Below are 57,671 nucleotides of genomic sequence, written 5' to 3'. Positions count from 1 at the left end.
GGCTTCCCCAAGCGGCCAGGTGATATTCATGTGGGTCCCTTTCAGCACGCGGTGTAGCCGCCGTCCAGGTACATCACCTGGCCGGTGAAAAAGCTCGAGGCGTCGCTCAGCAGATAGATCAGCGCGCCGACGAAGTCGTCCGGCTCGGCGAAGCGGCGCAACGGGATTCGCGCGAACATCGCCTCACGGGTCTGGCGTCCGCGCTCGTCGTCGGCGTACATCCACTCGGTCAGCTCCGAGCGGAAAACCGTTGGTGCAATCGCATTCACGCGGATGCCGGCGGCGCCCCATTCCGCGGCCAGGCTCTTGGCCAGCAGGTCGGTCGCGCCCTTCGAGGGGCAGTACGCGCTGTAGCCGGCGGGGTGGCCGAGCGACCCCCTGACCGAGGAGACCAGCACGACGCTGCCGCCGTCCCCCTGGTCGAGCAGGACCCGTCCGGCCGCCTGGCACACCAGCCAGGCGCCGCGGGCGTTGGCGCCCATCACGTCGTCGAAGTCCTCGACGGCCATCTCGGTGATCGGCGCGACGCGGTTCATGCCCGAGGCCACCAAGACGCCGTCGAGGCGGCCGTGCCGGGCGACGGCCGCGTCCACCATCGCCTGGGCGTCTGCGGGGGTCTCGGGGCGGCGGGTGACCACCGCGGCGTGGTCGATGCCGAGGTCGCGCAATGCCGCTGCGTTTCCGCCGGCCAGCGTCAGCCGGGCCCCGGCTTCCGACAGCGCACGGGCCGCCACGCTGCCCAGCGCACCGGTCGCGCCGGTGATCAGGATCGACTTGTCGCGCACGCTGAACCGGCGCACCGGTACCTCCATTGAGTCCCGCGTTACGGGTGTATCAACCCGCTATACGAGAAAGAGTAGGAGAGGCGTCGATCTAAGTCAATCGGAACTCCTGTGATGTAGGCGTCATTGCTCGCATCGTAGGAATTCACGATGATCCTTGGTCGCATCAGGCCCAGAAGACACCGCGGGAGGCGGCTACCCTTTTGCCCGCCTCCGAGCGACAACCCGAGCTGGGGCGATTTGTCGCTGTGAGGCGGGCGCGCGCACAACCGCCCGCCGCAGAGATATGACTGGCGTGGCGGGCGTTAAACGCGACCGCTCAGCGTCGCTTGGCTCCGCGCTTCTCGCGCACCCGCACGTTGATCCGGGCCGGGGTGCCCTCGAACCCGAACGTCTCGCGCAGCCGCCGCTCCAAAAAGCGCCGGTAACCGGCCTCCAGAAAGCCGGAGGTGAACAGCACAAACGTCGGCGGGCGGGCGGTGGCCTGGGTGGCGAACAGGATGCGCGGCTGCTTGCCGCCCCGCACGGGCGGCGGCGTGGCCGCCACCACCTCCTTGATCCAGGCGTTCAGCTGGCCGGTCGGGATCCGGGTGTCCCAGGACGCCAGCGCGGTCTCCATCGCCGGCACCAGCTTCTGCACCGCGCGGCCGGTGCGGGCCGAGATGTTGACCCGCTGCGCCCACCGCAGCTGCACCAGCTCGCGGTCGATCTCCCGCTCCAGTAGCTCACGCCGGTCCTCGCCGACCAGGTCCCACTTGTTGAAGGCCAGCACCAGCGCCCGTCCGGCCTCGACCACCATCGACAGCACCCGCTGATCCTGTTCGGTCAACGGCTCGGACGCGTCCACCAGCACGACCACCACCTCGGCCGCGTCGATGGCCGAATGGGTGCGCACCGACGCGTAGAACTCGTGCCCCCGCGCCTGCCCGACCTTGCGCCGCAGGCCCGCGGTGTCGACGAAACGCCATATCTTGCCACCCAATTCGATGAGCGAGTCCACCGGATCGACCGTCGTGCCGGCGACCTCGTGCACCACCGACCGCTGGTCGCCCGCCAGCTTGTTCAGCAACGAGCTCTTGCCCACGTTCGGCTTGCCGACCAGCGCCACCCGCCGCGGCCCGCCCGCCGCCGGCGCCGCCTCCGACACCTCGGGCAGCGCGGCCAACATCTCGTCGAGCAGGTCGGCCACGCCGCGGCCGTGCATGGCGCTGATCGCGTGCGGCTGGCCGAGTCCCAACGACCACAACTCGGCGACGTCGGCCTCGGCCCTTTCGCTGTCAACCTTGTTGGCGGCCAAAAGGACTGGCTTGCCCGAGCGCAGCAGGATCCGGGCCGCGGCCTCGTCGGCCGTGGTCGCGCCCACGGTCGCGTCGACCACCAAAATCACCGCGTCGGCGGTGCGCATGGCCACCGACGCCTGCTCGGCCACCAGCTGTTGCAGGCCCTTCGCGTCGGGCTCCCATCCCCCGGTGTCCTGCACGACGAACCGGCGGCCGGTCCACAGCGCGTCGTAGGAGACGCGGTCGCGCGTCACGCCGGGGACGTCCTGCACCACCGCCTCGCGGCGCCCGAGGATCCGGTTGACCAGGGTCGACTTGCCGACGTTGGGCCGGCCCACGATCGCGACGACCGGCGCGGGGCCGGGCTCGTCCACCCCTTCGATACCGGAATCGACTGCTTCCCAGTCGCTTTCGTCAATCCAGGTGCCGTCCTGCGTCACCGCACCGCCCCGCTTCGCTGCCTGACCAGCTCCAGCAGATGGGCGATCACCTGATCCTCGGTCATGTCGCTGGTGTCGAAGACCACCGCGTCGGGGGCCGCGCGCAGCGGCGACACCGGCCGGGTGGAATCGAGGTGGTCGCGGCGGCGCACGTCGGCCAGCACGCCCTCGTAGTCGTCGGCCAGACCCGACGCGACGTTCTGGTCGTTTCGCCGCCTGGCCCGGGTCTCGGCCGAGGCGGTGAGGAAGATCTTCACCGGCGCGGCGGGCAGCACCACGGTTCCGATGTCGCGGCCCTCGACGACGACGGCGCCCGGGCCCTCGGCCATCGCCCGTTGCAGCGCGACGAGCCGCGCGCGCACCGCCGGGACCGACGACACCGCCGAGACCGCCCGGGTGACCGAGTCGCCGCGGATCTCGGCCGAAACATCTTCCCCGGCAAGGTAACAGCTCACCCGGTCGGGGTCGTAGCCGACCGACAACCGGGTCGCGGACGCCACCCGCTCGACCGCATCGGCGTCCGCCGGGTCGACCCCCGCGCGCAGCACCGCCAGGGTCACGATCCGGTACATCGCGCCCGTGTCCAGGTAGCGGGCCCCCAGCGCGCGCGCCAAACCCTTTGACACCGAGGATTTTCCGGTCCCGGCCGGCCCGTCGATGGCCACCACGACGTCAGAGCTCACAGGCCCACCGCCTGGTACAGCCGCCCGACCTCGTCGCGCCGCAGCGCTCGGATGCTGCCCGGGCGCTGCTCACCCAGCGACACCGCCCCGATGTCGGTGCGCACCAGCGCCTCCACCGGGTGGCCCGCGGCGGCCAGCAGTCGACGCACAATGCGATTGCGGCCCTCGTGTAATGTCAAGCGCACCAGCGTCTTACCCGGGATGGCGTCCACCACGGCGAAGTCGTCGACACGGGCCACGCCGTCGTCCAGCTCGATCCCGGATTGCAGCCTCTTGCCCAGCCCGCGCGGCACCGACCCCGCCACGGTGGCCAGGTACGTCTTGGGCACCTCGTGCGAGGGATGCATCAGCCGGTGCGCGAGCTCCCCGTCATTGGTCAGCAGAATCAGCCCCTCGGTGTCGGCGTCCAGCCGGCCGACGTGAAACAGCTTCTTGTTGCCGCGCACCCGTGTTTCGACAAGGTCGCCGATGCACGGCCGGCCGCGGTCGTCGGACATGGTCGACTGCATGCCGCGGGGCTTGTTCAGCGCCAGATACACCAGCGAGTCGTCGACGATCACCCGGACCCCGTCGACGCGGATCACCGAGGCGTCCGGGTCGACGCGGGTGCCGAGCTCGGTCACCACCCGCCCGTCCACCTCGACCCGGCCGTCGACGATGAGTTTCTCCGCCGCCCGGCGCGAGGCAATTCCTGCTTGGGACAACACTTTTTGCAAGCGGATCCCCTGGGTTTCGGCCATCGATCCTTGATCAATCTTTGTCGATGTCGAAGGACAGCCCCTGCTCGGGCGCCGAACCGCCCGTGAGCTTGACGAAACGTGGTTCGCTGTCCAGGGATTCGCTGAGGTCCTCGATGGTGTCGACGTCGGGAAGCAGCGGCGCGATGTCGGGCAGGTCGGCCAGCGACGTCAGCCCCAGGCGCTCCAAAAACAGGTCGGTGGTGGCGAACGTCGTCGCGCCGGTGTCGTCGTCGACGCCGGCCTCGGTGATCAGGCCGCGCGCCAACAGCGTGCGCATCACGGCGTCGACGTTGACGCCGCGCACCGCGCTGACCCGCGCCCGCGTCACGGGCTGGCGGTAGGCGACGACGGCCAGCGTCTCGAGCGCCGCCCGGGTGAGCTTGGAGCGCGCGCCGTCCAACAGCAGCTTCTCCACGTAGGGCGCGAACCGGGCGCGGGTGTACATCCGCCAGCCCTCGCTGGTCTGCCGCAGGTCGATGCCGCTGTCGCGCGCGGTGAGCTCGTCGGCCATCTGCTGCAGCTTGGCGGCGATCCGGTAGACGGGTTGCTGCGTGGCCGACGCCAGCGCCTCGGCGGTGACCGGCGTGTCCACCACCAGCAGCAGCGCCTCCAGCACGGAGCCGAGTTCCTCGGCGTCCATCGGCGCCGCCTCGGCGATCTCGATGCCCAGGTCGGATTCGAGATCTTCGGGCAACTCGTCGTTCACTATTCGTCCCGCACCTCTACCAGGGATTCACTGGTCGGACGCTCCCCGGTCCACGAAATTTGGAGCACGCCGAGCGGCTCTGACTGGTCGAATGCTACCGCCCGGGTCCGATACAGCTCGAGCAGCGCCAGGAAGCGCCCGACGACCTCCATCGGCGCCTGACAGTCGGCAACCAGCTCGGAAAACGTCGCCCACTGGCCGCTGCCGCGGGCCTCCAGGATCGCCAGCAGTTTCCCGGCCTGCTCGGGGACCGAGACCATCACGTCGTGCAGGTGGCCGACGGCCACCGTGGGGACCGGCCGCGGGGTGAACGCGACCGCGGCGATCTGGGCGAACCGTTCGGCGTCGACGCCGAGCATCACCTCCGGCAGCAGCTCGGTGAAGCGGTCCTCCAGCGACACCGAGCGCGGGTAGCTGCGCAGCGCGGCGGCCTCCAGCTCGGCGAACATCTCCGCGACGTGCTTGAACGCCCGGTACTGCAGCAGCCGGGCGAACAGCAGGTCGCGCACCTCCAGCAGCGCGAGGTCCCCTTCGTCGTCGATCTGGCCGGCCGGAAGGAGGCGGGCGGCCTTGAGGTCGAGCAGCGTCGCCGCGATCACCAGGAACGCGGTGGTCTCCTCCAGCCCCAGCTGCGAGCCGATCTCGCGGGTGTAGGCGATGAAGTCGTCGGTGACCCGGTGCAGCGCCACCTCGGTGACGTCGAGGCGATGCGCGAAGATCAGCTGCAACAGCAGGTCGAACGGGCCCTCGAAGTTGGTCAGGCGTACCTGGAAGCCGTTCTTGGCGGGCGCCTCACCGTTAACCGGGCCAGTCTGCAAGCCGTTCACGCGCCGAATCGGTGGATGAACTCGCGGGCCAGCGCGCGGTAGGCGACGGCGCCGGCCGACCGCGGCGCCCAGGTGGTGATCGGTTCGCCCGCCACGCTGGTCTCCGGGAACCGGACGGTGCGGGTGATCACGGTGTCGAACACCAGGTCCCCGAAGCGCTCCACGACGCGGGCCATCACCTCGCGGGCATTGACGGTGCGCGGGTCGTAGCGGGTGAGCAGGATGCCGCTGATCTCCAGCTTCGGGTTGAGCCGGTCGCGCACCTTGTCGACGGTGTCGGTGAGCAGCGCCAGGCCGCGCAGCGAGAAGAACTCGCACTCGGTCGGGATCACGACGCCGTCCGCGCAGGCCAGGCCGTTGACGGTGAGCAGGCCGAGCGACGGCTGGCAGTCGATCAGCACGTAGTCGTAGCGGTCCAGCACCGGGTGCAGCGCCCGGCCCAGGGTCTGCTCGCGGCCCACCTCGTTGACCAGCTGGATCTCGGCGGCCGACAAGTCGATGTTGGACGGCACCAGGTCCATGTGCTTGACCCGGGTGGACAGCAGCACGTCGTCGATCGACACCCGCGGCTCCACCAGGACGTTGTGGATGGTCTTTTCCAGCTCGTAGTGCGGCACGCCCAGGCCCGCGGACAGCGCGCCCTGCGGGTCCATGTCCACCAGCAGCACCCGCCTGCCGTACTCGGCGAGCGCGGCGCCCAGGTTGATCGTCGAGGTGGTCTTCCCGACGCCGCCCTTCTGGTTGCACATCGCGACCACCTTGGCCGGGCCGTGCGAGGTGCGCGGCTCGGGCTCCGGGATCGGCCGCGGCGGGCGCCCCGTCAGGCCGATCTCGACGGCGCTGTCCGGTTGCTCGGCCATCATGCCCGGTGTGTTCGGGAGGTGAACATCGCAGAAAGTGTAGCGGCTGCGCGCGCCAAGGCCGGGCGACCCGCAGGCAAGTAACCAGCCAATATGGACGGATTTCTGTGGTGGGCCGCGCAGGCGCACGGCGAGTTAACTTCAGTCACATCAGCAACATTGGCGGGGCGCACTATCGTGGTTTCCCATGGACCTCAAACGACGGCTCCCCCTGCTGCGGTGGTCGGTCTGGCGGATGGCCCCCGGCATTCGCAACATCAACGTCACGGGCCAGATCGGCGACGGGCGCGAAGCCGCCGCGGTCGACTACGTCCTGGCCAACGCCCGCGCCGGCGACGTCGACGACGTGCTGGCCACCATCGACAAGTTCGCCTACGAGAAGGCGATGCTGATCAACGTCGGCGACGAGAAGGGCCTCTTGCTCGACGCGGCCGTGCGCCGCGCCGATCCCGCGCTCGCTCTCGAGCTGGGTACGTATTGCGGCTACGGGGCGCTGCGGATCGCCCGCGCCGCCCCGGCCGCCAGGGTGTTTTCCGTCGAGCTGGCCGAGGCCAACGCCGCCAACGCCCGCCGGATCTGGGAGCACGCCGGCGTGGGCGACCGGGTGACGTGTGTCGTCGGCACCATCGGGGATGGCGGCCGCACGCTCGACGCGCTGGCCCATGACCACGGATTCGCCTCCGGCGCGCTGGATTTCGTGTTCCTCGACCACGACAAGGACGTCTACCTGGACGACCTGATGAGCATCGTGGACCGCGGCTGGCTGCACCCGGGCTCGATCGTGGTCGCCGACAACGTCAAGCTGCCCGGCTCGCCGAAGTACCGCGCGTACATGCGCCAGCAGCAGGGCAAGCTGTGGAACACCGTCGAGCACAAGACGCACCTGGAATACCAGTCGCTGGCGTCCGACCTGGTGCTCGAGAGCGACTACCTGGGGTAGAGCGCCGCGAGCTTCGCGGGTTATTGCGCGCGTGGGTGCGCCCCGGCCCACACCTCGCGCAGCGCGTGCACCGTCACCTGGGTGTAGATCTGCGTCGTGGTCACCGAGGCGTGCCCCAACAGCTCCTGCACGACGCGGACGTCGGCGCCGCCCTCGAGCAGGTGGGTGGCGAACGAATGCCGCAGCATGTGCGGCGACACGCCGGACGTGATGCCGGCGCGCTCGGCGGCGTCCTGCAGCACCTGCCAGGCGCTCTGCCGGGACAACCGGCCGCCCCGCGCGTTGAGGAAGATGGCCGGCGTCCCGCGGCCGCGGCGCGCGAGGTCGGGCCGGCCGCGCACCAGGTAGGCGTCCACCGCCTGCACCGCGGGGCGCCCGACGGGCACCAGCCGCTGCTTGCCGCCCTTGCCGCGCAGCAGCACCGACCTGTCCTCGGTGTCGATGTCGTCGACGTCGAGGCCTACGGCCTCCGAGATCCGAGATCCGGTGGAGTACAACAACTCCAGCAGCGCGCGGTTGCGCAGCGTCAGCGGGCCGTCGCTCGGGCTGTCACCGCCGGCGCCCTCCAGCAACGCCAGCGCCTGGTCGATCGTCAGGCTCTTGGGCAGCCGGCGGCCCGGCGTCGGCGGCCGCACGGCCCGCGCCACGTCCAGTTCGGTGAGCCCCTCCGCGGCGGCGAACCGGTGCAGGCCGCGGACGGCGATCAGCGCCCGCGCTGCCGACACCGCCGACAGCGCGGCCGCCCCGGAATTGGGGTCGCCGCGGCGCAGCGCCACCAAAAACGCGCTGACGTCGTCCTCGCCGACCTTGGCCAGATCGTGAATTCCGCGGTCGGACAGGTGCTTCGAGTAGCGGCGCAGGTCGCGGCGATAGGAGCTCAGGGTGTTTTTCGCCACGCCCCGCTCGATGGTCAGGTGGTCGAGGTAGCCCTGCAGTTGGGTGTCCAGCGCCGCGGTCACGGCGCGGCCTTTCGCGCGGCGAACGCGGTCGGCTTGTCGGGCCACGGACTGTCCGGCGGGCGCGGCTGCGCGAACCCGGTGGTGACGACGTGCGCGGCCAGAATCCCCGCCACCGCAATGGCATTGACGATCTCACCGCTGAGCACCCTGCGGGCGGCTTCCGCCAGCGGATACCACCGTAGCTTCATGTCGGCCTCTTCGTCGTGTGCCTCGGGCCGGTCCACCTCGGTGAGCCCGGTGGCCAGGTAGACGCGCACCGACTCGTCGCTGAAGCCGGGCGTGGAGTCGAGGTCGACGAGCACCCGCCAGGCGTCGGCCCGCAGGCCGGCCTCCTCCTGCAGCTCGCGGGCGGCGGTCAGCTGCGCCGGCTCGCCGCCGACGTCGAGCAGCCCGGCGGGCAGCTCCCACAGCCGCCGCCCGAACGCGTGCCGGTACTGGTAGACCATCGGGATGTTGCCCTCGTCGTCCATCGCCACCACTGCCACCGCGCCGAAGTGCTCGACGACCTCGCGCGTGACGACCTTGCCGCCCGGCATCCGGACCCGGTCGCGGCGCAGCGCGAAAATCCTTCCGGTGTGCAGCGTTTCGGATGACGCCGTCTCGAAGACGTGCTCAGCCACGGGTGGCGGGCTCGGGTAGCGGCCGCTGGGAGCTGTCTTGGTGGTTGCCGTTGGAGGAGTGCTCGGGAATCTCGACGGGCAGCAACTCCCCGCCCGCGTAGTCGAGCGCCGCCTTCACGAATGCCACGAACAGCGGGTGGGGGCGGGTGGGCCGGCTCTTGAGTTCGGGGTGGGCCTGGGTGCCGACGATGAACGGGTGCACGTCCGGCGGGTACTCGACGAACTCGACGAGGTGGCCGTCGGGCGAGGTCCCGGAGAAGCGCAGGCCGCTCTGGGCGATCCGGTCGCGGTAGGCGTTGTTCACCTCGTAGCGGTGCCGGTGGCGCTCGGACACCTCCGTCGTCCCATAGGCTTGGGCCACAACGGAATCCGGTTCCAATACCGCGGGATAGGCACCCAGCCGCATGGTGCCGCCGAGGTCGGCCTCACCGGCGATGATCTGTTCCTGGTCGGCCATCGTGGCGATCACGGGATCCGGTGTGCCCGGCTCGAATTCGGCCGAGTTGGCCTCCGTGAGGCCGACCGAGCGCGCGGCTTCGATCACGATGCACTGCAGACCGAGGCACAACCCCAGGACCGGCAGCCCGCGCCCCCGGGCGTGGCGGATCGCCCCGATCTTGCCCTCGATTCCGCGGATGCCGAACCCGCCCGGGATCAGCACACCGTGCACGTCGTTCAGCGCTGCCGCGGCGTCGCCGGCGTTCGCGCACTCGTCGGAGGGCACCCACACCATCTCGACCTTCGCGTGGTGCTTGAACCCGCCCGCGCGCAGCGCCTCGGTGACCGACAGATAGGCGTCGGACAGCTCAACGTACTTGCCCACCAACGCGATCCGCACCGTCTCGTGCGGTTCGTGGACCCGGCGGAGCAGGTCGTCCCATTCGGTCCAATCGACGTCGCGGAACGGCAGGCTGAGTCGGCGCACCACGAACGCGTCGAGCTCCTCGCGGTGCAGCACCTTGGGGATGTCGTAGATCGACGGCGCGTCCGGGGTGGAGATAACGCCGTCGATGTCGACGTCGCACATGAGCGCGATCTTGTTCTTCAGCGCTTCGGGCACGTCGCGGTCGCAGCGCAGGATCAGCGCGTCGGGGGTGATACCGATGCTGCGCAGCGCGGCAACCGAGTGCTGGGTGGGCTTGGTCTTGAGCTCGCCCGAGGGCGCCAGGTAGGGCACCAGCGACACGTGCAGGAAGAAGACGTTCTCCCGGCCGAGGTCGTGGCGGACCTGCCGCGCGGCCTCCAGAAAGGGCTGCGATTCGATATCGCCCACGGTGCCGCCGATTTCGGTGATCACCACGTCGGGGCGGTTGCCGTCGGCGTCCGGCTGCGCCATCGCCAGGATGCGTCGCTTGATCTCGTCGGTGATGTGCGGGATCACCTGCACGGTATCGCCGAGGTATTCACCGCGCCGCTCCTTGGCGATCACGCTCGAATACACTTGCCCGGTAGTGACATTCGCCGAGCCGGACAGGTCGCGATCCAGGAACCGTTCGTAGTGGCCGACGTCGAGGTCGGTCTCGGCGCCGTCCTCGGTGACAAACACCTCGCCGTGCTGGAAAGGGTTCATGGTGCCCGGGTCGACGTTGAGGTAGGGGTCGAGCTTCTGCATCGTGACGTGCAGCCCCCGCGCCGTCAGCAGCTGCCCGAGGCTGCTGGCCGTAAGCCCCTTGCCCAGCGAGGAAGCCACCCCGCCGCTGACGAAGAGGTGCTTGGTGGCGGTTTGCGGGTGCTTGCGCACTGGCGACCTCCGTGACGACGGGCAGGGCTTGAGTTTGTCTAGCGTTAGCTAGCTGGGCCTGCCGACCACGGAAACCCACCCTAACATCCGGCACGGCGTGCCGCCGCGAACACGCCCTAGCAAAGGCGGTTACTGGGCGCTACTGGGGCACCGTGATCGAACTGGCCCCGTGCCCGGTGCCGTACTGCCCGACGTGCCCGCCGTTGATCAGGTCGTGCAGGCCCAGCACGGCGGTGATCCGCCCCGGCGCGGCGTCGACGTCGTCGACGGTGCTGATCGCCGACGACATGCCGGGGTCGGCGCGGGTCACGGCGACCGCGGCGCCTCCCGTGGCCGAACCGTCGCGCCCGGCCAGCAGGGTGCCGGACCCGTGCGGGGCCAGCGCGGCGGAGAACCGGGCCACGCTCACGCCCTGGTTGCCGGCGTCCTGCGGCAGCGCGCCGCCGGTGACGACCAGCGCGGCGTTGGCCGCCGCCACGTGGTCGGCGGGCTGGTAGGTGATGAACCCGGTTTCGCGCAGCGACGCCAGCACGGTGTCGCGCTCGGGGTCGCCCACGGGCGGCAGCGCGGGGTCGGCGCTGATCAGCAGCGCGATGCCCAGCAGGTCGCCGGCCTGTGAGCCCTGGTCGACGAGCTTGGTGCTCAACTGCTGCCCGGCGGGCAGGACCGACGAGTTGACCACGGTGCGCAGCTTCTCCGCGGAGTTGGCGTCGACGAACTCCTGCGTCAGCGACACCGTTCCCGAGACCGTGCCGCCGGCCTGGCCGATGAATTTGGTGACCGCGGCGACGTCGTCGTCCTTGGCGTCCGGGGTGCGGAAGACGACCACCGACTTGCCCCCCAGCGCGTCGTGCACGATCCGGCCGGCCAGCTGGTTGTCGAAATTGTTTGCGGCGGCGAGCTTTTGGTTCAGCACGTTCTTTTGGTCGTTGAGCCCGCTGATCTGTGTGTACAGGTCACGCTTCTCGGCACGCAGGCTGGACAGCAAGCTGTCCGACAAGAATCCGGAGCCCAGCACCACTCCGACTGCCAGCGCCAGGAAGACGGCGGCCAGTGACAGCGCGTGTTGGCGTAACGAGATCATGGAAGCACCGTCCTCGCTGGTTTAGGGCCGGTTTAGGTGACCAAGTGCTGCACCCAGAGGGAGAAGCGATTCCAGTAATCGACGACAAAGTGCAGCACCGTGGCGTCGGTGCGCGACACCCATAGCGCCACGATCACGGCGATCAGCATCGTCAGCGCCAGCAGCGCGATGGCGCCCGCCGAAATGTGGTTGCGGTACAGGGTGGCAACGGCCTTGGCGTCCACCACCTTCTCCCCCACCCGCAGGCGGGTCAAAAACGTCGAGGGGTTGCTCTGCGCGCGCGTGCGGTCGAAGAACGTCTCGATGTTGGCGGTGTGGCCGGCGGTCACGAGCAACGCGGCGCCGTGGTGGTCGGCCAGCAGCAACGCCAGGTCGACGGCCGATCCCGCGGCCGGAAACGTCATCGCCCCGACGCCCAGGTCCTGGATTCGCTCCAGGCCGGCCGCGTGACCGTCGGCGTCGGCGGGCAGCACGACGTGGGCGCCGCACTTGAGGGCCTCGGTGCTGATCTGATCGGGGTCGCCGACGATGATCTGCGGCCGATATCCGGCCTTGCGCAACACATCCGCGCCGGGACCGACGCCGATGAGCACCGGCTGGTACTCCTTGATGAACGGCTTGAGCGAGCGCAGGTCGTCGGCGGCGGTGGGCTCGTCGGCCACGATCACCACGTGCCGGCGGCGCAGGTCGACGTCGATGTCGGGGATGCCGATGCCGTCGATCAGCAGCGGGCTTTCGCTCTTGATGAATTCGATGGTGTTGCCGGCGAACGCCTCCAGGTGGGCGGCCAGGCCGCTCTTGGCCTCCCGCATCAGGTCGGCGATGTCGTGGTCGGTGCGTTCGGTGCCGCGCACCAGCCGGCGGTCGCCGGAATACACCCCGCCCTCGTACAGGCGAACCTTGGCGCCGTCCTTGACCTTCTTGAAGACGTCCGGCCCGGTCTCGTCGATGAGGGTCACGCCGTTGTTGACCAGCACCTCGGGCCCGAGGTTGGGGTAGCGGCCCGACACCGACGGCGAGGCGTTGACGACGGCTGCGACGTCGGCCTCCACCAGCGCGTCGGCGGTAATGCGGTCCAGGTCGAGGATGTCGAGGACGACGATGTCGCCGGGACACACCCTGCGCAGCAGGCGGTCGATGTTCCGGTCGACCCGGGCGGTGCCCGTCAGGCCCGGCCGGGTCGTATTACGCGAGAGCAGTCCTGACATCTTCATGGGGGCGATTCTCTAGTCGAAGCGCGGGTGACGCGTGGAGGCGCGCCGTAACATTGGCCTCAGAAGTTATCTAGAGTCACAGCAGTCACAAGCCGGTCACGGCTCGGTCGCGCGAGCGCCCGCAAATGTACGGGCTTTTCGGCGTGTCGTGCCGACCCGCGCGCTCGCGAGGAGAGGGGGCTCGGCGGGGGTCAGATCTGGTCGGCTTGGGCGGCGTCGAGCAGTTCGCGGGCGTGGGCGCGGCCGCTGTCCGACTCGCCCAGCCCGGCCAGCATCCGGGCCAGCTCGGCCACCCGGTCGTCGTCGCTGACCCGCCGCACCCCGCTGGCGCCGTTCGGCCCGGTGCCGTGCACCACCAGGTGCACGTCGGCGTAAGCCGCCACCTGTGGCAGATGGGTGACGACGATGACCTGGTGGGTGCGGGCCAGCCGGGCCAGCCGCCGCCCGATCTGCACCGCGGCCCGGCCGCCGACGCCGGCGTCGATCTCGTCGAACACCATCGTGGTGCCCACCGAGATCCTGCGCGACGCGGCGAGCACCACCTCGAGCGCGAGCATCACGCGCGACAGCTCGCCGCCCGACGCGCTCTTGGCGAGCGGCAGCACCGTCATGCCGCGGTGGGCGGCGAAGCCGAACTCGACCTGGTCGACGCCGTCGGCGCCGGCCCGGACGAGCTCGCCCGAGGGCAGCCGGAGGATGGCGGGGTCGCCCGGTCCGGCCGCTCCCGGGACGATGTCCGTCGCGACGTCGACGGTGAACTCGGCGTCGGCCATCGCCAGCGCGGACAGCTCCGCGGTCACCTCCTTGGCCAGCCGCTTGGCGGCCTTGCGCCGGGTCTTGCCGAGATCGACCGCGGCCCCGCCCAGTTCGCGGGCCAGCTCGTCCACGCGGCGTTCCAGGGCCGCCAGGCCCTCCTCGGAGACGTCGAGCTGGGCCAGCCGTTCCCGCGACTCGCGGGCCCATCGCAGCACGCCGTCGATGTCGGCGGCGTACTTGCGCGTCAGCATGCGCAGCTGGGCCTGGCGGGCGAGCTTGGACTCCAGCGCGCTGGCGTCGACCGGCAGCTCGTCCAGGAACCCGCCGAGTTCGTGCGCGGCGTCGGCGACCACCGTCAGCGCCTCGCCGATCTGGGCGGCCAGCGCCCGCAGCGTCGCGTCGTCGGCGGACTCCAGCGCGGCCCTCGCCCTTCCCAGGCCGTCGGTCGCGGTGGTGCCGAACGCGTCGGGGTCGTCGGCGGACAGCGCGGCGCGCGCGGTGGCGGCGGCCTCGCGCAGCGTGTCCAGCTCGGAGAGGCGCAGGATGTCGGCGACGAGCGCGTCGTCCTCGCCGGGCCGCGGGTCGACGGCGTCGATCTCGTCGAGCGCGAACTTCAGCCGGTCGGCCTCCTGGGCCAGTTCGCGGGCGCGGTCGCGGCGGTCGGCGAGGTCGCGGCGCGCGGTGAGCCAGGCGTCGCGCAGCTTGCGGTAGCGCTCCAGAGCGGAGGCGGCGTCGGCAAAACGGTCCAGGGCGCCGCGTTGTTCCTCGGGGCGCATCAGCCGCAGCTGGTCGTTCTGCCCGTGCAGGGTCAGCAGCTCGGTGGTGAAGCCGCTCAGCGACTTGGCGGGCACGCTGCGGCCGCCCAGGTAGGCGCGCGAGGGGCCGTCCCGGCTGACCGAGCGCAGCGTGATCACGCTGCCGTCCTCGTCGCGCTCGGCGCCCGACGCGTCGAGCATCTCGTCCAGGTGGGCCGCCGCGAGGTCGTCGAGATCGCTTGTGGTGAAACGGCCTTCGACGATCGCGCGCTCGGCCCCGGACCGGACCCGGGTGGCGTCGGCGCGGGCGCCGCCGAGCAGGTGCAGCCCGGTCACCACCATCGTCTTGCCGGCGCCCGTCTCCCCGGTGAGCACGGTCAGGCCGCGACCGAACTCCGCGGTCGCGACGCTGATGGCGCCCAGCGACTCGATGCGAAGTTCGGTCAGCATTAATTCCCGCGCCAACCGGTCACGGGCAACCGGAATTTGCGCACCAGGCGGTCGGTGAACGGCGCGCTGTCCAGCCGCGCCCACCTGACCGGGGTGTCGCAGCGGGTCACCTCGATGCGGCTGCCGGCCGGTATCCGCATCTCGCGGCGGCCGTCGCAGAACACCAGGGCGTCGTGGCCGCCGGCCTCGATCTCGATCGCGATGGTGGCCTCGGGGCTGGTGACCATGGGCCGCCCGAACAGCGCGTGAGCGTTGTTGGGCACCACCAGGATTGCCTCGAGGTCGGGCCACAGCACCGGGCCGCCCGCGGAGAACGCGTAGGCGGTGGACCCGGTAGGTGTCGACACCAACACGCCGTCGCAGCCGAACGCCGACACCGGGCGCCCGTCGATCTCGACGACCACGCCCAGCACCCCGAGCCGCGGGCCCTTTTCCAGGCTGGCTTCGTTCAGCGCCCACCCGTGCTCGATGACGCGGCCCCGGTGGCGCACCATGATGTCCAGCGTCAGGCGGTTCTCCACCCGGTAGTCGCGGGCCACCACGTGGTCGAGCACCCGGTCGATGGCCTCCGCCTCCGCCTCGGCCAGAAAGCCGATCCGGCCCAGGTTGACGCCCAGCACCGGGATCCCGGCGTTGCGGGCCAGTTCGGCCGCCCGCAGGAAGGTGCCGTCGCCGCCGAGCACCAGCACCAGCTCGCAGCCCTCGGCCGCCTGGGGGTCGGCGTCGACCACCTCGATTTCGACGCCCATGGCCCGCATGTCGTCGGGAGCCAGGTGCAGCGATCCCCGGTCCACGGCCTCGGCGGAAAGCACGCGCAACCCAATCCCGTTGTCGCCCAGCACCTTCTCCACCCGCCGCGCGGTTTCCGTCGCCTCGTCGCGGCCGGTGTGGACGACCAGCAGGACGGTGCGCTCAGAGCTCATGCCGGTCCCTCACTCACCGCGCGCCGCACCGCGGCCACCAACCCCTCACCCGATAGTGCGCGCTCCGTCTGGGCGCGCAACCACAGAAAGTATTCGACGTTGCCCGACGGGCCCGGCAGCGGGCTGGCGGTGACGTCGACGGCGGGCCAGCCCAGCTCCCCGGCGCGGCGCGCCGCGGCCAGCACGGCGTCGGCGCGCAGGTTGGGGTCGCGCACGACGCCGCCGGCGCCGACCCGACCCCTGCCCACCTCGAACTGCGGCTTCACCATGGGAACGATATCCGCGCTGGGCCGGGCGCATCCAATCAGCGCGGGCAGCACGGTGGCCAGGGAGATGAACGACAGGTCGGCCACCACCAGGTCGACGGGCCCGCCGATCGCATCGGGCGCCAGGTCGCGGGCGTTGGTCCGCTCGGCGACGGCGACCCGGGGATCGCAGCGCAGGGACCAGGCCAGCTGCCCGTACCCCACGTCCGCGGCCACCACCTCGGCGGCCCCGCGGTCCAGCAGCACCTCGGTGAACCCGCCCGTCGACGCGCCGGCGTCCAGGCAGCGCCGGCCCTCGACCGGGATGCCGAAGGCGTCCAGGGCGCCGATGAGCTTGTGCGCGCCGCGCGACACCCAGCTGCGCCCGATGTCGGGGGCGACGGTCAGGGCCGCGGTGACGTCGACGGCGGTGCCGGGCTTGCGGGCCGGCAGGCCGTCGATGCTCACCTTGCCGGCGCCGATCAACTCCGCGGCCTGCTGGCGGGACCGCGCGAGCCCCCGGCGGACCAGCTCGGCGTCGACGCGGGCGCGCCGTGCCACGGCCGCGCTCAGCCCTTCTCCGCCGACTCCAGCGCGGCCAGCAGCACGTCGTGCGCCTCGGACAGCCGGCGCGCGATCTCCTCGAGCTGGGCGAGCGACGGCCCGTCCTCCGGGCTTGGCGCGTCCCCGGGCTCGGGCAGCTGGGCCAGCAGGGCGTCGATTTCAGCGCGAATTCGATCGGGATCGATAGTCATGGCGTACCTACGCTAGTCCAGACACCACCGCCGCAGCGCGTCGCGGGCGCGGTCGTCGGCGGCCCGGACGCGCACGTCGTCGCCTCGGGCGTCCCACACCGCGGCGGCGACCGCGCGGACCACCGCCAGCCCGTCCCCCTCGTCCGCGCCGTCGGCGCGGACGGTCACCGCGCCGTCCCCGGCGTCGACCCGCCAGCCCGGCTGCGGGCCCACCGCGAGCGCGTCGCCGTCCTCGTGCAGCGAGCGCAGGTCGTGCCCGATGTAGGTCGGCCGGCAGGCGGGGGCGGCGTAGACCGCGTCCCGCACGGTGCTGACGCCGGTGAGCACCATCAGGCTGGGCAGCCCGGCGGCGTTGGCGCCCTCGATGTCGGTGTCCAACCGGTCCCCGACCACCAGCGGCGCGCGGAAATCGCCGCGGCCCACCGCGTCCCGCAGGAGCCGCGGCGCCGGCTTGCCCGCGACCCGCGGTTCGGCGCCGGTGGCCGCCCGCAGCGCCGCCACGAACGATCCGTTGCCGGGCAGCAGGCCCCGCTCGGTGGGCAACGTGGGGTCGACGTTGGCCGCTACCCACAGCGCGCCCGCCCGGATCGCCAGCGCGGCCTCCGCGAGGTCCGGCCAGCCGATGGTGGTGGACAGCCCCTGTACGACCGCGACCGGGTCCTCCTCGTAGCGGCGCACCGGGCACAGCCCGACCGCGGCGATCTCGTCGGCCAACGCGTCGGTGCCCACGATCAGCACCCGCGAGCCCGGCGCCAACTCGCCCGCCAGCAACCCGGCCGCGCTCTGCGCGCTGGTGACGACGTCCGAACCGGTGGCGGCGAAGCCCAGGTCGCGCAGGTGCGACGCCACCTCGTCGGCGCTGCGCGAGGCGTTGTTGGTGACATACAGCTTGCGGCCGGTGACCTCGTCGAGCGCCCGCACCGCGCCCTCGGTGGGCCGCGCGCCGCGAAAGACCGTCCCGTCCAGATCGATAAGCAGGCAATCGTATTGTTGCGCAAGGTTTTTCACGCGAGTTCGCCGACTCGTTCCTCGGCGTCGGTTTCGCCGTCGATGTCGGCGGCCGCCGAGCGCAGAAACCATTGCAGCGCATCGTCTTTGCGGTCCAGCGCCAGCAGCGTGTCGGCGTAGGCGTAGAACAGCCGCGCCGCCGTCGAGCCCGTGCGGTTGGGGTCCAGCTGCGGCGTGGACAGGATCGTCAGCGCCTGCTCCAGCTGGCCCAGGTCCGCACGGGCGCCGGCGGCGACGATGCGCAACTCGTCGGCGTCGTCACCGGACAGCTGGGCCGCCTCGGGGCCGCGCGCAAGTTCGATCGCCCGCTCCGGGCGGCCAAGCCCGCGTTCGCAATCCACGATCAGCGGCAACAGCAGCGACTTGCTGCCCATCCTTCGGGCGGCGCGCAATTCGGCCAGCGCCTGGGACCAGTCGCCGCAGCGGTAGGCGGCGATGCCAACGGCCTCGCGCACCGCGGCGATCCTGCTGGAGCGGGCGCGCGCCGCGCGGGCGTGACTCAGCGCGGCCTCGGGGTCGTCGTCGAGCAGCTCGCCCGCGGCGACCAGGTGGCGCGCCACCGCGTCGGCGGTGGCGCGGTCCAGGGTGCTCAGCTCGCGCCGGATCTCGGGCGCCAGCTGGTTGGCCTCCACGCCGGGCGGTATCGGGGGGCCGTCCCGGGCCGCGCGCTCCTTGCGCGGCCCACGCCGCTGCCCGTTGTCGATCACGCAGCCGAGAATACGACGTGGTTAGGCGGGGACCCGGTTGGACAGCAACGGCGCCAGCACCGCCGGGCAATAGGTTGCGATCGCGATGATGGTGAACACGCCGGCCGCGTCGTGCGACAGCCCGCCGCCGTCGGCCATCGCGGCGAGCACGGAGTCGAACGACCCACCCGGCTGCACGAGCAGCGGGCACACCGACTGCCCCCGCGCCGTCGCGCTGTCCGGCTCGAAAACCGGAACGCCCGCGTTGGTCAGGGCCCGCAGGAACGCGTCGCCCATCAGGTCGGCGTGGACCGGCGCGGCCAGCGCCGCCGCCAGCCCGGCCACGCCCGCACCCACCCCGACGGCCCGCAGCACCCGCGTCGCGCCAGTCACCGTGACCACAGTGGTCGGCGCCGGTCACGTCCGGGGCACGGCGCGGTAAAGGTTTGGCCTAGCCGCTAGAGCTTCTCTAGACCTTCTCTATGCCCGCGATGTTGCGCTTGCCGCGCCGCAGCACCAGCCACCGGCCGTGCAGGAAGTCCGAGGGCCGAGGCGCCCACTCCTCGCTGTCGATGCGGACGTTGTTGACCGAGACGCCGCCCTCGCCGATCGTGCGGCGCGCGGCTCCCTTGCTGGCCGACAGGCCGCTGGCCACCAGCAGGTCGACGATGCCGTCGGGGCTGCCGGGCTTGAGCTCGGCGACCGGGGTCTCGCGCAGCGCCGCGGCCAGCGTCGCCTCGTCCAGCCGGTCCAGCTCGCCCTGCCCGAACAGGGCCCGGCTGGCGTGCTCGACCGCCTCGGTGGCCGCCTCCCCGTGCACCAGCACGGTCAGCTCGCGCGCCAGCCGGCGCTGGGCGGCGCGCCGCTGCGGGCGCTCGGCCGTCGCGGCTTCCAGCTCGGCCAGCTCGTCGGCCGACAGGAAGGTGAACCACCGCAGGTAGCGGATCACGTCGGCGTCGGCGGTGTTGACGAAGTACTGGTACCAGGCGTACGGGGTGGTCATCTGGGGGTCCAGCCACAGGCTGCCGCCCCCGGTGGACTTGCCGAACTTGGTGCCGTCGGCGGCGGTCACCAGCGGGACGGTCAGCGCGTGCACCGTCGCGCCGAGCTTCTGGCGGACCAGGCGCACGCCGGCGATGATGTTGCCCCACTGATCGGAGCCGCCGATCTGCAGCGTGCAGCCGTGCCGCCGGTGCAGCTCCACGTAGTCGTTGGCCTGCAACAGCATGTAGCTGAACTCCGTGTACGAGATGCCCTCGCCCTCCAGGCGGCGCCGGACGGTGTCGCGGTCCAGCATCACGTTGACCGAGAAGTGCTTGCCGATGTCGCGCAGGAACTCGATGGCCGACAGCGGGCCCGTCCAGTCCAGGTTGTCGACGACGAGGGCCCCGGTCGGCGAGGTGTCCTCGAAGTCGACGAAGCGCTCCAGCTGGCCGCGGATGCGCTCGGTCCATGCGGCGACGGTGTCGGCCTCGTTGAGGCTGCGCTCGCCGGCGTCGCGGGGGTCGCCGATCATGCCGGTGGCCCCGCCGGCCAGCACGATCGGGCGGTGGCCGGCGCGCTGGAAGCGGCGCAACGCCAGCAGCGGGACCAGGTGCCCGGCGTGCAGGCTGGGCGCGGTGGGGTCGAACCCGGCGTAGACCGTCATCGGCCCGCGCCGCGCCTCGGCGGCCAGCGCGTCGAGGTCGGTGGACTGGGCGATCAGCCCGCGCCAGGCCAGCTCGTCGAGGATCCCGGAAGACATCGCGCCAAACTCTAGTCGCTGGTCCCGGGGGCGGGAGCCCGCGGACTTCGCCGGTAGGCCGACACTTCGGGCCGCCCGGCCAGCCAGAATCGCCACGGCCGGTCGGCGGCCTGGCTGACCCCGACGCGGGGGCCGGACACGGCGGTCAGCGGGTCGTGCAGCTCGAGGGTGACGGGGCTGCCCGGGTCGAACAGGTCGATCCCGTTGTCGTCCATGGTGATTCCCAGCGCCGAGCACAGGTTGCCCGGGCCGCGCGCCAGCGCGGTGGCGCGCACCAGCTCACCGCGGCGGGCACGGGCGGCGTCGGCTCCGTCCTCGATGGCCGCCGCGCGCAGCAGGACGGCCGCGGCGGTGCCGTCGGGCCCGCACGACACGTTGGCGCAGACGTGGATGCCGTGGCTGCGGTAGGTGTAGAGCCGCCCGGGCGGCCCGAACATGACGGCGTTGCGGCCGTTGCGGCCGCGGTAGGAGTGGGCCGCGGCGTCCGGCCAGGGGCCGTCGGGAACCCCGCCGTAGGCCTCCACTTCGACGACGACGGCGCGCACGCCCCGACCGGTCAGCGTGGCGCCGAGAAGTCGGTGCGCGGCGGTGACCGGGTCGACGCCTATCGCCTCTACCTGCATGGATGAATCACCCTAGGGCACGGGGGCCGCGGGCTCCAAAGTGAGCTTTCTGTAACCCCCCGGCAACACGAAACATGGCGGTAACCGCGTTGCCGCACGGCTGAAACGTGGGCCGGACATGGTATCTCGGTGCATTCGATCGATCCCGCCGCCACCGCGTGGCTGCTGGCCAGCACCGCACTGGTCCTGCTGATGACCCCCGGCCTGGCGATCTTCTACGGCGGGATGGTCCGCAGCACCGGGGTGCTCAACATGATCATGATGAGCTTCATCTCCATCCCGCTGGTGACCCTGGCGTGGCTGTTGGTCGGCTACACCATCGCCTTCTCCGACGACGGGGCGGACGGGCTGGTCGGCAATCTCCGACACATCGGGATGCTCGGCATCGCCCCCGACACGGTCCACGGCGCGGTGCCCGAACTGCTCTACGCCACGTTCCAGTTGGCGTTCGCGATCGTGACGGCCGCGCTGGTCAGCGGCGCGATCGCCGACCGCGCCAGGTTCGCCGCCTGGATGGTGTTCGTCACGGTGTGGGCGGTCGTGGTGTATTCCGTTGTGGCGCACTGGGTATGGGGGCCCGGCGGCTGGCTGGCCAAGCTGGGCGTGCTCGACTACGCGGGCGGACTCGTCGTCGAAATCGTCTCCGGGGCGTCGGCCCTGGCGCTGGCGCTGGTGGTCGGCCCCCGCATCGGCTTCAAGAAGGAAGCGATGCGGCCGCACAACCTGCCGTTCGTGTTGCTCGGGGTCGGGCTGCTGTGGTTCGGCTGGTTCGGGTTCAACGCGGGCTCGGCGCTGGCCGCCAGCGGAACGGCCGCGGCCATCTTTTTGAACACGCTCGTCGCCGGTTGCCTCGGCATGCTCGGCTGGCTGTCGGTCGAGCGCGTCCGCGACGGCAGGCCCACGACGTTCGGCGCGGCGTCCGGCGTGGTGGCCGGGCTGGTCGCCATCACCCCGTCGTGCGGGACCGTGAACACGCTCGGCGCGGCGGCGGTCGGCGTCGCGGCGGGCGTCGTGTGCTCCTTCGCGGTGGGCGCGAAATTCCGCTTCAACTACGACGATTCGCTCGACGTGGTCGGGGTGCACTTCGTCGGCGGCGTCGTCGGTGTGTCGCTGATCGGGCTGCTCGCCACCGCGGTGATGACGTCGGGTCCGCGAGGTGTCCTGTTCGGCGGCGGCTTCGGCCTGCTGGGCAAGCAGGCGCTCGCGATCGTCGCGGTCGCGGTCTACGCGTTCACGGCGTCGTTCGTTCTCGCCAAGGTGGTCGACCGGATCATGGGCTTCCGTCTCAGCGCCGAGGACGAGACCACCGGCATCGACCTCGCCCAGCACGCCGAGACCGCCTACGCCGAGGGTGTGCACGGACACTCGCCGTTGCACCGCCCGGAATTCGGCGGACGCAGGACAGCCGAGGCGGAGGCGGCGGACCCTCAGCTGCATCAGTAGTCACACCAGCACCGTGAGCCGGTCATGAGGTGATTGCGGATTGCGATATCGCCGGCGATATCGCACGGCTGGGGTGGTCGAGGCTTCGGGTGTGAATGCAGGGCGCTGGGTGTGAGCCCACGGCTTTCGGTGTGAACACCGGGCGGCATTTCGGCCGATTGCGCCGCCCAGGCTTCACACCCAAAACGGTGCGGCAGGGGTGCGGTGACCGCAGGGCCGCGACTGTGAACCCAGGGCGCGACTGTGAACGCAGCGCCCGAGCCCCCGGGCCGGCGCCCCACCCTTGACAACCCGGCCGCCGAGGACGATTATTCATCGCATGATGAGTTCATCGAGTGATGAATTACTGGCGCGAGGCCGCCCTCTCGCGGTCAGCATCGAGCACCTGCGCGTCACGCGCTTCAAACGCCCCGTGTTGCACGACTTTTCGGTACAGATCGCCCAGGGCACCATCACCGGCATCCTCGGCCCGTCCGGCTGCGGCAAGACCACGCTGATGCGCTGCATCGTCGGAACCCAGATCGTGTCGTCCAAGAGCGCCGTCACCGTGCTGGGCCGTCCGGCGGGCAGCCCCGCGCTGCGCCGCCGGGTGGGGTACATGCCGCAGGACCCGACGATCTACAACGACGTGCGGATCGTCGACAACGTCCGCTACTTCGCCGCGCTCTACGGGTTCGGCGCGGAGGCCGCCGACGCCGCCATCGAGCGGGTCGGTCTCACCGATCACCGGACGGCCTTCTGCGGCAACCTCTCCGGTGGCCAGCGCACCCGGGCGTCGCTGGCGTGCGCGTTGGTCTGCCAGCCGGAGCTGCTCGTGCTCGACGAGCCCACCGTGGGCTTGGACCCGGTGCTGCGCGTCGATCTCTGGGAGCAGTTCGCCGCCCTCGCCCGCGGCGGCACGACGCTGCTGGTCTCCAGCCACGTGATGGACGAGGCCGACCACTGCGGCGACTTGTTGCTGATGCGCGAGGGTCACCTCGTCGCGCACACCACCCCTAACCGACTACGAGAGGACACCGGATGTCCGTCACTGGAGGACGCGTTTCTGTCCATCATCAGGCGCAGCACCACGCAAAAAGCCGGATGAGCCTGACGGGATACACCGCGACCACGGCGCGGATCCTGCGTCAGCTCGCCGCCGACCACCGCAGCGTCGCGCTGATCCTGGTGGTGCCGGTGCTCGTCATCACGCTGATGTACTTCATGTTCGAAAACGCCCCGCACCGGCCGGGCGCGCCGACACCGTTCAACAACGCCTGCCTGATCCTGCTCGGCCTGTTCCCGCTGTTCGTGATGTTCATCATCACGTCGATCACAATGCAGCGGGAGCGGGCGTCCGGCACGCTGGAGCGCATCCTGACCACGCCGCTGCGCCGGCTCGACCTCCTGATCGCCTATGGCAGCGCGTTTTCGGTCGCCGCCGCGGCGCAGGCGATCCTGGCCTGCGTCGTGTCGTTCTGGTGCCTCGGGTTCAACACTGCCGGCAGCCCGGTGTGGGTGTTCGCGATCGCCATCATCAACGCCATGCTGGGCGTCGGTCTGGGGCTGCTGTGTAGTGCGTTCGCGCGCACCGAGTTTCAGGCCGTGCAGTTCATCCCGCTGGTGATGGTCCCCCAGCTGCTGCTGGCCGGCATCATCGTGCCGCGGGGGCTGATGGCGCACTGGCTGCAGTGGATCAGCAACGTGCTGCCCGCCAGCTACGCGCTGGAGGCCCTGCAGCAGGTGGGCGCGCACCCGGAACTGACCTACACCGCGGTGCGCGACATCGTCGTCGTGCTGGGCTTCGCGGTCGCGGCGCTGTGCCTGGCCGCGGCCACCCTGCGGCGACGGACGCCGTAGTGGCGGTTACCAACACGGGCCGCCGGCGGCGCGGGCGGCCGGCCGGGAGCTCCGACACCCGGGACCGGATCCTGGCCAGTGCGCGAGAGCTGTTCGCGCGCAACGGTATCGACCGGACGTCTATACGCGCGGTCGCCGCCGGGGCCGGGGTGGACTCCGCGCTGGTGCATCACTACTTCGGGACCAAGCAGCAGTTGTTCGCCGCCGCCATCCGCATCCCGATCGATCCGATGACGGTGCTGGTGCCCCTGCGCGAAGTACCGGTCGACGAGCTCGGCTACCAACTGCCGTCGATGTTGCTGCCGATCTGGGATTCCGAGCTGGGCGCCGGCCTTATCGCGACGCTGCGGTCCCTGCTCGCCGGCGCCGAAGTGAGCCTGGCTCGCTCCTTTTTGCAGGAGGTCGTCACCGCCGAAGTGGCTGCGCGCGTGGATAATCCGCCGGGCACGGGCGTGATCCGCGCGCAGTTCGTGGCGTCGCAGCTGATGGGCGTGGTGATGGCGCGCTACATCGTCAAGGTGGAGCCGTTCGCGTCGCTGCCGGCCGACCAGATCGCGCGAACGATCGCGCCGAACCTGCAGCGCTACCTCACCGGGGATCTGCCGGACGCGCCCGCGCCATGAGCCGCTCGTGCTCGTCGTCGCCGACGTCGCGGGCCTCGTCGATGAGCAGCACCGGGATGTCGTCGTCGATCCGGTAGGCGCGCCGCAGCCGCGGGTTGTAGAGCTCGTTGTCGATCAGCAGCAGCGGACCGCGGTCCTGGGGGCACACCAGGATGTCGAGCAGGGTCTGATCAATCATCATCGCCTCGATACACGGCGCTCAATTCGGCCCGCACGGCCGCCGTCAACCGGCGGTACTGCCCGCCGGTGGTGTCGAAGTACCACGCCTGGCGTCTCGCCTTCGGGATCCCCGCCGCGCGCAGGGCGCTGACGGTCGGACGGTAGGTCGCGCTCAACGTCATTTCCGGGCACACGTGCACGATGTCGGGTCCCACCCCGATCGGCAGGTCCGAGAGCGCTTCGGTCAGGTCCGCCGCGGTGATGCTGGCCCCCGGCAACAACGTCACCGCCGAGACCGCGACATCCAGGTCGCCGTACGGCACGTTGTAGGTGACCGCGAGGTCGACGCCGTTGATGCAGCTCAGCGCGTCGGTGACGGGCTCGGCGAACACCATCCCCCGCGCGGTGTGCACCACCGAGCCGCGCCGGCCCGCCAGCCAGTAGTCGCCGTCGCCGTCGCGGTAGAACAGGTACTCGGTCGATATCCAGGTGTCGGCGGGGGCGAAGACCCCCCGCTTGACCGACGCGTTCGGGTCGATCGGCCCGTTGGACACGGCCAGCAGCACCCCGACCTCGTGAGGCGCGGCGACCTGGACGAAGCCCCGCTCGTCCTCGAGGATCAGGTCGTGCTCGGCGTCGTAGGCCCCGAGCTCGACGCGTCCCACGCCGGGCAGCGGGCGACCCTTGCTGCCGATCTTGTGGCCGGACACGTTGGCCAGCACCGCCTGTCCGTCGGTGGTGGCGAAGAACTCGACGACGTGGGCGGGGGCGAACGCGTCGAGGACCCGCTGCCACAGCCCGGTCGGCATGCCCGAGCCGATGAACAGCCGCACCGGATGGTTGCCGTGCAGCACGAAGGCGGGGTCGTCCGGATCGTTCAGGACCTCGCGCAGCATCGCCCAGGTGTAGGACACCACCGTCACGCCGTACTGGCGGATTTCCTGCACGAACCGGTCGGGACGCAGGCCGCGCGACAGCGCGATGCGGGTGCCGCCGACGACCGCGCCGCCCAGGCTGACCAGCAGTGCGGACTCGTGGTGCAGCGGCGTCAGGCAGTAGACGGTGTCGCGCCGGTCGAGCGATGCCGTCGACGCGGTCCCGAACGCCGACACCGCCCACCGGTAGTTGGTGATCTGTCGGGCGACCAGCTCGCCGCCGGCCGCGCTGAACGCGATGAACGCCAGGTCACGCGCCAGCCCGGGGTTGGGGCGGTACCACGCGGGGAGCTCGACGGCGTCCGGGTCGATCTGCTCCATGTCGATGACTTGGCCTTCGGACGCGTCCTCGGGGAGGTGCAGGTCGCGCGCCTCGCCACCGCCCAGCACCAGCACCTGGCCCGGAAGTTGCCGCGCCGCTTCGAGATTGGTGGGGTCGGTCAGGATCTCGCTCACTCCCCCGAGCCGCACCGACGCTGCCAGGTCGGCGTCGGGCCGCATCACCACGGCGATGGCGCCGAGCCGCGACAGCGCGGCGATGGCGACGAGCGCGCTGGGCCGCGTCTCCATCAGCACGCCCACCCGGTCGCCCTGCCGCACGCCGACCTCGATGAGGCCGCGGACCACGTTGTTGATGCGTCGGTTGACGGCCTCGTAGGTGTGCACGCGGCCGTCGAACAATAGGAATTCGCCCTGCGGGGCGTCGTGCGCCTGCTCGTCGATGATGCGGCCCAACGAGATTCGGGTGTGGTCGTTGATCTGACCGAGCCGCACCAGCCGCGGCAGCGTGCGGACCGTCTCGACGGCCAGGGTGCGCATCGACTTGTTGGCGGCGGCGACCGTGTTGGCCGCGCCGCGCACCAACCCCAGCGCCGCTTCGGACGCCTCGCCGATCTCGTGTGCGATCCGGGAACTCAGCGCGACCCCGCTGTCGGTGTGTTCGGCCGGCTGGTCGGCCATCGGGTCGATGCCGTCGGGCTTGTCCCCGCCCTCGGACAGCCAGCGCACCCACGCGGCGACGGTCGGCCAGCTCTCCTTCGCCGCCTTGGATCCGACGACCAGGCCGAAATGTCCTGTGCGGATGGGGCGTTCGTAGACTTCGGCGTAGGGCGCCGCCCGCCGGATGCCGCGCACCGAGGCCGGCTGCCCGATGTCGTCCACCTCGCCGACGAAGGCCAGCACCGGGCAGGTGATGTCGGTGAGCGTGACCATCTGACCGTTGATGGCAAAGCCGCCGGTCATCATGCGGTTGTGCGCGATGAACTGCTTGAGCAGCTCGGAGATCGCCGGCCCCGACCACGCGATCCAGCCCTCGCGCTCCAAGAACCTGCGCTGCTGCTCGCGCGGCAGTAGCGCCTCCCGGTCGTGCAGCTGGCGCACGAAGTCCACCCGGGCCTTGGCGGTCTTGAGCGGATCCATCAGCTGAAAACCGGTGCGCGCCATCCAACTTGGGATGGCCAGCCGGCTGAAGACGTGGTCGGCCATGAAATTGGCTGCCGCCGCCCCGAAGTTGGCCGGAATGCCCATCGGCAGGGCGGCCAGCGTGTCCACCGGCGAGCCGAAGGCCACGATGGAGGCGATGTTCTTCGACCGCCGGTACGCGGCGACCTGGTAGCACCACATCCCGCCCTGCGAATAGCCGACCAGGTGCACGTCGCTGCCCGTGGCGTCCTTGACCGTGTCGATCGCCTGGCTCAGCGCGACGATGTGGTCGGCGAGGTTGCGGCGCATGCCGCCCTCGACCTTGTCCGGTGAGCCGAAGTCGATGACCCACGGGTCCAGCCCGTTGGCGTGCAGGATGCCCACCGCGCCGTCCTGGCGCGTGACGTCCCACATGTCCGCCGACATCATCATCGGGTGGACCATCAGCACGGGCGGGCCCGGCGGTGCCTGCCCGGGCCGGCTGTCCGGCGGGAAATACCGCCGCAGCTTGTACATCGGAACGCTCTCGACGATCTGGGACGGCGACGGGACGCTCTCGGTTTCCAAGCCCCCCAGCCGCAGCACCTCCAGGCCGTTCTGCGCCGTGGCGATCAGCCGCCCGACCGGTCGGGTGACCATCGAAATGTTGAGATCCACCGCTGCTCCCTGAGTGTTGACAGCTCCGACATCATGGCACATCAGGGCAGTCGGCGGCGCTGGCCAGGCTGTTTGCCGGGGCCGACGATCCGGGAGCCCGGCCGTGCCCGGGGGTGGTTCAGTTCATCAGCGCGGCGGCCGGTCTCCTGGGCGTCATTTCGGCGATGTCGGCACCCCCGGCGCCGAACCGCACGCCCAGGCCGTGCAGCACCGCCGCACGGCTGATGTCGCTGGGGGAAACGATGCCGACCATGGTGTCGCCGGCGAACACCAGCGCGCGGCCGTCGGTACAGCCGCCCAGCCTGGGCAACAGCTCCGAAAGCGGTTCCTCGGGTCTGGCCCGCGGAATCTCGTCCGGCGGGCACGCCACGTCGCTCAGCAGGGTGCTCCCGCGCCGCTCGGCCGGCACGGCGCGGATCCGGTTCAGCGTGACCAGGCCCTGCAGCCTGCCGGCCTCGTCGAGCAGCGGAAATGACGAGTGCCGGCGCAGCATCGCGATGTCGCGGAGGAACTCGGCGACGGTGAAGTTGCCGTCCACCGTCTCAGGCTGCGCGGCCATGACGTCGCGGACCCGGATTCCGGCCAGCGCGGTGCTGCTGCGGGCCTGGTGCTCCTCCGCGCTGGCCATCGTGACCACGAACAATCCCAGCAGGATCCACCACAGGCCGCCGCCCGCGCCGCCGATCACGTTGAGGATGCCGAGCGCGATCAGGGTGAATCCGAAGACCCGCCCCGCCCGGGCCGCGGCCACCGTCGCGGCGAGCCGATCACCCCGCCAGGCCCACACGCCGGCGCGCAGGATCCGACCGCCATCCAGCGGCGCCGCCGGGATCGAGTTGAACACCGCCAGCACCACGTTGATCGCGGCCAAATAGCTGGGCACCGCCACCACCAGCGCGCTCATGCCGGCCAGGTCAGCCACCCACGCCGCGGCGCCGAACACCGCCGCCACCAGCAGGCTGGTGACCGGCCCGATCGCGGAAATGCGGAAATCCGCGCCCGGCGTCTTGGCTTCACTGCGCAGCCGGGCGACGCCGCCGAGCAGCCACAGGGTAATGCCCTCCACCTCGACGCCGTTGCGTTGTGCCACGATCGCGTGGGCCATCTCGTGGGCCAGCAGCGACAGCACGAACAGCACGGCGGCCAGCGACGCGACCAGCAGGTAGGCCGCCCCCGGATATCCCGGGACCATCCGGGGAAAGCGCGTCGACAACCCGACGACCAGCAGTGCCACGATGGCCAGCACGCTCCAGTGCACACCGACTGCCACGCCGGCGATCCGGCCCAGCCTCACCGTTGATCTCATCGTTGCTCCCTCTCTATTCGGCGCGGGAAGCCGGACCGGCCCTCACCGCGGTGGAGCGGCCCCCAAGGGTGGCCGCCATTGTCGTCTCGGGCCGGGAGTGCCCCTCCTTCAGATTCCCAGCGCTGCAACGCGATAAGGGCGTTGCAGCGATCGTCGACGCGGGGTGCGGCGACATGCTCAGTGATCGTCATGGGTTGCCTTTCTTGGCGGCTCTCGCGTATGCGTTTCGGGCACCGGTGTTTTGGTGTGTGCGACGTCAACTAGGGTCGTCTTGCGCACGGCCGGAGCGCATTTCACCGACTCCATTGCCGATCCGGTGCCGTCGTAATCCATGATGGTATGGATTGCGCGGGCTGACTTGTCGCAGCGCGACAAAGGGGCGGCCCGCGTTTGTGGCCCGCGCAAAAGCGCGGGCCACGTCGCCGGGGTCGATACCTGGTGGGCGGTGCCTACCAGCGCAGCAGCGCGGCAATGCCGTCGGCGTCCTTGAGCCCGGTTTCGGCGGCGCCGTCGACGGGAATGATGCGGGCCCCGGTCATCAGCGCGCGTTCGACCAGCCGCTCGGTCAGCCGCGGCTCCGGGGTCACCGGATGTCCGTTCGGACCGACCTCGTCACCGCCGTAGAGGGACCCGTCGGCGCCCACGGTGCCCTGGTAGCGGACCTGCGGGTCGTACACCAGGTGTGCGGCCCGGCCGGCGTTCAGCGCCGCGGTCACCTCGGACAAGCCCAGCGCCGCGCGCCCCGACCCGGCGATATCGCGCACCCGTTCCAACAGCTGCCGCTGGTGCTCGGCGCGCTGGTCGTGAACCCATTCGGTCACCGCCGCGGCCAGTTCAGCGTCGCTGCGCCCGTTGAAGATCCGGGCGTCCGCGAACACCTTGCCCCGAAGCGCCCGGGGGAACCTCGCCACCGCCGGCTCGGTCCAGCGCTCGCCGCCACTGACGAGTATCCGCTCCCAGCCGCGGTATCCCGCGAGGTCCGCGGCCACTTCGGCGACCCGTTCCAACAATTGCAGCATCCGGTCGCGCTCACGCGCCCGACGTTGTTCGCGCACCGGTGTGTGGAACTGCCCCTGGGGACCGCCCCCGATCTGTCCGGCGCGCTCATGTGGCGCCTGAACGTAGGGCTGTTCGATTCGCCGCAGCAGCCCCAATGACCCCGCTCGCCATTCGAACAGCCGGACCTCCTTCTCCGAAATCAGGACGACGCCGGCCGCCCGCCCCTCGTCGAGCAGTTCCAGCAGCGGGTGGATGAATGGACCGTCGCCCAGGACCACCCGATTGCTCACCGGCATCGGGCTCTCCAGCCGCAGCGTCCACCCGCTGCTCAACGCGGCGAAGACAATTCGGCTTCGCCCCGATGCCGCCGGGCTTGTCAGGTCCTCGATTCGCGGCCAAAGCCGGTCGAGCGCGGCAACGACGTCTCGGCCCCCCTCGGCCCCTCTGTCCTCGAGGACGCGGCTGCGCAGCTCCCGGAATCGGTTCTTCACGTCGATCGCCGCGCCGTGCAAAGTCGGGTCCCGACGCGGATCGGCGTTGAGGTAGACCGACAAGACGCCCAGCTTGTCGGTTCGCCGGGACAGGGCCCATAGAATGTCTTGGTCGAGCCACTCGATCGCGACCATGTTCATCACCTCTTTCTTCTCGGCCCGTGGGCCAATTGCGCTGTGTGCCAATCCGTCTGCTCGGGTCAGCATCTCGTGAGCTCCCTGGTCGTCGTGGCCACCCGGTGCGGCAGGGACCAACCCGGGTCGCGAAACGTCAACCGCCGCATGGCCCCCTCCATCGAGGCCGCGACGGGTAGCCGGTAGGTACTGCGGGTGGAGCCGCGGAGCCGGTCGACGGCGTCGCTGGTCACCAGCGCCCAGGCCATCCCGGTCCGGTGCGCGTGCTCGGCGATCCTGACCAGCGCATAGAACCCGTCGTCGTTGATGAAATTCACCCCGCGAAGGTCGAGGATCAGGGGGCGGTCGGGGTTGGCCAGCCCGGTGACGTAGTCGTTCAGCCGGGCGGCATTGCACTCCTCGATCGCCCCCGTCACCTGCACCACGACCAGGCCCGGCTGGAAGTGTGCGCGCAGCGACATGCCGGGGTGGCCCGACCGCACGCGCTGGGTGCCCGCACGCGGGTCAAAACGTAGTTCGTCATGGCGTTTGTAGTCGGTGAGCATGAAGACCTCGATTTCACTTGTGGTTACCGGTAATTCGGGTTCGCTCGGGTGTCGGCGCGGCGCGGCGCCGCACGCGTCACGGCCGGCAAGGCCCGTGCCGGGGAGGTTTCGGCCGATACCACTCGTAGGGCACGGCTTCCAGCAGCGTCACGACGCGACCCCCCTCGTGAGGGATCGAGTACACGCGTTGGTCACCGGGACGCGCCCCGACGATCACGCGGCCCAGCGGCGACGCCATCGAGTACGCGGTGATGGCGGCGCCCTCGGCGCCACGCCTGCCGAGCAGGAAGGTTTCGGTTTCGCCGGTGGCGTCGTAGCGCATCGTCACGACCATGCCCGCCCGGGCGACGGGCTGACCGACGGGATCCCCGTCGACGACCGCGCCGGTCAGCGAGGCCTCGATCTCGCGGATGCGAGCTTGCCGCCCCATGAGGTCGACGTCGCATGTCATGACGTCGTCAGCGCCTTCGCTACCGCGCCGCAGCGAGGCGAGCTCGCGTTGCAGGCGGGCGTATTCCTGGCGCGTCAACGACCGTTGGGTGCTTGTCATCGTGCTTGCTGTCCTTTCGCGGGGTAAGGGAATCGTCGGGGCGCGGCGGTGCCGCCGGCCCGACGACTCCGGGTCCGTGGTCAAGATGCGGTTTGGGGGTTAGGCCGCCGGATATCGGGAGTGGCGGCCGCCGCCGAGGCGCAGCGGATCGAACGGGGCCAGCGCCTCGGGGAGCTTGCCCGTCGTGATCTGTTCGGCCAACAGCCGACCGGTCACCGGCCCGTGCGCGAAGCCCCATACGCCGTGTCCGCCGGCCACGTAGACACCGGGCGACACCTCGCCGATCAGGGGAAGGCCGTCGGGTGTCACCGCGTACGCATCCACCCGCACGTCGAACAGGTCGTCCCAGCGCACTCCGTCCAGCAGGGGGGCGGCCGAGGCGACGATCGCGCCCACCCGTTCCCGGATGGCCGCCCGGTGCGGGTGACGGAATTCCAGCGTGCCCGAAACGCGCATGGCGCCCTGCAGCGGTGTGCACGCCACCATGGCGCCCGGCAGGCAGATTGGAGCCGGTAGCGGATGATCCACGGGCACGGTGAACGAGTAGCCGCGACCGACCTGCACCGGGACGCGCAACCAGCGCCCCGCCAGCCGCGCTAACCGCGGCCCGGTCGCGATCACCGCCGCGTCGGCGGTCAGCGGCCGGCGGCGCGAGTGCACAGCGACCTCGCTGCCCGAGCTGACGACGTCGCCGGCTTCCAGCCGGTGCACCGTCGCGCCCCAATCGAGCACGGCGCGCCTCAGGGCATCCAGAAACCGGCGCGGGTCGGCGAAGCGCTGGCCGTCGACGTTCAGCGCCGCCGTGATCGCCGGTGACGCCAGGGGCATCCGCCCACGTAACGCTTCGCCCGACAACGCGGTGACATGGGTTGCCTGCCCGTCATTTTCGAGCTGGCGAAGCTGCCACGACAGTTGCTCCGCCTCAGCGGCTGTGCGAAAGACGGCGGTGATCGGTGTGTCGGTCACCGGCGCGTCGACGCCGTTGGCGACGAGCACGTCGAAGGCCTCGATGGCGTCTGCGTTGAGCGGCGCGTTGGCCCGCATCGCCCGCTGCCACGGTGAGCGCTCGCTGTTGGCCAGGAACTGGGTCAGGAACACCCGCGACCCCGTCTCGGCGGACAGCGGGAAGTGCAGCGGGGCGGTCGAGTCACGCAACGCGCGCAGCCCATGGCGCAACACGTCCGGGGAGTTCAACGGGAGGGCCAGTCCCGGGGCCACCCAGCCCCCGTTTCCACACGAGGCGCCGACGGGCCGGTCGGAGCGGTCCACCACCGTGACCGCGACCCCCCGCTCCTGCAAAAACCAGGCCGTCGACAATCCCGCGATGCCCGCGCCTACGACGATTGCCGATCGCGGTGCGCCGCCGATTCGATCGACGCCGACCATCACACACACCTCCAGAATCTGGGCTTTGGTTTCCGATTCCCATGGTGGTGCGGGCGGGCGCGGCGGGCTTGCCCTAACCGGACAACGCCGCCGCGGGCCGTTGTCGCCATCCGACAATGACCGCCGGGCCCGGCCCGGTGGAGGTGCGTTCGCCCAGCGCATTCGCCGAGCGCACGCGTTCGACCGTGCGCGGCGCGGCCGGGCGGGCGCCGAATGCGTACGCGGGTCGATGACCACACACGACGTTCCCGGTTAACCAGGGGCACAACGGGGTACCTACCGAGGGCGCAAGGTTCGCGACGCATGCCCGCATGCCGTCAGGACCCACGGTTGAAACACGCAGCTGGGCGCCAACCAGTCCTCTGGGCGGCCATCTCGACTCGTCGCAACCCAGGGTGTCGGCAGCTGCAGCGTGTTTGCTTGCGGGAGTGAGGTGGCCCGATGTGCATGACCCGACACCTCGACGACCGCCGAGTGGGCAATTCCAAATCACCCAGAAAGGGAAGCCAATGTTGTTGTTGAGCAACGGCGATCGGCGCAAGGGCGAGGCCGAGCAGCTGACCGAGCGGGCGTTGTACAACGTCGCGCACGGCCGCTTCGAGCGTTCGCTGTCGGGGCTGACGGCCATTTCGGCCGTCGTCACGACGGCCGAAATCTACTTCGAGCACTACAAGGCCAGCTTCGGCAACAAGTGGATGTGGAGCCCGATCGTGGTGACGCCGCCGGTGGTCGTCGCCGGCATCGGCGGGGTGTTCTCGCGGCGCTGGGCCAAGGTGTGGCTGCCGATCACCGCCGCCATCTACACGGCCAACGGCCTCATGGGCGAATACCTGCACGCCCGCGGCGTCGCGCGCAGACCCGGCGGGTGGAAGCACGCGTCCTACAACGTTCCGATGGGCCCCCCGATCGCCGCGCCGGGCTTGATGTGCATGGTCGGCGGGATGGGTTTGCTGGCGTCGATCCTGCGCCGCGAACGGTTCCGGGGATAGGTCATGATGGCCGACACCTCACGCCCCGACCACCTGCCCAATTTGCGCGCGGACCGCAAGCCCCCGCACCCGTCCTGGCTGCCCAAGCAACGCCGCGGCACCACGCCGCAGATGATCGGGCGCTACCCCGATTACGACGTGCTGGAGAACGCCGACAACTGGGACGAGGCCACCCGCAAGGTGGTGCTGGCCCGGCTGGAGCCGCCCGGGCCGCTGCGGTTTTTCACCGCGGGCGAGGAAGCGTGCCTGCGCGCGTTCTGCGACACGGTGCTCGCGCAGGACAAGGAGCCGCGGGTGCCGGCGGCCGAGTCGGTCGACTCCAAGCTCGCCGACGGGCGGCTCGACGGATACCAATACGCCGACATGCCCGACGACCGCGACACCTGGCGGTTGGTGCTGCGCGGCCTCGATGAGACCGCGTCGAGCCGCTACGGCACGGCCTCGTTCGCCGCGGCCGGGCCCGAGCTGCGCGAGGACATCATCGGCGACTTCGCGCAGGGCAACCTGGAGGGCGGGACCTGGGAGCGGCTGAACGTCAAGCGCGCCTGGTCGGTGTGCATGCGAATGACGCTGTCGGGCTTCTACTCCCACCCCTGGGCCTGGAACGAGATCGGGTTCGGCGGCCCGGCCTACCCGCACGGGTTCATGCGCCTGGGCGGCGCCACCGGACCGGCCGCCGCGCGCGAACCGTACGAGACCCCGGGCGCCACCGACGAGGACCCGGTCCAGGTCGTGCAAGAGGGCGAGGTGTGATGGGCGACTTCTGGCGTGGCCTGCTCAAGGGGGCGGTCGGACCGAAGGACAACGACTCCCGGTTTCTGCTCGACGTGCATTCGCGCGACCTGCCCGGCGAGCGGACCATGCGCCGCTACCGCGACGACGACGAGGTCGACCTCGTCGTCGTCGGGGCGGGCGCGGGCGGATCGGTGCTCGCGCAACGCCTGGCGCGCGCGGGCTGGCGAATCGTGATCCTCGAGGCCGGCCCGTTCTGGCACCCCGACGAGGACTGGGTGTCCGACGAGGCGGGCGCCCACGAGCTGTACTGGACGCAGAAGCGCATCATCGGCGGCGAAGACCCGATCGAGTTGGGCAAGAACAACTCCGGGCGGGGCGTGGGCGGCTCGATGGTGCACTACGCCGGGTACTGCCCGCGGTTCCATCCCAGCGACTTTCGGACCTACACCCTCGACGGGGTCGGGGCCGACTGGCCGATCCGCTACGAGGACATCCGCAGCCACTACGAGCGCGTCGAGCTCGAACTCCCGGTGGCCGGCCAGAATTGGCCTTGGGGCGACCCGCATCGCTATCCGTTTGCCCCCCATCCGATTTCGGGAGCGGCCGCCAAGATGTGGGAGGGCGCGCTGAAGCTCGGCATCGAGATGCGGGTGGGACCGGTCGGCATCGTCAACGGCACCTTCGGCAACCGCCCGCACTGCATCTACCGCGGCTATTGCCTGCAGGGTTGCAAGGTCAACGCCAAGGCCAGCCCGTACGTGACGCACCTGCCCGACGCGCTGGCCCACGACGTGGAGATCCGCGCCAACTGCATGGCCGCGCGCGTCGAGCTCGACGAGACCGGCGCGGCCCGAGGCGTGGTCTACTACGACGAGGTCGGCGGCGCCGAACGGCTGCAGCGCGCCAGGGCCGTCGCGATCGCGGGCTATTCCATCGAAACGCCCCGCCTGCTGCTGAACTCGGCCTGCGAGCGCTTCCCGAACGGGCTGGGCAACAACGACGACCAGGTCGGGCGCTATGTGATGGTGCAGGGTGCCACCCAGTCGGCGGGACGGTGGTCCGAAGAGGTTCGCATGTACAAGGCGCCGCCGCCGGAGGTGTCCTCCGAGCAGTTCTACGAGACCGACCCCGCACGCGGGTTCGCCCGCGGCTTTTCCATCCAGACCGTTTCGCCGATGCCCATCGGCTGGGCCGAACACGTGCTCGCCGAGGGACTTTGGGGCCGCGCCTTGCGGGAGTACATGCGCGACTACAACCACTGGGCGACCATCGGCGTGCTCAACGAGCTGCTGCCGCGGCCCGACAACCGGGTCACCCTCGCCTCTGGCGACGAAGCGAAGGACCCCTACGGCCTGCCGGTGGCCCGGTTCGACTACACGCTGTGCGACAACGACAAGGCGAACATGGAGTACTCCACCAAGGTGATCGCGGACATCCTGCGCGCCGCCGACGCCCAGGACGTGCTCACCATCGAGCGCTTCGCCCACCTGATCGGTGGCGCCCGCATGGGCACCGGCCCGGAAAACTCGGTGGTCGACCCCGACCACCGGGTGTGGGGAGTGCCCAACCTGTTCATCGCCGACGGTTCCGTCTGCCCGACGCAGGGGTCGGCCAATCCGGCCCTGACCATCATGGCGCTGGCCTCCCGGCTCGCCGAACGCATGGCCACCGGCAAGATCCGCACCGACGCAACCGGAGGCCTTCGGGCGGGACGGTCGAAGGCGGGGGTTCGTGGCTGAGCAGACGATCGACGTCGAGGCGGCGTTCCCACCCCGGGTGCTGCGCGAGTACGCGCTCATCGCCGACGGCGAACGCGGCGCGTTGATCGGCCCGCGTGGCGACGTGGCGTGGCTGTGCGCGCCGCGATGGGATTCCGAGGCGGTGTTCTCGTCCCTGATCGGCGGCGGCGGGGTGTATGCCATCAGCCCCGCCGACGTGCGCAACGTCTGGGGCGGGTATTACGAGCCGGGCACCCTGATCTGGCGGGACCGCTGGACCACGCGCGACACGATCGTGGAATGCCGTGAGGCGCTTGCGTTTCCGGGCGACCCCGACCGCGTGGTGCTGCTGCGGCGCGTGCGGAGCTGCCGAGGGACGGCCCGCGTGCGGGTGCTGCTGCGGCCGAGCGCCGCATTCGGCGGCCACGGTCTGGGCCAGCCGACCCGCGAGGGCGGGGTGTGGAGCGGCCGGTCCGGGCGACTGCGCTGGCGCTGGACGGGCGGGCGCGGCGCGCGGCCCGCGCACACGGCGCGCGACCGGGCCGAGTTGTTGACCTGCGAGCTCACCATCGAGGAGGGCCGGCATCACGACCTCGTGCTGGAGCTCTCCGAACGGGCACTGCCCGACGACCCGCCCGACCCCGACATCGCCTGGGAGGCAACCGCGGCCACCTGGCACCGCAGCGTGCCCGAGCTGAACTGCACCATCGCCCCGCGCGACGGGCGCCACTCCTACGCGGTGCTACGCGGGCTGACCAGCAGCGGCGGCGGCATGGTCGCCGCGGCCACCATGAGCCTGCCCGAACGCGCGCACACCAACCAGAACTACGACTACCGCTACGCGTGGATCCGCGACCAGGTGTACGCGGGCATCGCCGCCTCGGCGGTCGGGGCGAGCGAGCTGTTGGACCGCGCGGTCGAATTCGTCGGTGCCCGGCTGCTGCAGGACGGGCCGGACCTCAAGCCCGCCTACACCGTCACCGGCCAGAGCGTGCCCGGCGAGGAGACCCTCGACCTGCCCGGCTACCCGGGCGGCGCCGACAAGGTCGGCAACTGGGTCAACCAGCAATTCCAGCTCGACGTCTTCGGCGAGGCGCTGCAGCTGCTGGCCAGGGCCGGCGCCGCCGACCGGCTCGACGCCGAGGGCTGGCGCGCCGCCCAGGCCGCCATCGGCGCCATCGAAAAGCGTTGGCGCGAGCCGGATGCCGGAATCTGGGAGATCGACGACGAACACTGGACGCAGTCCCGCCTGGCGTGTGTGGCGGGGCTGCGCGCCATCGCCAAGGTGGCCGGCGCCGGTCCCGAGGTCGCCTCCTGCGCCTCCCTGGCCGACGCGATCCTCGCCGACACCGCGGCCGGCAGCCTGCACCCGCAGGGCTACTGGCAGCGCAGCCCGCGGCTGCGCGGGGTCGACGCGTCGCTGCTGCTGCCGCCCGTGCGCGGGGCCGTGCCGGCCGAGGACCCGCGCACCCGCGCCACGCTGGACGCCGTTCGCGAGCAGCTCAGCGACGACGGGTTCGTCTACCGCTTCCGCCACGACGAGCGCGACCTCGGCGATGCCGAGGGCGCGTTTTTGCTGTGCGGGTTCATGATGGCGCTCGCCGAACACCAGCTGGGCCATTCCCATTGCGCGATGCGCTGGTTCGAGCGCAACCGCTCCGCGTGCGGGCCGCCGGGGTTGTTCTGCGAGGAGTACGACGTCCGGCAGCGCCAGCTGCGCGGCAACCTGCCGCAGGCCTTCGCGCACGCCCTGCTCCTGGAGTGCACGGCCACCCTCGCCGAGGACGCCGTGCACCACGCCTGACCGGGACTGAAAGACCGAACAAGACCGAAAAGAGCTGAAGAAGACTGAAAAGAAAGGGCATTTCCCCATGACAGAGACAGTCGTCATCACCGGAGCCAGCGCCGGCATCGGCCGTGCCACCGCCCAGCTGTACGGGCGGCGCGGCGCAAACGTCGCCCTGCTCGCGCGCGGCGCGGCCGGGCTGGAGGGCGCTTCCAAGGACGTCGAGGCCGGCGGCGGCAAGGCGCTGGCCATCCCGACCGACGTGGCCGACCACAAGGCCGTCGCGGCCGCCGCCGACGAGGCGGAGGCCGCCTTCGGGCCGATCGACACGTGGATCAACGTCGCGTTCACGTCGGTGTTCGCGCCGTTCAGCGAGATCAGCCCCGAGGAGTTCAAACGCGTCACCGAGGTGGCCTACCTCGGGTACGTCTACGGCACCATGGCGGCGCTGGCGAAGATGAAGCCGCGCGACCGCGGCACCGTCGTGCAGGTCGGCTCCGCGCTCAGCCAGCGCTCCATCCCGCTGCAGTCGGCCTACTGCGGCGCCAAGCACGCCGTCAACGGTTTCACCGAATCGGTGCGCTGCGAACTGCTGCACGAGGGCTCCAACGTGCGCATCACCGTGGTGCAGATGCCCGCGGTCAACACCCCGCAGTTCTCCTGGGTGCTGTCCCGCCTGCCCCGGCATCCCCAGCCCGTGCCGCCGATCTACCAGCCCGAGGTCGCCGCCCGCGGCGTCGTCTACGCCGCGGATCACCCGGAACGCAAACAGTATTGGGTCGGCGACAGCACCGCGGTCACCATCCTCGGGCAGAAGTTCCTCGCTCCCCTGCTGGACCGCTACCTGGGCCGCACCGGCTACGACTCGCAGCAGACCGACGAACGCGTCAACGGCCAACGGCCGAGCAACCTGTGGGAGCCCGTCGACCAGGAGCCCGGCACCGACCACGGCGCCCACGGCGAGTTCGACGACCAGTCCCATGCGCACAGCCCGCAGGCGTGGTTCTCCCAGCACCCCGTCATCGGCGGGGCCGGGGCGGCCGGGGCGCTGGGTGTCGGCCTGAGCGCGCTCGGCGCGCTGCTCGGGAGGCGCGCCGCGCGATGACCGCGTGGGCCCGAATCGTCTACGGGGCGGTGCTGCTGGCCCTCCCCGCCCGGGCGCTGCGGCTGATCACCGACCGGATCACGGCGCGGGAGCGGGCGGTGACCCGGATCCTGGGGGCGCGGCTGCTGGCGCAGGCGGCGGCGACGGACGTCCGCCCCGACGCCGTGTCGCTGGCCCTGGGCGCCGAGGTCGACTTGGTGCACTCCGCCACGATGCTCGCCTGGGCCGCGGTGGACGGCGGGTCGCGGCGGCTGACGCTGCTCAGCGCCGCGGTCGCCGGGCTGTTCGCCGCCGCCGGCGCCGCCGACGCGCGCAGGGCGGACCCCGGGCCGTCGCAAACCGACGACGCGCTCGGAGCTCTCGCCCGCCTGCGCCACCGGGTCGCCGCCCCGATCACCCGGCACACCCTGCCCGGCGCCGCCCGCGCCGCCCTGAACATCCCCTAAGACATCTCGGAGGGAATCATGACGCGCCCGGACGCCTGCATCGACGAGATCACCGCGCAGGTGTACGAAATCCCCACCGACGCACCGGAAGCCGACGGCACCTTCGCCTGGTCGTCGACCACCCTGGTGCTGGCCGAGGTCGTCGCGGGCGGCCGGCGCGGGCTCGGCTACACCTACGCCTCCGGCGCCTGCGGCCAGCTGATCACCGGGCCGCTGGCCGGCGCCGTCCGGGGGCACAGCGCCCTGGACATTCCCGGCGCGTGGGAGTCGATGGTCACCGCGATCCGCAACAGCGGCCGGCCCGGCCTGGTGTCCTGCGCGATCTCGGCCGTCGACACCGCGCTGTGGGACGTCAAGGGCAAGCTGCTCGACCTGCCGGTGTGCCGGCTGCTCGGGGTGGCGCGGCCCGAGGTGCCGATCTATGGCAGCGGCGGCTTCACCACCTACGACGAGCACGCGACGCGCACGCAGCTGGAGCGCTGGGTCGACGCGTGGAAGGTCCCGAGGGTGAAGATCAAGATCGGCGAGTCCTGGGGTTCCGACGAGCGCCGCGACCTGAACCGAATCGCCTTGGCGCGCAAGGTGATCGGGCCCGACACTGAGCTGTATGTCGACGCCAACGGGGGCTACCGGCGCAAGCAGGCGATCCGGGTCGCGCACGCGATGGCCGACCACGACGTCACCTGGTTCGAGGAGCCGGTGTCCTCCGACGACCTCGCCGGCCTGCGCGAGGTGCGCGACCAGGTGACCCCCGACGTCACCGCCGGCGAGTACGGCTACGACCTCACCTACTTCCGGCGGATGCTGGCCGCCGACGCGGTCGACTGCCTGCAGATCGACGTGACCCGCTGCGGCGGCATCACCGACTGGCTGCGCGCCGCGGGCGTCGCCGCCGCCCACAACGTCGACGTGTCCGGGCACTGCGCCCCCAACCTGCACGCCCACGTCGCCGCCGCGATCCCCAACCTGCGGCACCTGGAGTACTTCCACGACCACCACCGCATCGAGCACATGCTCTTCGACGGCGCCCTGGCCCCCGACGGGGGCGCGCTGCGGCCGGACCAGCAGCGGCCGGGGCTCGGGCTAGAGTTCAAGCACCGCGACGCCGAACAGTACCGGGTCAAGTGACGGCCCTGAGGCCCACGAAAGAAGCGTGCATGGAAGACGGCGAAAATGGGCATTTTTAGCCAATGAGTGTGAATTCCGAAGGAGGCGCCTGTGAGCGCCGCGACGGGCAGGCCGGCGCCGACCGCCCCGCGCCGCCGTCGGATGCGCTCATGTCCGACGTCCTCGAGCAACACGAGTTCGGCGCGGTCGACCTGGTTTTGGGTCTGGGCGATCCGCAGCGGGTGGGCAGGTTCCGGTTCTTCCTGCACGGCCAGCGCTGGGAATGGTCGGACCCGGTCGCGCGCATGCACGGGTACGAGCCGGGCGAGGTCGAGCCCACCACCGAACTGCTGCTGCGACACAAACACCCCGACGACCGCGAACGCGTCGCGGCCGTCCTCGACCACGTCCACAAGGGCAAGCCGTTCAGCAGCCGGCACCGCATCGTCGACACCGCGGGCCACACCCACTGCGTCGTCGTCGCGGGCGACCGGATGGTCGACGACGCCGGCGCCCTGATCGGCACCTCGGGGTTCTACGTCGACGTCACCGACTCGTTGCACTCCGACATCACCAACGTGCTGGAGGCCGTGGCCGACGCCCGCGCCCGCATCGAGCAGGCCAAGGGCGTGCTGATGGCCGCCTACGGCATCTCCGCGGAGCGGGCCTTCGACATCCTGGTGTGGCGGTCGCAGGAGAGCAACCTCAAGGTGCGCGAACTGGCCGCCCGCTTCCTGGACGCGGTGGCCGGCAAGACTTCCCCCGACACCCGGGCCCACGTCGACCAGGCGCTGCTCACTCTCGAATAATTGCCCGGTGGCACACCTGCTGGGAGCCGAGGACGTACGTCTGCAATACCCGACTCGGGTGGTGTTCGAGTCGGTCACGCTGGGCGTCGGCGACGGCGCGCGCGTCGGCATCGTCGGGCGAAACGGCGACGGCAAGTCCAGCCTGCTCGGCCTGCTGACGGGTCAGCTGCGGCCCGACGCCGGACGGGTCACCCGTCGCGGCGGGCTGCGGGTCAGCGCGCTGAGCCAGGGCGACACCCTCGAGGAAGACCGCACGGTCGGCTGGACGCTGGTCGGCGAGGCCCCCGAGCACCAGTGGGCGGGCGACGCGCGGGTGCGCGACGTGGTCGGCGGGCTGGTGTCCGACATCGCCTGGGACGCCAAGGTCGCCACGCTGTCCGGTGGCCAGCGCCGGCGGGTCCAGCTGGCCCGGCTGCTGGTCGGCGAGTGGGACGTCATCGCGCTCGACGAGCCCACCAACCACCTGGACATCGAGGGCATCACCTGGCTGGCCGGCCACCTGCGGCAGCGCTGGGCGCGCAACACCGGCGGGCTGCTGGTGGTGACGCACGACCGCTGGTTCCTCGACGAGGTCGCCACCAGCACGTGGGAGGTGCACGACGGGATCGTCGAGCCGTTCGAGGGCGGCTACGCGGCCTACGTGCTGCAGCGCGTGGAGCGCGACCGGGTGGCCGCCGCGGCCGAGGCCAAGCGGCAGAACCTGATGCGCAAGGAGCTGGCCTGGCTGCGCCGCGGCGCGCCGGCGCGGACGTCCAAGCCCAAGTTCCGGATCGAGGCCGCCAACCAGCTCATCGCCGACGTGCCGCCGCTGCGCAACACGGTCGAGCTGGCCAGGCTGGCCACCGCGCGGCTCGGCAAGGACGTCGTCGACCTGCTCGACGTGTCGGTGACGTTCGGGGGGCGCGCCGTGCTGCGCGACGTCGAATGGCGGATCGCCCCCGGCGAACGCACCGGCATCGTCGGGGCCAACGGCGCCGGGAAGTCGACGCTGCTGGGCCTGATCGCCGGCACCGTCACACCGGACAGCGGGCGCGTCAAGCGCGGCAAGACCGTCCGGCTGGCCGTGCTCGACCAGCGGGGCGAGAACCTGGCCGCGGTCGACGGCGACCGGATCGCCGACGTGCTCGGCCGGCTCCCCGGCGGCTACCGGGTCGACGGCCGCGAGGTCACCCCGGCCCAGCTGCTGGAGCGGCTCGGGTTCGGCCGGGGACAGCTGTCCGCGCGCGTCGGTGACCTGTCCGGTGGACAGCGGCGCCGGCTGCAGCTGATGCTCACGCTGCTGTCCGAACCGAACGTGCTGCTCCTCGACGAGCCCACCAACGACGTCGACACCGAGATGCTCACCGCGACGGAAGACCTGCTCGACTCGTGGGCGGGCACGCTGATCGTCGTGTCCCACGACCGCTACCTGCTCGAGCGGGTCACCGACCAGCAGTACGCGATCCTCGACGGCCGCCTGCGTCACCTGCCCGGCGGCGTCGACGAGTACCTGCGGCTGGCGGCCGAAGCGGCCGATTCCCCACCCGTGAAACCGCAAGCGTCGCAGCCCCCGGCGATGTCGGGGGCACAGCGCCGCGCCGCCGAGAAGCAGCTGGCCTCCCTCGACCGCCAGCTCGCCCGCCTCGCCGACCGGATCGCGGCCAAACACCGCGAACTGGCCGATCACGACCAGTCCGACCACGCCGGCCTGACGCGGCTGACGCGGGAGCTGCGCGCGCTCGAAGACGAGACCGCGATGATGGAGGGGCAATGGCTGGAGCTGTCGGAGCACCTCGAGTGAACGCGCACCCGCCGGTGCGGTACCCGCCCGGCGAGGCGCTGCTCGCGCTGTACCGGCGGCGGGGCCCGGTGATCGGCGCGGGGGTGGGCCGGCGCGGCTACACCTACCTGCTGGGCGCCGAGGCGAACCGGTTCGTGTTCGCCAACGCCGACGCGTTCAGCTGGCGCGAGACGTTCGGCAACCTGGCCCTGGTCGACGGGCCCACCGCGCTGATCGTCAGCGACGGCGACGACCACCGGCGCCGGCGCAGCGTGGTGGCGCCCGGCCTGCGCCACCGCCAGATCCAGGAGTACGTGGCGACGATGGTCGCCAGCATCGATGCCGTCATCGACGGGTGGCGGCCCGGCCAGCGCGTCGACGCCTACCGGCAGTGCCGGTCGGCGGTCCGGCGCAGCACCGCGGCGAGCCTCTTCGGCGAGCGGCTGGCCGCCCACTCGGACTTCCTCGGCGAGCACCTCCAGCCGTTGCTGGACCTCACCCACCGCCTCCCCCCGGTGGTGGCGCTGCAGCGGCGCCTCAACACCCCGGCCTGGCGGCGGGGCGAGCGGGCCCGCGCCCGCCTCCACGACCTCGTCGACACCCAGATCGCGGCCGCCCGCGCGCGACCCGCGCCGGACGACCACATGCTGACCATGCTGATCGAGGGCCGCGGCGAGGAGGGCTACGCGCTGGGCGATGACGAGATCCGGGACGCGGTCATCTCGCTGATCACCGCCGGCTACGAGACCACCAGCGGCGCCCTGGCGTGGGCGATCCACACGCTGCTGTCGCTGCCCGGCGCCTGGGACGCCGCCGTCGCGGAGGTGCGCCGCGTGCTCGGCGACCGGCCGCCCCGCACCTGGTCCGGGGCCGATCTGGGCGCGCTGACCTTCCTCAACGGCGTCGTGCACGAGACGCTGCGGCTGTACCCGCCCGGGGTGATCTCCGCCCGCAAGGTGATGCGCGACCTGCGTTTCGACGGGCACCGCATCCCGGCGGGCCGGTTGCTGATCTTCAGCCCGTACGTCACCCACCGCCTGCCCGAGCTGTGGCCGGACCCCACGGACTTCCGGCCGTCGCGCTGGGATCCCGGGTCACCGGATTTCCGCAAGCCCGCCGCGGGGGAATTCATTCCGTTCAGCGGGGGCCTGCACCGCTGCATCGGGTCGGTGATGGCCACCACCGAGATGACCGTCATGCTCGCCCGGCTGGTCGCCCGGACCCGGCTGCGGCTGCCCGCGCAGCGGATCCGCGCGCACAACATGGCCGCGCTGTCACCCCGGCCGGGGCTGGCCGTCGACGTCGTCGAGGTCGGAGGCGCGGGCGGCTCAGCGCCAGCGCAGTAGCACCAGCTCGGAGCAGAACCCGGGGCCCATCGCCAGCATCAACCCGGGGCTTCCGCTCGGCGGCGGCTTGGCGATCGTGTCGCGCAGGATGTGCAGCACCGAGGCCGACGACAGGTTGGCGATCTCGCCCAACGACCGCCAGGTCAGCTCGAGCGCGTCGGGGCCGAGCTCGAGGTTGCGGGTGATCGCGTCGATGACCTTGGGACCGCCCGGGTGGGTGACCCAGGCGCCGATGTCGTCCTTGGCCAGCCCGTGGGTGGCCAAAAAGCCGTTGACGTCGTCGGCGAGGTACTGGTCGATGAGCGTCGTCAGCTCCGGGGAAAGCACCAGCTGGAAGCCCGACGAGCCGACGTTCCAGCCCATGATGTGCAGCGACTCGGGGTACATGCGGCTGCGCGACGCCACGATGTCCGGGCCGGCGGCGCGTACCAGTTCGGCCCGGCGATCGCCGACGGCCACCACCGCGGCCGCCCCGTCACCGAACAACGCGCTTCCGACCAGCCCGGAGACGGTCGGCTTCATCGCGGGGTAGGTGAGCGAGCAGAGCTCGACGGCGATCAGCACCGCGACGCCGTCGGGGTCGCCGCGCAGGTAGTCGTGCAGCCGGGCCACGCCCGCGGCGCCGGCCACGCAACCCAGCCCGAACAGCGGCAGCCGGCGCACGTCCGGCCGCAGCCCGAGGCGCCCGGCGATCCGGGCGTCCAGCGACGGCACCGCGACGCCGGTGACCGTCGTGGTCGCGATCAGGTCGATGTCCGTCGGTTGCAGGCCGGCCTCGTCGAGCGCCCCCAGCAGCGCCTCGCAGCCGAGGTTCACCGCCTGCTCGATGAAGATCTCGTTGGCATCGCCGAAGTCGGTCAGCGTCGCGTAGCGCTCCAGCGGCAAGACGAAATGGCGGCTGTTGACCTTCGAGGCGGCGTGCAGCCGCCGAATGATCTCTTCGTGCTCCTTCAGCCCGGGAAACTCAACGAATTGATCGGTGATTTCGCTCTGGCTGTACCGATGCGGTGGCAACGCACCGAACACACCTGCGATAACGCTCATGCCCCTGCCTTTTCAAGGACGCGACCCGAGGAAAACGATTGCTCTCGCGCGCCGCCGAAGCCCCACAGTTAACGTCGGAAGTTTAAAAGTTTTGTTGCGGTATCGCAAAATGGTTGATATTCAACGTCTGTCAAATAAGCGTTTAAGCGCGTCGCGTAATCAGTTTTGTGAACACGTGTTTCACCGTTGCGCGCCGTCGGCCGGGTCTTCGGTGTCGAAGGCCAGCGCAACCAGGGCGTCGGGGCTCAGGGAGTCGATGGCGTCGTCGCTGAGCGACGGGACGGCAAACGGCTTTTCCGGTTCGCCGGCCAACAGCAACAGTTTGTCGAGCAATCCGGTTCTTCGGAGTTCCCGAATCGGAATCTTGCGCAGGACCGACCAGATCCGTTCTTCGTCGGACTCCGGTTGGTCCCCGCGCAGCAGCTGTCGGGCCAAATGTTCGGCGAGCGCCGCCGGGTTGGGATAGTCGAACACGAGGGTGCGCGGCAGCGGTAGCCCGGTGTCGGCCCGCAGTCGGTTACGGAGCTCGACGCCGGTGAGCGAGTCGAATCCGAGTTCGTCGAAGGCGCGTTCGGCGTCGACGGCATGGGCGCCGGAATGTCTCAGCACGGCGGCCGCGTGCGCGCGCACCAGCTCGACCAGCTCGCGACGCCGCTCGGGGGCCGGCAGTCGGTGCAGGCGCTCGGCCAGCCCGCTCCTGGGTGCGGACGGCCGGTCCGGGAGGGAGCCTAACCAAAACCGTTGCCGGGCAAAGCCGTACGTGGGCAAGGGGACCCGGCGGCCGGGCCGCAGCGCGGCGCGCCAATCGACGGGCACGCCGGTGACGAAGAGCCGGCCGGCCGCGGCGAGCAGCGATTCGAATTCGGGCCGGTTCCTGGCCAGCGTCACCACCGCCGCGGGCCGGTCGGTCGCCAGTGACTGCTCCACCGCGGCGACCAGGCCACCGCCCGGCCCGACTTCCACGAACACCTCCGCGCCCAACGACTCGGCGGTGCGCACCCCGTCGGCGAAGCGCACCGGTCGGCGCACGTGCCCGACCCAGTAGTCCGCGGTTCCGTACCCGGGCCCGGCTGGCTGACCGGAAACGTTGGACACCAACGCAATTCGTGCCCGCTGCGGTGCCACGCCCGCGACCACCGCCCCGAAGTCGTCGATCATGGGTTCCATGAGCGGTGAGTGAAACGCGTGCGAGACCGTCAGCGGGCGCACCTTTTTGCCGCGGGCGGCCAGGGTCCGGGCGGCGGCGGTGACGGGAGCCTCCGCGCCCGAGAGCACCACCGCGCCCGGACCGTTGACAGCCGCGACGGTCACGCCGTCGGTCAGCACGGGGGCGACCTCGGCCTCCCCGGCCGCCACGGCGACCATCACGCCGCCGGCGGGCAGCGCGGCCATCAGCCGCCCCCGCGCCGCGACGATCGTGGCCGCGTCGGCCAGCGACAGCACCCCCGCCACGTGGGCCGCGGCGATCTCGCCGACCGAATGGCCCAGTACGACATCGGGGACCACGCCCCAGTGCCGCAGCAGCGCCGCGAGCGCCACCTCGACGGCGAACAGCGCCGGCTGGGCAAATTCGGTGTTGCCCAAAAGGTTTGCGTCACTCCCCCGCAGCACGTCCTTCAGCGGCAGCCGCAGCCCGCCGTCCAGTGCGTCGGCGGCCTCGTCGAAAGCCGTTGCAAACACGGGGAATCGGGCGCACAGCTCGGACCCCATCCCCAGCCACTGCGCCCCCTGTCCGGGAAACACGAACGCGGTCTTGGGCTGCGTGCCCGCCCGTCCGGTCACCGCGTTGGCACGCGGCTCGCCGCGGGCCACGCCCTCCAGCCCGTCGATCAGGGCCTCGCGGTCGGCGCCCGTCACCACGGCCCGGTGCTCGAACACCGCCCGCGTCGTGGCCAGCGACCACGCCACGTCGGCGACCGGCAGGGTATTGGCGGTCGGGTGCGTGCGCAGCCGCGCGGCCTGGTTGGCCGTCGCCCGCTCCGAGCGGCCCGACAGCACCCACGCCGTCGGCGCGACATCGCGTTCGGCGGCGGGGCCTTTCGGCGCTTCGGGGGCCTGCTCGAGGACGACGTGGGCGTTGGTGCCGCCCATTCCGAACGACGACACCCCCGCCCGCCGCGGCCCGTCGCCCGCCGGCCAGGGCGTCAGCGCGGTGTTGACGCGCAGCCCGAGGGCGTCCAGATCGGCCGAGGGCGTGGCGAAGTTGAGGCTCGGTGGGATGGCGTGGTTTTCGAGCGCCAGCACGGTCTTGAGGAGGCCCGCGATGCCGGCGGCGCTCCCGGTGTGACCGATGTTGCTCTTGACCGACCCCAGGCCGATCGGGTCCCGGCGCCCGGCGAACACCTCGCCCAGCGCCGCGGCCTCCACCGGGTCGCCCGCCGTGGTGCCGGTGCCGTGGGCCTCGACATAGTGCACCCCGCCGGCGTCGAGCCCTGCCGTCTCGAGGGCGCGGCGGATGACGTCGGCCTGCGCCGGGACGGAGGGGACGGTCTGCCCGCCCGCGGTGTGCCCCGCGTTGCCGACCGCGCTGCCGCGGATGACGGCGCGGATGGGGTCTTTGTCGTCGAGGGCGGCGTGCAAGGTTTTCAGCAGCACCAGGCCGCCGCCCTCGCTGCGCACGTACCCGTCGGCGCGGGCGTCGAAGGCGTACGTGTGCCCGGAGGCGGACACGGCGCCGAATTCCCGCTCCAGCCCAGCGGTTTCACTCGCCAGGTTGAGGTGGACGCCGCCGGCGATGGCCAGCCTCGACTCACCGGAGCGCAGGCTCTCGCAGGCGAGGTGGACGGCTACCAGCGAGGACGACTGGCCGGAGTCGACGGTCAGGCTCGGGCCGTGCAGCCCGAGGACATAGGAGATCCGGTTCGCGATCAGCGCGCGGCTGACACCGGCGAACGAGTGGTGATCGAGGTCTTCGCCATCGGCCGAGGAGAGCGTCAGCATCGCGTAGTCGTCGGTCATCGCCCCCAGGTAGACGCCGACCCGTTCGCCGCGCAGGGTTTGCGGCACGACGTACGCGTCTTCCAGCACCTCCCACGCGAGTTCCAGGGCCAGCCGCTGCCGCGGGTCCATCGCGGCGGCCTCGCGCGGCGAGACGTTGAAGAAGTCCGCGTCGAATTCGGCGACTTCGCCTGGCAGTTGCGCGGCCTCGAGCCCGTCGCGAAGCAGCCGCCAGAATTCGGAGGGGTCGGCGGCGCCGGGGAATCGGCACGCCAGCCCGATGACCGCTATGTCCGTCGGTGGCACGGGCTACGGTCCGACTTCCTCGTCGAGGATGGCGAAAAGCTCGGCCTCGGTGGCGGTTTCGATGTCGTCGTGGAAGTCGTCGAAGTCGTCGTGGAAGTCGTCGTGTGTCTCGTCGGGGGGCGGGTCGCTCAGGGCGGCGAGCAGGGTGTGGATGCGCCCGCTCAGTTGCGCCTTGTCCTCGGGGCTCCAGTCCGGCCGGTCGATCAGCGTCTGCAGTTCGCGCGCGACGTCGTTGAAGCGTGCCATCCGGTCGGGTGCGGCATCGGTGGTGGTGGTGACGGCCAGCTGGCTATCGAGGTGCCCCGCCAGCGCCGATGGCGTGGGATGGTCGAAGATCAGCGTGGGCGAAAGGGTCAGCCCCGTCGCGGTTTTCAGGCGGTTGCGCAGTTCGACGGCGGTCAGCGAATCAAACCCGAGGTCTGCGAAGTCGCGTTCGGCGTCGACGTCCGCGGTGGCGTGCCCGAGCACGGTGGCGGCGTCGGTGCAGACCAGGTCGACGAGTTCGCGGTGCCGCTGCTCCGCGGTGAGCCCGTGCAGGCGGGCGCGCAGGCCCGACGCCGAGGCCGACGCGGCGCCGGCGTCGGCGATGACCCGCCGGGCCGGGCGGGTCGCCAGCCCACGCAGCAACGGCGGCAGCGCGGCACCGGCACGTCCCAGCGCCGCCGTGTCCAGCCGGGTTGCCACCAGCACGGAGCGATCGGCCAGCAGCGCGTCATCGAAGAGCGCCAACGCCTGTGGGCCGGACAGGGGCGCCAGCCCGACCCGGCTCATGCGGGCCCGGTCCGCGTCGCCGAGGTGCCGCGTCATGGCGCTGGCCTGTTCCCACAGGCCCCAGGCCACCGACGTCGCGGCCAGTCCGCGGGCGCGGCGGTAGGCGGCCAGCGCGTCCAGGAAGCTGTTGGCCGCCGCGTAGTTTGCCTGCCCGGGGGCGCCCACGATGCCCGCCATCGACGAAAACATCACGAACGCGGACAGGTTCAGGTCCGCGGTGAGCTCATGCAGGTTCCAGGCGCCGTCGACCTTGGCCCGCAACACCGCGTCCACCCGATCCGGGGTGAGCGAGGCGATCAGCCCGTCGTCGAGCACGCCCGCGGCGTGGAACACCCCGCGCAGCGGGTGGGCCGCCGGCACCCGCGCCAGCAACGCCGCCACCGCGTCCCGGTCGGCGACGTCGCAGGCGACCACCGACACCGATGCGCCGGCCTCGGTCAGCTCGGCCGCGAGTTCAGTTGCGCCGTCGGTCCGCTCGCCGCCGCGGCTGGCCAGGATCACGTGCGGCACCCGGTGACGTTCGACGAGGTGGCGGGCCAGGGCCGCACCGGCCATGCCGGTCCCACCGGTGATCAGCGCCGTCCCGCCGGCGAGTCCGGCGGGTCCATCGGGCAGGGTGAGCACCACCTTCCCGATGTGGCGGGCGTGGCTGACGAAGCGGTAGGCCTCCGGGGCGTGGCGGATGTCGAAGGCCTTGACCGGCAACGGCGTCAGCGCGCCGGCCGCGAACAGGCTCATCAAGTCGCCCAGCATCTCCGCGATGCGGTCGGGCCCGGCCTCCATCAGATCGAACGCCCGATACCGCACGCCGGGGTGCAGCCCGGCGATCAGCTCCGGGTCGCGCGGGTCGGTCTTGCCCATCTCGATGAACCGGCCGCCACCCACCAGCAGCCGCAGCGACGCGTCGGTGAACTCGCCGGCCAGCGAATTGAGCACCACGTCCACACCGGCCCCGCCGGTGGCGGAGAGGAACTTCTCCTCGAACTCGAGCGTCCGGGAGTCGCCGATGTGGTCGTCGTCGAAACCCATGGCGCGCAACGTGTCCCACTTGCCGCGGCTGGCCGTGGCGAAAACCTCCGCACCCCAGTGCCGCGCCAGCTGCACCGCGGCCATCCCCACTCCGCCCGCGGCCGCGTGCACCAGCACCCGCTCCCCCGCGCGCAGCCCCGCCAGATCCGACAAGCCGTACAGCGCCGTCAAGAACACCACCGGCACCCCCGCGGCCTGCACCAGCGACCACCCCGCCGGCACGCGCGCCACCAGCCGCTGGTCGACGACCGCCTCGGAACCCGTCAGGCCCACGATGCCCGTCACCGCGTCGCCGACGGACAATCCGGTCACGCCGGGCCCGACCTCGACGACCACCCCGGCGCCCTCGGCGCCCAACTCGGCGGCGCCGGGGTACATGCCCAACGCGACCAACACGTCCCGGAAGTTCACCCCGGCCGCGGCGATCGCCACCCGCACCTGCCCCGCGGACAGGTCGACCCGCGGGCAGGGCCGCGCGACGAGGTCCTCGAGCGTGCCCGCGTCGCCCGCGGCCAGCCGCCATCCTTCCGGGGGCAACGCCAAGAGGGGGCCGGCGGCTGCGGATCTCAAACGCGGCGCGTACGCCTCGCCGGCGCGCACCACCAATTGCGGTTCGCCGCAGCCGATCACGGCGTTCACGTCGATCGATCCGTCCGAGTCCACCAAAACCACCCGGCCGGGGTGCTCGGCCTGCGCCGAACGCACCAGCCCCCATACCGCCGCGGCGGCCGGGTCGGTGACCTGGTCGTCGGTGAGCCCGACCGCCCCGTGGGTCAGCACGACCAGCACCCCCGCGGCGTCGGTGGCCAGCCGGGACTGCAGCACGCCCAGCGCCTCGTGCGTGGCCGCGTACACCGACGCCGGCGGACCCGCGCCGTCCCGGGAGCCCGTCTCCCACACCACCGTTCCGTCGCCGGCGGCGTCGGGCGACGCCGACGCGGGCGCCACTCGTGACCACGTGAGCTCGAAGAGGCCCCCGCCGCCGGGCCGGGCCGCCCCCGCCGTCAGCTGCCCGGCCGACACCGGCCGAAGGGCCAGCTCGCGCACCGAGAGCACGGGCAGCCCCGCGGAGTCGGCCAGCTCCACCGACACCGCGCCGGCGCCGGCCGGGGCCAGCCGCACCCTGGCCCGCGCGGCTCCGGCCGCGTGCAGGCACACACCCTGCCAGGAGAACGGCAAGACCGCCTGCGCGTGTTCGTCGTCCATCCCGAGCGCGTGCAGGGCCGCGTCGAGCAGCACCGGGTGGATGCCGTACCCGCCGACCGTCGCGCCGGCGGCCTGCGGCACGACGACCTCGGCGAAGATCTCCTCGCCGCGCCGCCACATCGCCTGCAGGCCCCGAAACGCCGGGCCGTATTGGTAGCCCAGTTCGGCCAGCCGGTCGTAGCCGCCGCCCACGTCCACGGCCGTCGCTCCGGCCGGAGGCCACACCGACGGCTCGGCGGGCGGCTCCACCGGGGTCGCGCTCAGCTCTCCCGCGGCGTGCATTACCCAGTCCGAATCCCCGTGCAGGCCGGCCGAATACACCGAAACCGCCCGGTGCCCCGACTCTGCGGGCGTGCCGACCACGACCTGCACGCGCACCCCGCCGGTCGCCGGCAGCAGCAGCGGGGCGGACAGCGTCAGCTCCTCGATCGCCGAGCAGCCGACCTCGTCGCCGGCGCGCAGCACCAGCTCGACGAACCCGGCACCGGGGAACAACACCGTCCCGGCCACCGCGTGGTCGGCCAGCCACGGCTGCGCGACCGTCGACAGCCGGCCGGTCAACACCACCCCGCCGGAGTCGGGCCGCTCCACCACCGCGCCCAGCAGGGCGTGCTCGGTGCCCGCCAACCCCGACGCGCTCGCGTCGCTCGAGCCGACCAGCTCGGCCGGCAGCCAATACCGGCGCCGCTGAAAGGCGTAGGTGGGCAACGGAACCCGCCGCGGGCTCAGGCCGTCGAACGTCGCCGACCAGTCGATGGCGCCACCGGTCGCGAACAGGTTGGCGGCCGCCACCAGGACCGCGTCGACCTCGGGCCGGTCCTTGGCCATGCTCGGCACCGCCGCGACGCCCGACGATTGGGCCACCGCCGCCGTCAGGGCGGCCCCGGGCCCGACCTCCAAGAACACCCCGGCACCCAGCGACTCGGCCGCCCGCACGCCGTCGGCGAAGCGCACCGGCTCGCGCACGTGGCTGAGCCAGTAGGCCGGCGAACCGTAACCGGGCCCGGCCGGTTGCCCGGTCAGGTTGGACAGCAACGCAATCCGCGGCGCTCGCGGTGACAGGCCCGCCAGCACCGCGGCGAACTCGTCGATCATCGGGTCCATCAGCGCCGAGTGGAACGCGTGCGAGACCGCTAGCCGGTGCACCCGCCGGCCCCGCTGGGCGAGCCCGTCCGCCACCGCGTCCACGGCGTCCCGCTCGCCCGAGAGCACCACCGCGTTCGGGCCGTTGACCGCCGCGATGCTCACCGCGTCCGTCAGCATCGGGGCGACCTCGGCCTCGGTGGCGGCGACGGCCACCATCACGCCGCCGGCGGGCAGCCCCGCCATCAACCGCCCCCGCGCCGCCACCACCCGCGCCGCGTCGGCCAGCGACAGCACCCCGGCCGCGTGCGCCGCCGCGAGCTCCCCGACCGAGTGCCCGAGCACCGCGTCGGGCACCACGCCCCATGAGCGCCACAGGGCCGCCAGCGCCACCTCGACGACGAACAGCGCCGGCTGGGCAAACTCGGTGCTCTGCAACAACTCCGGGTCATTGCCCCACATCACCTGCCGCAACGGCAGCCGCAGGTGACCGTCCACCGCGGCGGCCGCCTCGTCGAAGGCGCGGGCGAACACCGGGAAGCGTTCGTAGAGCGCCGCGCCCATCCCCAGCGCTTGCGAGCCCTGGCCGGGGAACATGAACACGGTCTTGCCCGGCGACCGCGCGATCCCCACCGCCACGGCCGCGCCCTCCGCGCCGGAGGCCAGGCCGGCCAACCCCTCCCGCAGCGCCTCGCGGTCGCCGCCGACGAGCACCGCCCGATGCTCGAAGGTCGACCGCGTGGTCGCCAGCGACCACCCGACGTCGGCGGCACCGAAATCCGCGTCCGCCCCCAGGTGGGCCAGCAGCCGGGCCGCCTGGTCGGCCAGCGCGCGCTCCGAGCGGGCCGACACCACCCACGGCACCACGGGCCCGCCGCCATCCCGTTGGGCCGCAACGCCTTCCAAGCTGCCGGGCTCTACGGGGGCCTTGACTGGGGCCTCCACTGGGGCCTCTACTGGGGCCTCTACTGGGGCCTCTTCAATGATCACGTGCGCGTTGGTCCCGCTGATGCCGAACGACGACACCCCCGCCCGGCGCGGTCCGGCGGCGGCCGGCCAGGGCCGCGCCTCGGTCAGCAGCGACACCGCGCCCGCGGACCAATCCACGTGCGGCGTGGGCACGTCTACGTGCAGCGTCTTGGGCATCAGCCCGTGCCGCATCGCCTGCACCATCTTGATCACCCCGGCCACCCCGGCCGCGGCCGAGGTATGACCGATGTTCGACTTGATCGACCCCAGCCACAGCGGCCGGTCCGCCGGCCGCTCCTGCCCGTAGGTCGCCAGCAGCGCCTGGGCCTCGATCGGGTCGCCCAACACCGTTCCGGTGCCGTGCCCCTCGACGACGTCGACGTCGGCGGCGGTCAGCCCGGCGTCGGCCAGCGCGGCGCCGATCACCCGTTGCTGCGACGGCCCGTTCGGGGCGGTCAGCCCGTTGGAGGCGCCGTCCTGGTTCACCGCCGAACCGCGCAGCACCGCCAGCACCGGATGCCCCAACCGGCGCGCGTCGGCCAGCCGCTCCAGCACCAGCACCCCCGCGCCCTCCGACCACGACGTGCCGTCGGCGGCGCCGGCGTACACCTTGCACCGCCCGTCGGGGGCGAGCGCCCGCTGCCGGCTGAACTCCACGAACGCGGCCGCGGTGGCCATGACCGTCACGCCGCCGGCCAGCGCCAGATCGCACTCCCCCGAACGCAACGCGTGCGCCGCCAGGTGCATCGCCACCAACGACGACGAACACGCCGTGTCCACCGACACCGCCGGGCCCTCCAGCCCCAGCACGTAGGACACCCGGCCCGACGCCACGCTCAGCGTCGAGCCGGTGAGGCCGTAACCCTCCAGCTCGCCCTCGACCTCGCCGCCGTAGCCGGCGTGGATGACCCCGGCGAACACCCCCGTCGCCGACCCGCGCAGCGACTGCGGGTCGATCCCGGCCCGCTCCAACGCTTCCCAGGACACCTCGAGCATGAGCCGTTGCTGCGGGTCCATCGCCAGCGCCTCGCTGGGCCCCACGCCGAAGAAGCCCGCATCGAAGTCGCCGGCGTTGTCCAGGAAGCTGCCCTGGCGCGTGTACATCTTGCCCTGCGCGTCGGGATCCGGGTCGTACAGCGCGTCGACGTCCCAGCCCCGATCGGCGGGAAAGTCCCCCACCGCGTCGCGGCCGTCGATCACCATCTGCCACAAGGATTCCGGCGAGTCCACCCCACCCGCGTAACGGCAGGACATGCCGACCACCGCCACCGGCTCGGACAGCTTGCCCTCGAGCTCGGCGAGCCGCCGCCGGGTCCGCCGGAGATCGGCGGTCAGGCGCTTGAGGTAGTCGACGTGCTTGGAGGTGTTCGGTCCCGTCATGCGTGAGTCATTCCTGGGTCATTCCTCGGTCATTCGTGATGGCCGAGCTCTTCGTCGAGGATCGCGAAGAGCTGGCTTTCGTCGGCGGCGTGCAGGTCCTGGTCAAGCCCGTCAGGCTGGTCGGGGTCGGCCCGGTCGGCGGGCGCAAGCGTGGCCAGCAGGCCCTGGATTCGCGCGCTGAGCCGCGACTTGTCGTCGGGCTTGCAGTCGGGCGCGCCGAGCAGCGCCTGCAGCTCGCGGACGATGTCGTCGAAGCGGGCCATCAGCGCGGGCCGGTCGGTGGTGGTGGTCAGTTCGGCGCCGAGGTGGTCGGCGAGGATGGCCGGCGTGGGGTAGTCGAAGATCAGGGTCGGCGAAAGGGTAAGGCCGGTCGCGGTTTTGAGGCGGTTGCGCAGTTCGACGGCGGTCAGCGAGTCGAAGCCGAGGTCTCGGAACGCGCGGCCGGGTTCGACGTCCGCGGCGCCGGGCAGACCGAGCACGGTCGCGGCGTTGCCGCGCACCAGATCGACCAGCTCGCGCTGGCGCGCCTCGGGGCTCAGCCCGTGCAGGCGGGCCTTGAGCCCGCTCGTCGACGCGGTCACATCGGCGTCGGCGACGACGCGGCGGGCCGGGCGGCCGGCCAGCTCGCGCAGCAGCGGGGGCAGCCCGGCCGCGTTGTCGGACAGGGCGGCCCGGTCCACCCGGACGGCGACTACCACCGGGCGGTCCACCAGCAGCGCGGTGTCGAACGACTCCAGCGCCTGCGCGGTGGACAGGGCCGCCAGGCCGATCCGGCCGATCCGGGCCTTGTCCCGCTCGCCCAGGTGCGCCGTCATCGCCGAGGACTGCTCCCACAGGCCCCAGGCCAGCGACGAGCCGACCAGCCCGTGGGCGCGGCGGTGGGCGATCAGCCCGTCGAGGAAGCTGTTGGCCGCCGCGTAGTTGGCCTGGCCGGGCGTGCCCACGATCCCGGCCATCGACGAAAACACCACGAACGCCGCCAGATCCCGGTCCCGGGTCAGCTCGTGCAGGTTCCACGCGCCGTCGACCTTGGCCCGCAACACCGCCTCCAACCGGTCCGGGGTCAGCGAGGAGATCAGCCCGTCGTCCAGCACCCCGGCCGCGTGGACGACCGCGCGCAGCGGGTATTCCGCGGGGAGCTGCGCCAGCATCGCCGCGACGGCGTCGCGGTCGGCCGCGTCGCAGGCCGCCACCGACACCCGGGCCCCGGCCCGTTCCAGTCGGTCGACGAGCTCGCCGACGCCCGGGGCCCGCCCGCCGGCGCGGCTGGCCAGCACCACGTGGGCCACCCCGTACCGCTCGACGAGGTGGTGGGCCAGCGCCGAGCCGGCCATCCCGGTGCCGCCGGTGATCACGACGCTGCCGCCGGCCAGCCCGCCACCGGGGCCGCTGAGCGACCCGCCGGGCCCGTCGGGGACCGTGAGGACGACCTTGCCGACGTGGCGGGCCGAACTGACGAACCGGTAAGCCGCCGCGGCGCAGCGCACGTCGAACGTGGTGAGCGGCAGGGGTTTTACGGCCCCATCGCGCAACAGTCGCAGCACCTCGGCCAGCATGGCCGCGGTACGCTCCGCGCCGGCCTCGGTCAGGTCGAACGCCCGATACCGCACGCCGGGGTGCAGCCCGGCGATCAGGTCAGGGTCGCGCGGGTCGGTCTTGCCCATCTCGATGAAGTGCCCGCCGCCCACCAGCAGCCGCAGCGACGCGTCGGTGAACTCGCCGGCCAGCGAGTTCAGCACCACGTCCACGCCCGCGCCACCGGTGGCGGAGAGGAACTTCTCCTCGAACTCGAGCGTCCGGGAGTCGCCGATGTGGTCGTCGTCGAAACCCATGGC

General features: G+C 71.6%; 48 protein-coding genes (1 of these 48 running past the window's edge). 15 read left to right on the top strand and 33 right to left on the bottom strand.

The features are described from left to right. The 8 genes from BST11_RS15270 to BST11_RS15235 all read right to left on the bottom strand — a co-directional run. A protein-coding gene (locus BST11_RS15270) for a cyclase family protein (protein WP_083138788.1) crosses the window boundary here: on the bottom strand, window positions 1–30 show its 5' end (the start). Its footprint begins 810 nt before the window's first position; 30 of the gene's 840 nt are visible here — the first part of the coding sequence; its start codon is at window positions 28–30; its stop codon lies off the left edge, out of view. Window positions 31–41: 11 nt separating this feature from the next. Further along, entirely contained in the window at window positions 42–800 is a 759-nt protein-coding gene (locus BST11_RS15265) for an SDR family NAD(P)-dependent oxidoreductase (protein ID WP_425320602.1), read from the bottom strand. Window positions 801–1,101: 301 nt separating this feature from the next. Beyond that, the gene (gene der / locus BST11_RS15260) at window positions 1,102–2,502 is read right to left on the bottom strand and encodes a ribosome biogenesis GTPase Der (protein ID WP_083138765.1); all 1,401 of its coding nucleotides are present in this window, start codon (window positions 2,500–2,502) and stop codon (window positions 1,102–1,104) included. After that, entirely contained in the window at window positions 2,499–3,185 is a 687-nt protein-coding gene (gene cmk / locus BST11_RS15255) for a (d)CMP kinase (RefSeq protein WP_083138764.1), read from the bottom strand. Before cmk ends, der begins: the two co-directional genes overlap by 4 nt. Further along, the gene (locus BST11_RS15250) at window positions 3,182–3,925 is read right to left on the bottom strand and encodes a pseudouridine synthase (RefSeq protein WP_083138763.1); all 744 of its coding nucleotides are present in this window, start codon (window positions 3,923–3,925) and stop codon (window positions 3,182–3,184) included. The genes cmk and BST11_RS15250 overlap by 4 nt, the downstream gene beginning before the upstream one ends. A 10-nt stretch (window positions 3,926–3,935) precedes the next feature. Continuing rightward, window positions 3,936–4,619, bottom strand: coding sequence for an SMC-Scp complex subunit ScpB (gene scpB / locus BST11_RS15245; protein WP_276033815.1), 684 nt, complete (start codon window positions 4,617–4,619; stop codon window positions 3,936–3,938). A gap of 11 nt (window positions 4,620–4,630) precedes the next feature. Then, window positions 4,631–5,458, bottom strand: a complete 828-nt coding sequence (locus BST11_RS15240) for a segregation/condensation protein A (protein ID WP_244897662.1) — start codon at window positions 5,456–5,458, stop codon at window positions 4,631–4,633. After that, window positions 5,455–6,318 (bottom strand): ParA family protein, encoded by an 864-nt coding sequence (locus BST11_RS15235; RefSeq protein WP_067318060.1) that lies wholly within the window; start codon window positions 6,316–6,318, stop codon window positions 5,455–5,457. Before BST11_RS15235 ends, BST11_RS15240 begins: the two co-directional genes overlap by 4 nt. A gap of 187 nt (window positions 6,319–6,505) precedes the next feature. Here BST11_RS15235 and BST11_RS15230 point away from each other — a divergent pair, with 187 nt between their 5' ends. Continuing rightward, complete coding sequence (locus BST11_RS15230) at window positions 6,506–7,258, top strand: class I SAM-dependent methyltransferase (protein WP_083138761.1); 753 nt, start codon at window positions 6,506–6,508, stop codon at window positions 7,256–7,258. A gap of 20 nt (window positions 7,259–7,278) precedes the next feature. On the opposite strand, the gene xerD is transcribed toward BST11_RS15230, so the two are convergent. The 14 genes from xerD to BST11_RS15160 all read right to left on the bottom strand — a co-directional run bounded on the left by xerD (window position 7,279) and on the right by BST11_RS15160 (window position 20,821). Continuing rightward, the gene (xerD, locus tag BST11_RS15225) at window positions 7,279–8,217 is read right to left on the bottom strand and encodes a site-specific tyrosine recombinase XerD (RefSeq protein WP_211284721.1); all 939 of its coding nucleotides are present in this window, start codon (window positions 8,215–8,217) and stop codon (window positions 7,279–7,281) included. Then, on the bottom strand, window positions 8,214–8,837 hold the full coding sequence (locus tag BST11_RS15220) for an NUDIX domain-containing protein (RefSeq protein WP_083138760.1): 624 nt from the start codon (window positions 8,835–8,837) through the stop codon (window positions 8,214–8,216). Before BST11_RS15220 ends, xerD begins: the two co-directional genes overlap by 4 nt. Continuing rightward, on the bottom strand, window positions 8,830–10,578 hold the full coding sequence (locus tag BST11_RS15215) for a CTP synthase (protein ID WP_083138759.1): 1,749 nt from the start codon (window positions 10,576–10,578) through the stop codon (window positions 8,830–8,832). The genes BST11_RS15220 and BST11_RS15215 overlap by 8 nt, the downstream gene beginning before the upstream one ends. Window positions 10,579–10,717: 139 nt before the next feature. Then, complete coding sequence (locus BST11_RS15210; RefSeq protein ID WP_083138758.1) at window positions 10,718–11,662, bottom strand: copper transporter; 945 nt, start codon at window positions 11,660–11,662, stop codon at window positions 10,718–10,720. 32 nt (window positions 11,663–11,694) lie between these two features. Continuing rightward, window positions 11,695–12,876 (bottom strand): putative cytokinetic ring protein SteA, encoded by a 1,182-nt coding sequence (steA, locus tag BST11_RS15205; RefSeq protein WP_083138757.1) that lies wholly within the window; start codon window positions 12,874–12,876, stop codon window positions 11,695–11,697. Window positions 12,877–13,067: 191 nt separating this feature from the next. After that, window positions 13,068–14,837 carry a DNA repair protein RecN gene (gene recN, locus BST11_RS15200; protein ID WP_083138756.1) on the bottom strand — a complete coding sequence of 590 codons (1,770 nt, stop codon included), beginning with the start codon at window positions 14,835–14,837 and terminating at the stop codon, window positions 13,068–13,070. Beyond that, the gene (locus BST11_RS15195; protein ID WP_083138755.1) at window positions 14,837–15,760 is read right to left on the bottom strand and encodes an NAD kinase; all 924 of its coding nucleotides are present in this window, start codon (window positions 15,758–15,760) and stop codon (window positions 14,837–14,839) included. Before BST11_RS15195 ends, recN begins: the two co-directional genes overlap by 1 nt. After that, window positions 15,757–16,566, bottom strand: a complete 810-nt coding sequence (locus tag BST11_RS15190; RefSeq protein WP_083138754.1) for a TlyA family RNA methyltransferase — start codon at window positions 16,564–16,566, stop codon at window positions 15,757–15,759. The genes BST11_RS15195 and BST11_RS15190 overlap by 4 nt, the downstream gene beginning before the upstream one ends. 8 nt (window positions 16,567–16,574) lie before the next feature. Further along, window positions 16,575–16,760 carry a hypothetical protein gene (locus BST11_RS15185; RefSeq protein WP_083138753.1) on the bottom strand — a complete coding sequence of 62 codons (186 nt, stop codon included), beginning with the start codon at window positions 16,758–16,760 and terminating at the stop codon, window positions 16,575–16,577. 12 nt (window positions 16,761–16,772) lie between these two features. Next, entirely contained in the window at window positions 16,773–17,768 is a 996-nt protein-coding gene (locus BST11_RS15180) for an HAD-IIA family hydrolase (RefSeq protein ID WP_083138752.1), read from the bottom strand. Further along, window positions 17,765–18,475 carry a hypothetical protein gene (locus tag BST11_RS15175; RefSeq protein WP_142276370.1) on the bottom strand — a complete coding sequence of 237 codons (711 nt, stop codon included), beginning with the start codon at window positions 18,473–18,475 and terminating at the stop codon, window positions 17,765–17,767. Before BST11_RS15175 ends, BST11_RS15180 begins: the two co-directional genes overlap by 4 nt. Before the next feature lie 21 nt (window positions 18,476–18,496). Next, a complete protein-coding gene (locus tag BST11_RS15170; protein ID WP_067319562.1) occupies window positions 18,497–18,856 on the bottom strand; it encodes a DUF732 domain-containing protein in 360 nt (119 codons plus the stop codon). Window positions 18,857–18,923: 67 nt separating this feature from the next. Next, window positions 18,924–20,198 (bottom strand): tyrosine--tRNA ligase, encoded by a 1,275-nt coding sequence (gene tyrS, locus BST11_RS15165; protein ID WP_083138751.1) that lies wholly within the window; start codon window positions 20,196–20,198, stop codon window positions 18,924–18,926. Window positions 20,199–20,209: 11 nt separating this feature from the next. Continuing rightward, entirely contained in the window at window positions 20,210–20,821 is a 612-nt protein-coding gene (locus tag BST11_RS15160) for a DNA-3-methyladenine glycosylase (RefSeq protein WP_083138750.1), read from the bottom strand. Window positions 20,822–20,950: 129 nt separating this feature from the next. On the opposite strand from BST11_RS15160, the gene BST11_RS15155 reads away from it, so the two are divergent. The 4 genes from BST11_RS15155 (at window position 20,951) to BST11_RS15140 (ending at window position 24,726) form a co-directional block, all read left to right on the top strand. Next, window positions 20,951–22,264, top strand: coding sequence for an ammonium transporter (locus BST11_RS15155; RefSeq protein ID WP_083138749.1), 1,314 nt, complete (start codon window positions 20,951–20,953; stop codon window positions 22,262–22,264). Window positions 22,265–22,583: 319 nt separating this feature from the next. Beyond that, window positions 22,584–23,351, top strand: coding sequence for an ABC transporter ATP-binding protein (locus BST11_RS15150; RefSeq protein ID WP_083138748.1), 768 nt, complete (start codon window positions 22,584–22,586; stop codon window positions 23,349–23,351). Then, the gene (locus tag BST11_RS15145) at window positions 23,348–24,103 is read left to right on the top strand and encodes an ABC transporter permease (RefSeq protein ID WP_244897661.1); all 756 of its coding nucleotides are present in this window, start codon (window positions 23,348–23,350) and stop codon (window positions 24,101–24,103) included. Before BST11_RS15150 ends, BST11_RS15145 begins: the two co-directional genes overlap by 4 nt. Continuing rightward, on the top strand, window positions 24,103–24,726 hold the full coding sequence (locus BST11_RS15140; RefSeq protein WP_083138747.1) for a TetR/AcrR family transcriptional regulator: 624 nt from the start codon (window positions 24,103–24,105) through the stop codon (window positions 24,724–24,726). Before BST11_RS15145 ends, BST11_RS15140 begins: the two co-directional genes overlap by 1 nt. On the opposite strand, the gene BST11_RS15135 is transcribed toward BST11_RS15140, so the two are convergent. From BST11_RS15135 to BST11_RS15105, 7 genes are all read right to left on the bottom strand, one after another. After that, window positions 24,692–24,904, bottom strand: a complete 213-nt coding sequence (locus BST11_RS15135) for a Trm112 family protein (protein WP_067319632.1) — start codon at window positions 24,902–24,904, stop codon at window positions 24,692–24,694. The genes BST11_RS15140 and BST11_RS15135 overlap by 35 nt on opposite strands. After that, window positions 24,897–27,881, bottom strand: a complete 2,985-nt coding sequence (locus BST11_RS15130; protein WP_244897664.1) for an acyl-CoA synthetase — start codon at window positions 27,879–27,881, stop codon at window positions 24,897–24,899. The genes BST11_RS15135 and BST11_RS15130 overlap by 8 nt, the downstream gene beginning before the upstream one ends. 136 nt (window positions 27,882–28,017) lie before the next feature. Then, window positions 28,018–29,205: a site-2 protease family protein gene (locus BST11_RS15125; RefSeq protein ID WP_083138745.1), complete on the bottom strand. Its 1,188-nt coding sequence runs from the start codon at window positions 29,203–29,205 to the stop codon at window positions 28,018–28,020. 449 nt (window positions 29,206–29,654) lie between these two features. Then, a complete protein-coding gene (locus BST11_RS15120; protein WP_083138783.1) occupies window positions 29,655–30,830 on the bottom strand; it encodes an MSMEG_1130 family ribosome hibernation factor in 1,176 nt (391 codons plus the stop codon). A 65-nt stretch (window positions 30,831–30,895) separates the two neighbouring features. Next, window positions 30,896–31,375: an STAS domain-containing protein gene (locus BST11_RS15115; RefSeq protein WP_083138744.1), complete on the bottom strand. Its 480-nt coding sequence runs from the start codon at window positions 31,373–31,375 to the stop codon at window positions 30,896–30,898. Between the two features lie 76 nt (window positions 31,376–31,451). Further along, window positions 31,452–31,925, bottom strand: a complete 474-nt coding sequence (locus tag BST11_RS15110) for a GreA/GreB family elongation factor (protein ID WP_083138743.1) — start codon at window positions 31,923–31,925, stop codon at window positions 31,452–31,454. 99 nt (window positions 31,926–32,024) lie between these two features. Next, on the bottom strand, window positions 32,025–33,311 hold the full coding sequence (locus BST11_RS15105; protein WP_083138742.1) for an NAD(P)/FAD-dependent oxidoreductase: 1,287 nt from the start codon (window positions 33,309–33,311) through the stop codon (window positions 32,025–32,027). A 509-nt stretch (window positions 33,312–33,820) separates the two neighbouring features. Here BST11_RS15105 and BST11_RS15100 point away from each other — a divergent pair. The 10 genes from BST11_RS15100 to BST11_RS15055 all read left to right on the top strand — a co-directional run bounded on the left by BST11_RS15100 (window position 33,821) and on the right by BST11_RS15055 (window position 45,111). Beyond that, window positions 33,821–34,300, top strand: a complete 480-nt coding sequence (locus BST11_RS15100; RefSeq protein ID WP_068209626.1) for a hypothetical protein — start codon at window positions 33,821–33,823, stop codon at window positions 34,298–34,300. A 6-nt stretch (window positions 34,301–34,306) separates the two neighbouring features. Further along, window positions 34,307–35,053 carry a gluconate 2-dehydrogenase subunit 3 family protein gene (locus BST11_RS15095; protein WP_083138782.1) on the top strand — a complete coding sequence of 249 codons (747 nt, stop codon included), beginning with the start codon at window positions 34,307–34,309 and terminating at the stop codon, window positions 35,051–35,053. Continuing rightward, a complete protein-coding gene (locus BST11_RS15090; RefSeq protein ID WP_083138741.1) occupies window positions 35,053–36,774 on the top strand; it encodes a GMC family oxidoreductase in 1,722 nt (573 codons plus the stop codon). The genes BST11_RS15095 and BST11_RS15090 overlap by 1 nt, the downstream gene beginning before the upstream one ends. Then, window positions 36,767–38,557 (top strand): glycoside hydrolase family 15 protein, encoded by a 1,791-nt coding sequence (locus BST11_RS15085; RefSeq protein WP_083138740.1) that lies wholly within the window; start codon window positions 36,767–36,769, stop codon window positions 38,555–38,557. Before BST11_RS15090 ends, BST11_RS15085 begins: the two co-directional genes overlap by 8 nt. 67 nt (window positions 38,558–38,624) lie before the next feature. Next, window positions 38,625–39,644 (top strand): SDR family oxidoreductase, encoded by a 1,020-nt coding sequence (locus tag BST11_RS15080; protein ID WP_083138739.1) that lies wholly within the window; start codon window positions 38,625–38,627, stop codon window positions 39,642–39,644. Then, on the top strand, window positions 39,641–40,090 hold the full coding sequence (locus tag BST11_RS15075; RefSeq protein WP_083138738.1) for a hypothetical protein: 450 nt from the start codon (window positions 39,641–39,643) through the stop codon (window positions 40,088–40,090). Before BST11_RS15080 ends, BST11_RS15075 begins: the two co-directional genes overlap by 4 nt. A gap of 18 nt (window positions 40,091–40,108) precedes the next feature. Beyond that, the gene (locus BST11_RS15070) at window positions 40,109–41,218 is read left to right on the top strand and encodes an enolase C-terminal domain-like protein (RefSeq protein ID WP_083138737.1); all 1,110 of its coding nucleotides are present in this window, start codon (window positions 40,109–40,111) and stop codon (window positions 41,216–41,218) included. 62 nt (window positions 41,219–41,280) lie between these two features. Next, the gene (locus BST11_RS15065; RefSeq protein ID WP_083138736.1) at window positions 41,281–42,006 is read left to right on the top strand and encodes a PAS and ANTAR domain-containing protein; all 726 of its coding nucleotides are present in this window, start codon (window positions 41,281–41,283) and stop codon (window positions 42,004–42,006) included. 7 nt (window positions 42,007–42,013) lie between these two features. After that, complete coding sequence (locus BST11_RS15060; RefSeq protein WP_083138735.1) at window positions 42,014–43,786, top strand: ABC-F family ATP-binding cassette domain-containing protein; 1,773 nt, start codon at window positions 42,014–42,016, stop codon at window positions 43,784–43,786. Window positions 43,787–43,800: 14 nt separating this feature from the next. Then, on the top strand, window positions 43,801–45,111 hold the full coding sequence (locus tag BST11_RS15055; protein WP_083138781.1) for a cytochrome P450: 1,311 nt from the start codon (window positions 43,801–43,803) through the stop codon (window positions 45,109–45,111). Here the strand turns inward: BST11_RS15055 and BST11_RS15050 are convergent. From BST11_RS15050 to BST11_RS15035, 4 genes are all read right to left on the bottom strand, one after another. Then, the gene (locus BST11_RS15050; protein ID WP_083138734.1) at window positions 45,094–46,155 is read right to left on the bottom strand and encodes a type III polyketide synthase; all 1,062 of its coding nucleotides are present in this window, start codon (window positions 46,153–46,155) and stop codon (window positions 45,094–45,096) included. The two genes, BST11_RS15055 and BST11_RS15050, sit on opposite strands and share 18 nt — an antisense overlap. 180 nt (window positions 46,156–46,335) lie before the next feature. Continuing rightward, window positions 46,336–49,398 carry a type I polyketide synthase gene (locus BST11_RS15045; RefSeq protein ID WP_083138733.1) on the bottom strand — a complete coding sequence of 1,021 codons (3,063 nt, stop codon included), beginning with the start codon at window positions 49,396–49,398 and terminating at the stop codon, window positions 46,336–46,338. A 3-nt stretch (window positions 49,399–49,401) separates the two neighbouring features. Beyond that, a complete protein-coding gene (locus BST11_RS15040) occupies window positions 49,402–55,836 on the bottom strand; it encodes a type I polyketide synthase (RefSeq protein WP_083138732.1) in 6,435 nt (2,144 codons plus the stop codon). A gap of 29 nt (window positions 55,837–55,865) precedes the next feature. Further along, window positions 55,866–57,671 (bottom strand): SDR family NAD(P)-dependent oxidoreductase (locus BST11_RS15035; protein WP_142276368.1); only part of this gene is annotated, 1,806 nt, incomplete at its 5' end.

The sequence above is a fragment of the Mycobacterium alsense genome (assembly GCF_002086635.1).
In the GTDB taxonomy this organism is placed as follows: domain Bacteria; phylum Actinomycetota; class Actinomycetes; order Mycobacteriales; family Mycobacteriaceae; genus Mycobacterium; species Mycobacterium alsense.
Note: the sequence above shows the minus strand (reverse complement) of the source record. Positions and strands in the feature narration are given on the sequence as shown.

Excerpts from the sequence above, each read along its gene's own strand:
- tyrS (WP_083138751.1), bottom strand. The coding sequence starts at position 20,198 with ATGTCTTCCGGGATCCTCGACGAGCTGGCCTGGCGCGGGCTGATCGCC.
- BST11_RS15230 (WP_083138761.1), top strand. The coding sequence starts at position 6,506 with ATGGACCTCAAACGACGGCTCCCCCTGCTGCGGTGGTCGGTCTGGCGG.
- BST11_RS15250 (WP_083138763.1), bottom strand. The coding sequence starts at position 3,925 with ATGGCCGAAACCCAGGGGATCCGCTTGCAAAAAGTGTTGTCCCAAGCA.
- recN (WP_083138756.1), bottom strand. The coding sequence starts at position 14,837 with ATGCTGACCGAACTTCGCATCGAGTCGCTGGGCGCCATCAGCGTCGCG.
- BST11_RS15125 (WP_083138745.1), bottom strand. The coding sequence starts at position 29,205 with ATGAGATCAACGGTGAGGCTGGGCCGGATCGCCGGCGTGGCAGTCGGT.
- BST11_RS15210 (WP_083138758.1), bottom strand. The coding sequence starts at position 11,662 with ATGATCTCGTTACGCCAACACGCGCTGTCACTGGCCGCCGTCTTCCTG.
- BST11_RS15115 (WP_083138744.1), bottom strand. The coding sequence starts at position 31,375 with ATGCTCACCGACTACAAACGCCATGACGAACTACGTTTTGACCCGCGT.
- BST11_RS15105 (WP_083138742.1), bottom strand. The coding sequence starts at position 33,311 with ATGGTCGGCGTCGATCGAATCGGCGGCGCACCGCGATCGGCAATCGTC.
- BST11_RS15100 (WP_068209626.1), top strand. The coding sequence starts at position 33,821 with ATGTTGTTGTTGAGCAACGGCGATCGGCGCAAGGGCGAGGCCGAGCAG.
- BST11_RS15095 (WP_083138782.1), top strand. The coding sequence starts at position 34,307 with ATGGCCGACACCTCACGCCCCGACCACCTGCCCAATTTGCGCGCGGAC.
- BST11_RS15130 (WP_244897664.1), bottom strand. The coding sequence starts at position 27,881 with ATGGTCACCCGACCGGTCGGGCGGCTGATCGCCACGGCGCAGAACGGC.
- BST11_RS15160 (WP_083138750.1), bottom strand. The coding sequence starts at position 20,821 with ATGCAGGTAGAGGCGATAGGCGTCGACCCGGTCACCGCCGCGCACCGA.
- BST11_RS15235 (WP_067318060.1), bottom strand. The coding sequence starts at position 6,318 with ATGGCCGAGCAACCGGACAGCGCCGTCGAGATCGGCCTGACGGGGCGC.
- BST11_RS15070 (WP_083138737.1), top strand. The coding sequence starts at position 40,109 with ATGACGCGCCCGGACGCCTGCATCGACGAGATCACCGCGCAGGTGTAC.
- BST11_RS15090 (WP_083138741.1), top strand. The coding sequence starts at position 35,053 with ATGGGCGACTTCTGGCGTGGCCTGCTCAAGGGGGCGGTCGGACCGAAG.
- BST11_RS15135 (WP_067319632.1), bottom strand. The coding sequence starts at position 24,904 with ATGATTGATCAGACCCTGCTCGACATCCTGGTGTGCCCCCAGGACCGC.
- BST11_RS15195 (WP_083138755.1), bottom strand. The coding sequence starts at position 15,760 with ATGAGCTCTGAGCGCACCGTCCTGCTGGTCGTCCACACCGGCCGCGAC.
- BST11_RS15145 (WP_244897661.1), top strand. The coding sequence starts at position 23,348 with ATGAGCCTGACGGGATACACCGCGACCACGGCGCGGATCCTGCGTCAG.
- BST11_RS15185 (WP_083138753.1), bottom strand. The coding sequence starts at position 16,760 with ATGACTATCGATCCCGATCGAATTCGCGCTGAAATCGACGCCCTGCTG.
- steA (WP_083138757.1), bottom strand. The coding sequence starts at position 12,876 with ATGAAGATGTCAGGACTGCTCTCGCGTAATACGACCCGGCCGGGCCTG.
- BST11_RS15080 (WP_083138739.1), top strand. The coding sequence starts at position 38,625 with ATGACAGAGACAGTCGTCATCACCGGAGCCAGCGCCGGCATCGGCCGT.
- BST11_RS15110 (WP_083138743.1), bottom strand. The coding sequence starts at position 31,925 with ATGACAAGCACCCAACGGTCGTTGACGCGCCAGGAATACGCCCGCCTG.
- BST11_RS15120 (WP_083138783.1), bottom strand. The coding sequence starts at position 30,830 with ATGGTCGCGATCGAGTGGCTCGACCAAGACATTCTATGGGCCCTGTCC.
- BST11_RS15050 (WP_083138734.1), bottom strand. The coding sequence starts at position 46,155 with ATGAGCGTTATCGCAGGTGTGTTCGGTGCGTTGCCACCGCATCGGTAC.
- BST11_RS15040 (WP_083138732.1), bottom strand. The coding sequence starts at position 55,836 with ATGACGGGACCGAACACCTCCAAGCACGTCGACTACCTCAAGCGCCTG.
- BST11_RS15150 (WP_083138748.1), top strand. The coding sequence starts at position 22,584 with ATGATGAGTTCATCGAGTGATGAATTACTGGCGCGAGGCCGCCCTCTC.
- BST11_RS15075 (WP_083138738.1), top strand. The coding sequence starts at position 39,641 with ATGACCGCGTGGGCCCGAATCGTCTACGGGGCGGTGCTGCTGGCCCTC.
- BST11_RS15065 (WP_083138736.1), top strand. The coding sequence starts at position 41,281 with ATGAGTGTGAATTCCGAAGGAGGCGCCTGTGAGCGCCGCGACGGGCAG.